The 57,671-nt window shown below is 61.8% G+C and carries 51 protein-coding genes (1 of these 51 running past the window's edge); 31 read left to right on the top strand and 20 right to left on the bottom strand.

The window, feature by feature from the left end; genetic code table 11:
- The 7 genes from ACQUQF_RS20510 to ACQUQF_RS20480 form a co-directional block, all read left to right on the top strand.
- Positions 1-2,149, top strand: partial view of a VWA domain-containing protein gene (locus ACQUQF_RS20510; RefSeq protein WP_435181012.1) — the 3' portion only. It extends 53 nt beyond the left edge of the window; 2,149 of the gene's 2,202 nt are visible here — the last part of the coding sequence; the start codon falls outside the window, past its left edge; its stop codon occupies positions 2,147-2,149.
- Positions 2,150-2,201: 52 nt separating this feature from the next.
- Complete coding sequence (locus ACQUQF_RS20505; RefSeq protein WP_435181011.1) at positions 2,202-2,390, top strand: CbtB domain-containing protein; 189 nt, start codon at positions 2,202-2,204, stop codon at positions 2,388-2,390.
- 5 nt (positions 2,391-2,395) lie between these two features.
- Positions 2,396-3,130 carry a CbtA family protein gene (locus ACQUQF_RS20500; RefSeq protein ID WP_435181010.1) on the top strand — a complete coding sequence of 245 codons (735 nt, stop codon included), beginning with the start codon at positions 2,396-2,398 and terminating at the stop codon, positions 3,128-3,130.
- Complete coding sequence (locus tag ACQUQF_RS20495; protein ID WP_435181009.1) at positions 3,130-3,501, top strand: (2Fe-2S) ferredoxin domain-containing protein; 372 nt, start codon at positions 3,130-3,132, stop codon at positions 3,499-3,501. Before ACQUQF_RS20500 ends, ACQUQF_RS20495 begins: the two co-directional genes overlap by 1 nt.
- 220 nt (positions 3,502-3,721) lie before the next feature.
- Entirely contained in the window at positions 3,722-5,119 is a 1,398-nt protein-coding gene (locus tag ACQUQF_RS20490; RefSeq protein WP_435181007.1) for an MEDS domain-containing protein, read from the top strand.
- A gap of 434 nt (positions 5,120-5,553) precedes the next feature.
- On the top strand, positions 5,554-5,820 hold the full coding sequence (locus tag ACQUQF_RS20485; protein ID WP_435181005.1) for an AbrB/MazE/SpoVT family DNA-binding domain-containing protein: 267 nt from the start codon (positions 5,554-5,556) through the stop codon (positions 5,818-5,820).
- A 2-nt stretch (positions 5,821-5,822) separates the two neighbouring features.
- Positions 5,823-6,224, top strand: coding sequence for a PIN domain-containing protein (locus ACQUQF_RS20480; RefSeq protein WP_435181004.1), 402 nt, complete (start codon positions 5,823-5,825; stop codon positions 6,222-6,224).
- A 39-nt stretch (positions 6,225-6,263) separates the two neighbouring features.
- On the opposite strand, the gene ACQUQF_RS20475 is transcribed toward ACQUQF_RS20480, so the two are convergent.
- The 11 genes from ACQUQF_RS20475 to cbiT are packed head-to-tail and all read right to left on the bottom strand — an operon-like array spanning position 6,264 to position 15,354.
- Positions 6,264-7,553 (bottom strand): PQQ-binding-like beta-propeller repeat protein, encoded by a 1,290-nt coding sequence (locus ACQUQF_RS20475; RefSeq protein WP_435181002.1) that lies wholly within the window; start codon positions 7,551-7,553, stop codon positions 6,264-6,266.
- Positions 7,546-7,917, bottom strand: coding sequence for a DUF3209 family protein (locus tag ACQUQF_RS20470; RefSeq protein WP_435181000.1), 372 nt, complete (start codon positions 7,915-7,917; stop codon positions 7,546-7,548). Before ACQUQF_RS20470 ends, ACQUQF_RS20475 begins: the two co-directional genes overlap by 8 nt.
- 27 nt (positions 7,918-7,944) lie before the next feature.
- Positions 7,945-9,210 (bottom strand): CbiX/SirB N-terminal domain-containing protein, encoded by a 1,266-nt coding sequence (locus tag ACQUQF_RS20465; RefSeq protein ID WP_435180998.1) that lies wholly within the window; start codon positions 9,208-9,210, stop codon positions 7,945-7,947.
- A complete protein-coding gene (locus ACQUQF_RS20460) occupies positions 9,207-9,875 on the bottom strand; it encodes a cobalamin biosynthesis protein (RefSeq protein WP_435180996.1) in 669 nt (222 codons plus the stop codon). Before ACQUQF_RS20460 ends, ACQUQF_RS20465 begins: the two co-directional genes overlap by 4 nt.
- The gene (locus ACQUQF_RS20455; RefSeq protein WP_435180994.1) at positions 9,875-10,144 is read right to left on the bottom strand and encodes a ferredoxin; all 270 of its coding nucleotides are present in this window, start codon (positions 10,142-10,144) and stop codon (positions 9,875-9,877) included. Before ACQUQF_RS20455 ends, ACQUQF_RS20460 begins: the two co-directional genes overlap by 1 nt.
- A gap of 3 nt (positions 10,145-10,147) precedes the next feature.
- Positions 10,148-11,173 carry a precorrin-3B C(17)-methyltransferase gene (gene cobJ / locus ACQUQF_RS20450; RefSeq protein WP_435180992.1) on the bottom strand — a complete coding sequence of 342 codons (1,026 nt, stop codon included), beginning with the start codon at positions 11,171-11,173 and terminating at the stop codon, positions 10,148-10,150.
- A gap of 2 nt (positions 11,174-11,175) precedes the next feature.
- A complete protein-coding gene (locus tag ACQUQF_RS20445) occupies positions 11,176-12,063 on the bottom strand; it encodes a precorrin-3B C(17)-methyltransferase (protein ID WP_435180991.1) in 888 nt (295 codons plus the stop codon).
- Between the two features lies 1 nt (position 12,064).
- Positions 12,065-13,054 carry a cobalt-precorrin 5A hydrolase gene (cbiG, locus tag ACQUQF_RS20440; protein WP_435180989.1) on the bottom strand — a complete coding sequence of 330 codons (990 nt, stop codon included), beginning with the start codon at positions 13,052-13,054 and terminating at the stop codon, positions 12,065-12,067.
- Between the two features lie 2 nt (positions 13,055-13,056).
- Positions 13,057-13,923, bottom strand: coding sequence for a cobalt-precorrin-4/precorrin-4 C(11)-methyltransferase (locus ACQUQF_RS20435; protein WP_435180988.1), 867 nt, complete (start codon positions 13,921-13,923; stop codon positions 13,057-13,059).
- Entirely contained in the window at positions 13,916-14,737 is an 822-nt protein-coding gene (locus ACQUQF_RS20430) for a cobalt-factor II C(20)-methyltransferase (protein ID WP_435180987.1), read from the bottom strand. The genes ACQUQF_RS20435 and ACQUQF_RS20430 overlap by 8 nt, the downstream gene beginning before the upstream one ends.
- Complete coding sequence (cbiT, locus tag ACQUQF_RS20425) at positions 14,734-15,354, bottom strand: precorrin-6Y C5,15-methyltransferase (decarboxylating) subunit CbiT (protein ID WP_435180986.1); 621 nt, start codon at positions 15,352-15,354, stop codon at positions 14,734-14,736. The genes ACQUQF_RS20430 and cbiT overlap by 4 nt, the downstream gene beginning before the upstream one ends.
- Positions 15,355-15,503: 149 nt before the next feature.
- Here cbiT and ACQUQF_RS20420 point away from each other — a divergent pair, with 149 nt between their 5' ends.
- The 9 genes from ACQUQF_RS20420 (at position 15,504) to ACQUQF_RS20380 (ending at position 21,648) form a co-directional block, all read left to right on the top strand.
- Complete coding sequence (locus ACQUQF_RS20420) at positions 15,504-16,316, top strand: winged helix-turn-helix transcriptional regulator (protein WP_435180985.1); 813 nt, start codon at positions 15,504-15,506, stop codon at positions 16,314-16,316.
- A 275-nt stretch (positions 16,317-16,591) separates the two neighbouring features.
- A complete protein-coding gene (locus tag ACQUQF_RS20415) occupies positions 16,592-16,891 on the top strand; it encodes a hypothetical protein (RefSeq protein ID WP_435180984.1) in 300 nt (99 codons plus the stop codon).
- A 67-nt stretch (positions 16,892-16,958) separates the two neighbouring features.
- The gene (locus tag ACQUQF_RS20410) at positions 16,959-17,951 is read left to right on the top strand and encodes an ImmA/IrrE family metallo-endopeptidase (RefSeq protein ID WP_435180983.1); all 993 of its coding nucleotides are present in this window, start codon (positions 16,959-16,961) and stop codon (positions 17,949-17,951) included.
- Between the two features lie 78 nt (positions 17,952-18,029).
- Complete coding sequence (locus ACQUQF_RS20405; protein WP_435180982.1) at positions 18,030-18,566, top strand: metal-dependent hydrolase; 537 nt, start codon at positions 18,030-18,032, stop codon at positions 18,564-18,566.
- An 81-nt stretch (positions 18,567-18,647) separates the two neighbouring features.
- Positions 18,648-18,968, top strand: a complete 321-nt coding sequence (locus ACQUQF_RS20400) for a hypothetical protein (protein WP_435180981.1) — start codon at positions 18,648-18,650, stop codon at positions 18,966-18,968.
- Between the two features lie 91 nt (positions 18,969-19,059).
- Positions 19,060-19,851, top strand: a complete 792-nt coding sequence (locus ACQUQF_RS20395; protein ID WP_435180980.1) for a hypothetical protein — start codon at positions 19,060-19,062, stop codon at positions 19,849-19,851.
- Between the two features lie 65 nt (positions 19,852-19,916).
- The gene (locus tag ACQUQF_RS20390; RefSeq protein ID WP_435180979.1) at positions 19,917-20,195 is read left to right on the top strand and encodes a hypothetical protein; all 279 of its coding nucleotides are present in this window, start codon (positions 19,917-19,919) and stop codon (positions 20,193-20,195) included.
- Between the two features lie 163 nt (positions 20,196-20,358).
- Positions 20,359-20,526 carry a hypothetical protein gene (locus ACQUQF_RS20385; protein ID WP_435180978.1) on the top strand — a complete coding sequence of 56 codons (168 nt, stop codon included), beginning with the start codon at positions 20,359-20,361 and terminating at the stop codon, positions 20,524-20,526.
- Between the two features lie 111 nt (positions 20,527-20,637).
- Entirely contained in the window at positions 20,638-21,648 is a 1,011-nt protein-coding gene (locus ACQUQF_RS20380; protein ID WP_435180977.1) for a DUF6610 family protein, read from the top strand.
- Positions 21,649-21,837: 189 nt separating this feature from the next.
- Here ACQUQF_RS20380 and ACQUQF_RS20375 read toward each other — a convergent pair whose 3' ends face one another.
- The 9 genes from ACQUQF_RS20375 to bluB form a co-directional block, all read right to left on the bottom strand.
- A complete protein-coding gene (locus ACQUQF_RS20375) occupies positions 21,838-22,887 on the bottom strand; it encodes an MFS transporter (RefSeq protein ID WP_435180976.1) in 1,050 nt (349 codons plus the stop codon).
- Between the two features lie 65 nt (positions 22,888-22,952).
- On the bottom strand, positions 22,953-24,791 hold the full coding sequence (locus tag ACQUQF_RS20370; RefSeq protein WP_435180975.1) for an IucA/IucC family protein: 1,839 nt from the start codon (positions 24,789-24,791) through the stop codon (positions 22,953-22,955).
- A 2-nt stretch (positions 24,792-24,793) separates the two neighbouring features.
- Positions 24,794-26,158, bottom strand: a complete 1,365-nt coding sequence (locus tag ACQUQF_RS20365) for a lysine N(6)-hydroxylase/L-ornithine N(5)-oxygenase family protein (protein WP_435180974.1) — start codon at positions 26,156-26,158, stop codon at positions 24,794-24,796.
- Entirely contained in the window at positions 26,151-26,789 is a 639-nt protein-coding gene (locus ACQUQF_RS20360; RefSeq protein WP_435180973.1) for a GNAT family N-acetyltransferase, read from the bottom strand. The genes ACQUQF_RS20365 and ACQUQF_RS20360 overlap by 8 nt, the downstream gene beginning before the upstream one ends.
- Positions 26,786-28,600, bottom strand: a complete 1,815-nt coding sequence (locus ACQUQF_RS20355) for an IucA/IucC family protein (RefSeq protein WP_435181506.1) — start codon at positions 28,598-28,600, stop codon at positions 26,786-26,788. The genes ACQUQF_RS20360 and ACQUQF_RS20355 overlap by 4 nt, the downstream gene beginning before the upstream one ends.
- A gap of 5 nt (positions 28,601-28,605) precedes the next feature.
- Positions 28,606-30,093: a pyridoxal phosphate-dependent decarboxylase family protein gene (locus ACQUQF_RS20350; protein ID WP_435180972.1), complete on the bottom strand. Its 1,488-nt coding sequence runs from the start codon at positions 30,091-30,093 to the stop codon at positions 28,606-28,608.
- Complete coding sequence (locus ACQUQF_RS20345) at positions 30,090-31,463, bottom strand: diaminobutyrate--2-oxoglutarate transaminase (protein WP_435180971.1); 1,374 nt, start codon at positions 31,461-31,463, stop codon at positions 30,090-30,092. Before ACQUQF_RS20345 ends, ACQUQF_RS20350 begins: the two co-directional genes overlap by 4 nt.
- A 364-nt stretch (positions 31,464-31,827) precedes the next feature.
- The gene (locus tag ACQUQF_RS20340) at positions 31,828-31,989 is read right to left on the bottom strand and encodes a hypothetical protein (protein WP_435180970.1); all 162 of its coding nucleotides are present in this window, start codon (positions 31,987-31,989) and stop codon (positions 31,828-31,830) included.
- A 197-nt stretch (positions 31,990-32,186) separates the two neighbouring features.
- Positions 32,187-32,852, bottom strand: coding sequence for a 5,6-dimethylbenzimidazole synthase (gene bluB, locus ACQUQF_RS20335; protein WP_435180969.1), 666 nt, complete (start codon positions 32,850-32,852; stop codon positions 32,187-32,189).
- A gap of 217 nt (positions 32,853-33,069) precedes the next feature.
- Between bluB and ACQUQF_RS20330 the strand changes: the two genes are divergently transcribed.
- The 15 genes from ACQUQF_RS20330 to ACQUQF_RS20260 all read left to right on the top strand — a co-directional run bounded on the left by ACQUQF_RS20330 (position 33,070) and on the right by ACQUQF_RS20260 (position 57,667).
- Positions 33,070-33,360: a hypothetical protein gene (locus tag ACQUQF_RS20330; RefSeq protein ID WP_435180968.1), complete on the top strand. Its 291-nt coding sequence runs from the start codon at positions 33,070-33,072 to the stop codon at positions 33,358-33,360.
- Positions 33,361-33,428: 68 nt separating this feature from the next.
- Entirely contained in the window at positions 33,429-34,298 is an 870-nt protein-coding gene (locus ACQUQF_RS20325) for a hypothetical protein (RefSeq protein ID WP_435180967.1), read from the top strand.
- 284 nt (positions 34,299-34,582) lie between these two features.
- Entirely contained in the window at positions 34,583-37,612 is a 3,030-nt protein-coding gene (locus ACQUQF_RS20320) for a carboxypeptidase-like regulatory domain-containing protein (protein WP_435180966.1), read from the top strand.
- A complete protein-coding gene (locus ACQUQF_RS20315; RefSeq protein WP_435180965.1) occupies positions 37,605-37,844 on the top strand; it encodes a hypothetical protein in 240 nt (79 codons plus the stop codon). The genes ACQUQF_RS20320 and ACQUQF_RS20315 overlap by 8 nt, the downstream gene beginning before the upstream one ends.
- Before the next feature lie 137 nt (positions 37,845-37,981).
- On the top strand, positions 37,982-38,242 hold the full coding sequence (locus ACQUQF_RS20310) for a hypothetical protein (RefSeq protein WP_435180964.1): 261 nt from the start codon (positions 37,982-37,984) through the stop codon (positions 38,240-38,242).
- Positions 38,235-38,636, top strand: a complete 402-nt coding sequence (locus tag ACQUQF_RS20305) for a hypothetical protein (RefSeq protein WP_435180963.1) — start codon at positions 38,235-38,237, stop codon at positions 38,634-38,636. Before ACQUQF_RS20310 ends, ACQUQF_RS20305 begins: the two co-directional genes overlap by 8 nt.
- 12 nt (positions 38,637-38,648) lie before the next feature.
- Positions 38,649-40,481 (top strand): hypothetical protein, encoded by a 1,833-nt coding sequence (locus ACQUQF_RS20300; RefSeq protein ID WP_435180962.1) that lies wholly within the window; start codon positions 38,649-38,651, stop codon positions 40,479-40,481.
- A gap of 386 nt (positions 40,482-40,867) precedes the next feature.
- Positions 40,868-41,401: a hypothetical protein gene (locus tag ACQUQF_RS20295; protein WP_435180961.1), complete on the top strand. Its 534-nt coding sequence runs from the start codon at positions 40,868-40,870 to the stop codon at positions 41,399-41,401.
- Positions 41,402-41,403: 2 nt separating this feature from the next.
- Positions 41,404-42,834 carry a hypothetical protein gene (locus ACQUQF_RS20290; protein ID WP_435180960.1) on the top strand — a complete coding sequence of 477 codons (1,431 nt, stop codon included), beginning with the start codon at positions 41,404-41,406 and terminating at the stop codon, positions 42,832-42,834.
- A 5-nt stretch (positions 42,835-42,839) separates the two neighbouring features.
- Positions 42,840-43,934 carry a hypothetical protein gene (locus tag ACQUQF_RS20285; RefSeq protein WP_435180959.1) on the top strand — a complete coding sequence of 365 codons (1,095 nt, stop codon included), beginning with the start codon at positions 42,840-42,842 and terminating at the stop codon, positions 43,932-43,934.
- Positions 43,935-43,969: 35 nt separating this feature from the next.
- Positions 43,970-46,510, top strand: a complete 2,541-nt coding sequence (locus tag ACQUQF_RS20280; RefSeq protein WP_435180958.1) for a VirB4 family type IV secretion system protein — start codon at positions 43,970-43,972, stop codon at positions 46,508-46,510.
- Positions 46,500-51,074, top strand: coding sequence for an ATP-binding protein (locus tag ACQUQF_RS20275; protein ID WP_435180957.1), 4,575 nt, complete (start codon positions 46,500-46,502; stop codon positions 51,072-51,074). Before ACQUQF_RS20280 ends, ACQUQF_RS20275 begins: the two co-directional genes overlap by 11 nt.
- Positions 51,061-51,972 carry a DNA primase gene (locus tag ACQUQF_RS20270; protein WP_435180956.1) on the top strand — a complete coding sequence of 304 codons (912 nt, stop codon included), beginning with the start codon at positions 51,061-51,063 and terminating at the stop codon, positions 51,970-51,972. Before ACQUQF_RS20275 ends, ACQUQF_RS20270 begins: the two co-directional genes overlap by 14 nt.
- Entirely contained in the window at positions 51,969-53,498 is a 1,530-nt protein-coding gene (locus tag ACQUQF_RS20265; RefSeq protein WP_435180955.1) for a primase-associated protein, read from the top strand. The genes ACQUQF_RS20270 and ACQUQF_RS20265 overlap by 4 nt, the downstream gene beginning before the upstream one ends.
- 2,912 nt (positions 53,499-56,410) lie before the next feature.
- Positions 56,411-57,667: a hypothetical protein gene (locus ACQUQF_RS20260; RefSeq protein WP_435180954.1), complete on the top strand. Its 1,257-nt coding sequence runs from the start codon at positions 56,411-56,413 to the stop codon at positions 57,665-57,667.
- The last annotated feature ends 4 nt before the right edge of the window (positions 57,668-57,671 follow it).

Below are 57,671 nucleotides of genomic sequence, written 5' to 3'. Positions count from 1 at the left end.
GCCGTTCCCCGCCGTCGTGGGCCAGGAGGCGCTGAAGGAGGCCCTCCTGGTCGTCGGGGCGAACGACGACCTCGACGGCCTGCTGGTTCGCGGCGAGAAGGGGACGGCGAAGTCCACCGCGACCCGCGCGCTCGCGGACCTGCTGCCCGACCAGCGCGCCGTCGCCGACTGCCCGTACGGCTGTCCGCCCGACCATAGGACCCGGCAGTGCGAGACGTGCCGGTCGCGGGACGACCCGCCCGTCGAGACCAGACCGGTCCCGTTCGTGACGCTACCGCTCGGCGCGTCGCGGGAGCGCGTCGTCGGCTCGCTGTCGGTCGCCGACGCGCTCGACGGGGAGCCGGAGTTCGACCCGGGGCTGCTCGCGCGGGCCAACCGCGGGTTCCTCTACGTCGACGAGGTGAACCTGCTGGACGACCACCTGGTCGACGTCCTGCTCGACGCCGCGGCCGGCGGCGTCAACCGGGTCGAGCGCGACGGCGTCAGCGTCACCCATCCCGCGAACTTCACGCTCGTCGGGACGATGAACCCCGAGGAGGGCGACCTCCGCCCGCAGTTCCGCGACCGGTTCGCGCTCCAGGTCGAGGTGGCCGGCGCCGAGGACTTAGACCGGCGGGTCGCGGTCGTCGAGCGCGCCCTCTCGGGGTTTGACGGCGACTACGCCGCCGAGACCGCGACCGTCCGCGAGCGGCTCCGCGAGGCCCGCGAGCGCCTCCCCGACGTGACGATTCCGGAGTCGCTCACCCGCGATCTGGTGGAGCTCTGCCGGGACGCGGGGGTCGACGGCCACCGCGCGGACATCGCCGCGGCGCGGGGCGCGCGCACCCTGGCCGCCCTCGACGGGCGGGACAAGGTGATCGAGCCAGACGTCCGCCGCGCCGCCGAATTCGCGCTGCCCCATCGGCTCCGGAGCCGACCCTTCGAGGACGGGCCTGACTTCGAGGACGTCGTTGACGACCACTTCGACGACGGAGAGGCCGACGAACACGGCGGCGAGGAACGCCCCGGAGACGGCGAGGAGCAGTCCGGCTCCGAGCCCGCAGGGTCGACTGACGACCGCGACTCCGGCGGGTCAGATTCCGAGCCCGAAGGCGGCGACGGCGACGACAGTGCCGAGGGAGAAGACGACCGCGCAGACTCCGCGGCGGAGGGCGACCCCAGCGACACCGGGAACGGGGGCGATTCACCCGAGTCACAGCCGAAATCGCGCGACGGTTCCCAACCCGACCGCCCCGACGCATCCAGCGACGACGCGCCGACGGAACGTGACGGAGGCGGTGCGTCGAGCGACGGGGACGGTAGGGATACTGGAGATGACGGGGACGAGCAAGCGACGCCCCTCGTTCCCGGACAACCGCCCGCGGACGTGGCCGACCCCGGCGACGGTGCGGCGCCCGACGTGACCGCACCGACCGCCGAACGCGCCGACGGGAGCGGCCGGGCCAGCGCACGTCCGAGCGACCGCGGCCGCGGTGCACGGGTCCGGATCGAGCGCGCGGGGCTCGGCGACTCAGTCGACCCGGCGGCGTCGGTCCGCGCGGCCGCCGCTCGCGGCGGGGATCGCGTGGAGTCGCGGGACCTCCGTCAGTCCGTCCGCGAGGGAGAGAGTTCCGCGCTCGTCGTGTTCGCGGTGGACGCAAGCGCCTCGATGCGCGGGCCGATGCGGGCCGCGAAGGGCGTCGCGCTCGACCTGCTCCGGGACGCCTACCAGCACCGCGACGAGGTGGCGGTCGTCACCTTCGCCGGCGAGAGCGCCGACGTCGTCCTGCCGCCGACCGACAGCGTCGACCTGGCGGCGCGACACCTCAAGTCGCTCCCGACGGGCGAGCGCACGCCGCTGCCCGACGGCCTCCGCACCGCCGGCGAGGTGGTCGCGCGGGCGGACCCGGACGAGGCTGTGGTCGTCGTCGTCACCGACGGGCGGGCGAACGCCGGGAGCGACTCCCCGACCGCGGACACGCGGACCGCCGCGTCCGCCCTCGCCGACGTCGGTGCGAACGTGCTCGTCGTCGACGCGGGCGACGACAGTCGGTCCGGTTTGGTCGACCTGGTAGTCGACCGGGCGGAGGGCGAACGCGTACCGCTCTCGGCGCTGACGGCCGACCGGATCGACGCGGCCGCCGGGAGCCCTCGTGCAACCGAACTTTAGCGCTCTCGAAAGTTTTACAACCGTGCTTGTTTTACTGCAAACGTAGTTTACAATGGCGACTGCAAACGACACCGTTCACGGTCGACTCGAGCGCGCTCGCATCGAACTGTCGGCGACCGAGCTGGCGGTCGGACTCGCCCTGATCGCCGCTATCGGCGCCGCGCTGCTGTTCGTCCAGGATCCGATGGTGCACGACTCGCTCCACAACTTCAGGCACGCGGCGGGCATCACCTGCCACTGACGCCCATGTTCGCGAGATACGTCGTCCGCGGCGCGAAGGCGGGCCTCGTCGGGGGGCTGGCGTTCGCCGCGTTCGTCGCGCTGGTCGCGAACCCGCTCGTCGGGTACGCCGAGACGTTCGAGCACAGCCACGGCGGCGGGCCGGTCGTCTCCGGGGCGGTGACCGCGGCGGTCAGCGTCGCGGGCGGCGTCCTGCTGGGAGTGCTGTTCGGGGCCGTCGCGTTCGGCGCCGCGTTCTACTTCCTCGAACCGGCCGTCCCCGGCAGCGACGAGACGAAGAGCTACGTCCTCGCGGCCGCCGGGTTCGTCACCGTCTCGGGCGCGCCGTGGCTCGTCCTGCCGCCCCAGCCGCCGGGGGTTGAGCAGGCGCTGGCGACCGACGTCAGGCTCGCCTGGTACCTGGGCATGATGGTCGTCGGGGCGGTCGCGTGCGGCCTGTCGCTGTACGCCTTCGCGCGACTTCGGCCGCGGCACGGCCGGCTCCCGGCGCTCGCCGGCGGCTGCGTCCCGCTCGCGCTGATACCCCTGGCTGCCTCCGCGGCCGCGGCGAATCCCGCCTCGGGGGCGGTCCCCGCCCGCCTCGCGACCGTGTTCCGGGCGGTCACCGCCTCGGGCCAGCTCGGCCTCTGGTTCGTCATCGCGACCGCACACGTGTGGTTCGTCCGCCGGGAGCGTGCCGGCGACCCGGACGCCGAGACGACCGAGGTCGCGGACACGCCCGGTTCGGTGCTCTCCGACTGATGGAACGGCGCACCGACGACGTGCTGGAACGCGGATTCTCCGATCACGTGCTGGTCTGCACGCACCGGCGCGACACCGAGCACGCCTGCTGCGCGGGGGCCGACGGGGACGCGGTCTACGACGCCGCGGCCCGCTGGCTCCGCGAGCGGGACGTCCTCTGGTCGCGGGTCCACCTCGCCGAGACGAGCTGTCTCGGGCTGTGCAGCGAGTGCGGGGCGGCGATAGCGATCCACCCGCGCGGGCAGTGGTTCTCCGACGTCCGCCCGGACGACGTCCCGGACCTGCTCCGCGGGGAGTTCGGCCGCGAGGCGTCCCGGCTCGGCGTCGGCACCGAGACGGGCCCCGGCGACGCTGGATTCAGCACCGACTAGTACCGGTACGCCCGCTGCGGCCGCCCGGTCCCCCTGCTGCAACCGCACCGGTCGCGCTTCGGTCGGCGCACGCGTTCCGACGGCGAGTCGCGACGGACGGAACTGGGGTGGCCGGGCCGACTCCTCGATCTGACCCGGGCACCCCGCCGCCACGTGTCAGCCTCGATTCTTATCCCGTTTGCGAAAACGGATTTAAGTCGCCGAGACGCCAAACGCCCACGTGAATAAGAACTCCCTCCTCTCTCCCCGCGACGAGGAGACGGTCGGCGTCGAGACCGGCCTCGACGCCCTCCGGGAGAGCCCCACCTTCCGCGGCCCGGTCGAACCCCACGACGACGACCGCGAGTCGAACGACCACCTCGCGCTGCTCTACGAGACGACTGCCGAGCAGTTCGGGGCCGCCATCCCCTTCATCAGGCAGGGCCTCGAGCGCGGCGAGCGGTGCCTGTACGTCGCCGACGAGAACTCCAGGGACGAGGTCCTCGACGCGATGCGGGCGGCCGACTTCGACGCGGACGCCGCCCGCGAGTCGGGCGCGCTGACGCTCCACACGTCCCAGGACACCTACTGCCGGAACGGCGGGTTCGACCCGGACGAGACGGTCGAGTTCCTGGCCGAGCAGATCGAAGCGGCCCGCGAGGAGTACTCCGCCCTCCGGATCGCCGCCGAGATGACCTGGATCTTCGGCGCCGACCCCGAGATCGACGCGCTCATCGAGTACGAGGAGAAGGTGAACCGCCTGCTCGGCAGCGAGAACTCGATCGCGCTCTGCCAGTACAACCGGGACCGGTTCCCGGCCGACGCCCTCGCCGACGTGGTCCGGGCCCACCCGCACCTCGTCTACGAGCAGACCGTCTGCCAGAACTACTACTACACGCCGCCCGAGGAGTTCTTCGGCCCCGACCAGCCCGAGCGCGAGGTCGAGCGGATGGTCGAGACGCTGCGCGAGCGCACGGAGGCGACCGTCCGACTGCGGGACCGCGAGCGACAGCTCCGGCGGCAGAACGACCGGCTGGAGAGCTTCGCGACGCTGGTCGCCCACGAGCTCCGGAACCCCGTCGCCATCGGCCAGATATACAGCCAGCAGCTCCCCGAGGCGGCCGACGCCGACTCGGTCGAGCACGTCGCGGACGCGTTCGACCGCATCGAGGACATGGTCGACATCCTCCTGGTGGTGACCCGGGGCCGGGACGCCGTCACCGACGAGACGTCGGTCCGGCTGGACGACGCGGTGCACGCGGCGTGGGCGAAGTCCGAGACGGACGCGGCGACGCTCGATGTGGCGGTGAGCGGGACGATCCGGACGGACGAGACGTACCTCGAACACCTCTTCCGCAACCTGTTCGAGAACGCGGTCGAGCACGGCGACGCCGACACGGTCACGGTCGGCGACCTGCCCACCGGATTCTACGTCGCCGACGACGGGAGCGGCATCCCCGTCGAGGCGCGCGAGAGGGTCTTCGACGTCGGGTACACGACCGCCGCCGACCACGGCGGCACGGGGGTCGGCCTGGCGTTCGTCAGCGCGCTCGCCGACGTGTACGGCTGGGAGTACTCGGTGACCGAGAGCGAGGCGGGCGGCGCCCGCTTCGAGTTTGAGAACGTGACCCGGGCGTAGGTTCCGAATCGAACACCCGGTGCGATTAATTCGCACCACGTACTGAACATCCCCATCGATCTTTAAGTGACTCTGGCGACAACGGGTAGATACGAAGGACTTCTCCCGGACCACTTGACCTCGAGAGCCGTGCTGTCCCCCCTCTACTGCCTCGTCTATACGGTAAATCCTGCGTCTATCCGGTTCACTAGATACGTCCGGGTGCCTCTTCTCTCACGTCCCTACGACAGAGGAACCGGTTGACAGGTCCTCCTGAGCTCTGGTAGAGGGTAACGCATCCGCGTCTGTGTACTGAGCCGCCGTGTACGTGCCGGAGTCAATCTTTCCGATCTTCACTCCGCGTCGAGGTCTTCGGTTTGGTACAGGTACTTGTGGGAGAGGGTCAAAATTTACGGGAAGATTTTAGCTCCTTCCCGTGCAAGTGGCACGTATCCATGTCGAAATCCACGGACGAACGGGGGCGCATCTACCTCCCGAAGGACGTGCGGGAGCGCTTCGGCGAGCAGTATCGCATCGTCGAACTGCCGAGCCACGTCGCGCTGTTCCCCGTCGACGAGGACCCTCTCGACGGGATCCGGGAGGCAGTCGGTGACGCTTTCGAGGGAACCGACGCAGACGGGCTGAAGGCGGACGCCCGCGAGGCCATCTCCCGCGAGGTCCGGGAGGAGACCGAGGACCGGTCGCGGGAACGAGACGAGTGACCGTGTACGTCGAAACCGACTTCCTCACCGCGCTGGTGAAGGACGACGACTGGCTTCGCGAGTCCGCCATCCGGGCTCTCGAGGAGCACGACGACCTCCACACGTCGATTCTCGCCTACGCCGAGGTGCTGGTCCTGTTTTACGACCGGGAGGCCGCCGAGTACGAGATCGACGCGCCGAAGGCGGTCGCCAATCTCCTCGAACTCGTGCCCATCGTCCCGCAGCATCACGAAGACGCGGTGCTGGCGGCTGCGGCCTTCCTCGACGAGTACGAGATGACGCCGTTCGACGCACTCCACGCGGGCGTGATTGCGACGAGCGAGGACCGGGTCCTCTCGACCGAGCGGGACTACGACACGGTGGGGTTAGACCGCGTCCCCCTGGAGCCCAACACCGGGGAGTGACGAGCGATCGAACAGCTGTTTCGCATCGCGGCGGAACGCTCAGCGGTGAATCCGATACGCGCCCCGAACACCGTCCCCGTCGTGATACGCGACGGGCTCTTCCACGACCGCGACGCGACCGTCCCCAATCGCGGCCGCGGTGGCGACGCCCGCTACCGACCGGGTCGCGATTCGGCCGTCGACGACGTCGAACTCGTGTAGCGCGTGCGCGTCCGAATTTCGGTCGCGGAAGTGCTGCGCCGCGGGGACCGCGAGCCGGTCGCCCTCGGCCGCGATCTCGTGGACGAACCCGCCCACCGACGACTCCCAGCGAACCGCGCCGTCCGGCGCGACGCCGACCGCCGCGTGTTCGGTCGGATGGCGGGCGTCCGTCTCGCGGCCGTCCTCGGGGTACGTGTTGCCGGTGACGAAGACGACGCCGTCACCGGTCGCGTGGACGTGGTTCGGATACGCGTACACCGTCTCGTCGCCACGGTCGACTGGGCGGCCCAGGTCGACCGCCCAGTGGACCGACCCGTCCTCGGAGTCGGGACCGTCGTCCCCGGTGTCGAGCAGGTATCCCCGGTAGTCGGCGTGGCTCGTCACCCCAACGCCGCCGTCGATGAGCGAGACGTCGCCGACGCGGCGGTCCCCGTCGCCCGGCGGGTCCCAGCGGCGCGTCACCGCGCCGGTCTCGGCGTCGAGAACGACGAGCCCGTCGGCATCGGTGCCCGGACACCGGTTGTACCCCGCGGCGACGCGTCCGTCCCGGACGTCGAGAGCGATCGGCGACGCGCCGGTCTCGTACCGCCACGCGACGGTCCCGTCGGCCTCGAACGCGTACACGACGCTCTCGAAGTACCGGCCCCCGTCGGTCCCGCGCTCGTAGCGGCGGGCGGCGACGTACGCCCGCCGGTCGTCCGCGACCGCGTCGACGACGAACGGCAGGAAGAACCGGGTCCGCTTCGCCGGTTCGCCGACGTCGTCCGCGGTGCGGTAGCGCCACCGCTCCGCTCCGGTGTCGGCGTCGAGCAGGCGGACCGCGCCGTCGGGACCGCGCTCGCCGACGAGGACGCCGTCCGCGAACGGGAGCAGCGTGACGGCGCTCCCCGGGGCGTCGTCGTTCCGTGAGGCGCCTCCGCCGTCCCGGACTCCTTCGTCCCGCCAGCGCTCGTCGAGGGTGTCGGCGTCGAGCGCGACAACCGACCCGTCGGCGAGGCCCGCGACGACGGCGTCCCCCCGGAAGCAGACCGCGGACCGGCGGCCGAGCTGACGGGAGCCGGCGGGGTCGACGGCTCCGAGGTCGACGGAGCGGTCGCCAGTCGTCGGTAGCCCCGCAGAGTCACTCATCGGCGGGGAACGCCTCGTGGAGGACGTCGTGGGACGCCCCGAGGTCGTCCAGCAGCGCGTCGCCGTGGTCGGTCAGCCGGGCGAGCGACCGCTCGGCGTCCCGGACCGCGACGAGCCGGCCCCGGAGGTAGTCGTACTCCGGGTCCTGTTCGTCGGCGGCGGCGATCTGCTCCTCCAGGTCGACGAGGGCCGCGTCGAGGTGCCGCCGCAGCTCCGAGAGGCTCTCGGCGTTCGCCAGCCCCTCGACGGGGCCCTCCAGGTGCCCCTCCAGTTCCTTCTCGGCGTGCTCCCGGGCGCTCCGGTCGCTCGTGCCGAGGACGTTCATCAGGCCGAGTCGCAGTGCTTCGATCTCGTAGCAGCTCATGGGTATCGTTGATTCAGGTGGCTTCGTTCACAGCGTCTGGTCGACGATGTCCGAAACGATGCGGTCCCGGTCGAGGTGGGACGAGACGATGCGCTCCGCGTCGCCGGCGTCGACGCCGCCGTACCAGACGCCGTCGGGGTAGACGGCGACCATCGGCCCGTCGCCGCACCGGCCGAGACACGACGACCGGGTGACCCGGGCGTCGCACGCCTCGGAGTCCCGGACCGACTGGCGGAGTCGTTCGAGGACCGCCGGCGCGCCGTCCGCCGCGCACGTCTGGTTCGTGCAGACCGCGACGTGCTTCTCCGGGGCGTCGTGGGCGTGGGGGTCGTCGTCGACGTCCTCGCGGTCGGCGTGGGCCTCCTGATGGGTCAGCGCCCGCAGCACGGCCCGGGCGCCGCCGACGTCCTCCTCGTAGCCGTCGAGTTCGACCTTGTACTTGCAGGTGTCGCAGGACATCCGGACGCTGTCGGTGCGGGCCTCCTGCCACCGGTCGCCGAGCACGTCCAGGAGCCGCGAGTCGGTCCCGAGCGGGTCGCCGGCCACGGCGTCGACGTACGGGTACTCCTCGTCGAAATCGTCGGTGCGGTCCCGAATCCGCTGGGTGAGCACGCCGTCGCCCAGCATGTACGGGAGGACGACGACGGCGTCGGGCCGGTGCTTCGCCGCGTCGTGGAGCGCGTCCCGCAGGCGGGGCTCGGTGACTCCGATGAAGCAGGCCTCGACGCGGTCGAACGCCCGGCCCTCGTAGAGGAGCCGGGCCAGCTTGTGGACGTCGCCGTTGGCGTCCGGGTCGCTCGACCCCCGGGCGCACAGCACCACCGCGACGTCGTCGGCCTCGCGGTCGACGCCCAGTTCCGCCTCGACCGCGGCGGCCCGGTCGTCGAGCAGGTCGACGAGCGCCGGGTGGACGCCGAGGTGCGACCCGGCGTGGAGCGTCAGGTCGGCGTGCTCCGACCGCGCCCGCTGGACCGCCAGCGGGACGTCGTTCTTGACGTGGCTGGCGGCGAACAGCGAGAGCGGGACGACGGTTATCTCCGACACCGCGGACGCGAGGCCTCCGATAGCCTCGGGTATCGTCGGCGCCGCCAGCTCCAGGAAGCCGACGTCGACCGGGACGCCCAGCCGGGATTCGAGGCCGGCCGCGAGCTCCCGGACCTGGTCGTTGGACTTCTCCCGGCGCGACCCGTGGCCGACGAGCACCACGGCCTCGTCGTCGAACGCGCCGGCGGCGTCTCCGGGCCGGACCTCGCCTCCTCGGTCCGCCCCCTCGCCGTCGGTGCTCCGGCTCATCGCTCTCCGGCGCGTTCGAGGCTCTTGAGCAGTTTCCGCCGGCGCGACGGGGCGAACAGGCCGGTCTCCTCGCAGCCCTCGTACAGCCAGGGGCCGACTTCCGGAGCGGCCTCGTCGGCGAGCCCGAACCAGTAGCGCCCGGAGGACGCCTCCGCGACGTCGCCGGTGGGTGCTTCCGGCGGAACCTCCCCGAGGAGACCCCGGACGCGTTCGAGCAGCGCCCGGTGCTCGTGGACGAACGAGATTCCGACCGTCCCGGCGTCGCTCTTGAAGCAGACCGTGCCGCAGCCCTCGAGCAGCCCGCGGAGCAGCTGGCGCTTGTGGCCGTCGAAGGCGTCGAGCCGGTAGCCGCCGGGGTCGCCGTTCACCGGGAGCCCGAAGGCGGCGGCCGCGCGGTCGGCCACGTCGCCGAACACCTGTATCGTGAACTCGTCCTCGGTGCGGGTGACCGCGGTGTCGTGGGCGTACTCGCGCTCGACGATGCGGTGGTCGACCTGCTCGTCGCCCGCCACGGCCGCGAGCCGACGGGCGGCGGTCTCGTCGTTCGCCCGGACGGTCAGCGCGCCCGGCTCGACGTCGCCGTCGCCGACGGCCCGGCCCCAGAAGTACGCCGTCTCCGGGTGGCTCGCGAGCAGGTCCGCCGGCGTGCCGGTCTCCATCGACATCAGCGCTCCTCCACGGTGATGGCGCCCGGCGGGCAGGCCGCGGCCGCCTGTCGGGCCTCATCGGCCCGGTCGTCGTCGAACTCCGCGACGACGCGGCCGTCCTCCTCGCAGATGCTCCCGCCGTCGCTTCCTTCGGGCGGGACGGGGTCGGCGGCCGGGTCGACGGTCGCCAGTCCGTCCTCGCCCTCGACGAACCGGGGGTCGCGCGTGAGGCAGGCGAAGATGCCCTCGCAGGCGTCCTTGTCGACGATGATGCGGTAGCCAGTCATCGTTCAGTAGTCGTACTTGCTCTCGTACCCGCGCGGGGTGACCATCCGGTCGTCCCAGACGTAGGTGTCCTCGTTGCCGACCAGGATCGTGGTCGTCATGTCGATCAGGTCGGTCTCGCCGAGCTCCTCGAGGTCGCCGAGCTCGACGATGCGGACCTGCTCGTCCTCGCGGCCCGCGCCGTGGACGACGCCGACCGGCGTCTCGGGGTCGCGGTGCTCCAGCAGGATCTCGCAGCACTTCTCGAAGTTCTCGCGGCGCTTGCGGCTCCACGGGTTGTAGATGGTGATGGTGAACCCCTCCTTGGCGGCCGCGTGGAGCCGCGACTCGATGGTCGGCATCGGCGTCAGGTGGTCCGACAGCGAGATGCTCACCGTGTCGTTGACGAGGGGCGCGCCGACCCGCGCCGCGCAGGACTGGGCCGCGGGGACGCCGGGCACGACCTCGAAGTCGAGCGCGCTCGCTGTCGCCCCCTTCGACTCGACGATCTCGAGCGCGAGGCCGCCCAGCGCGTAGACGTTCGGGTCGCCGCTGCCGACGATGGCGACGTGGTTCCCGGCCAGCGCGCGGTCGACGGCCTCCTCGGTGCGCGAGACCTCCCCGCACATCGGGGTGTCGTACAGTTCGTCGGCGTTCTCGGTGATCTCGTCGGGCAGCAGGTCGATGTAGGTCGTGTAGCCGACGATGTGCTCGGCCTCGTGGAGCGCCGCCCGGGCGCGCTGGGTCATCCCCTCCGCGTGGCCCGGGCCGAGCCCGACCGCGACGAGGCTGCCGGGGTCGGCGTCGAAGTCGTCGGCGGTCGCGCCGACCTTCTCGTCGGTCGATTCCGTCGACGCGCCGCACCCGGAACTCGACGAGGCGGTCGCGTCCGACGTCAAGGCCCCGCACTCGGACTCGGTCGTCTCCGCCTCCGACCCGGGGGACTCGGTCCTCGACGCGCCGCACTTCGATTCGGCCGATTCCGCGTTCGATGCGTTCGTCTCCGTGCTCGATGCTCCGCACTCGGATTCGGTGGTGTCGTCCGTGCTCATGGTCAGAAGTCCTCCACGTCACGCCCGCCGCGCGGGGTGACGAGGTGTTCGCCGTGGTCGTTCTCCCAGACCGTCGTCTCGTGGTTGCCGACGAGGATGGAGGTGCCCATCCCGCCGACCTCGTCGTCGTGGTCGGTCGCCTCTCGCAGCGTCGTGACGGTGTGGGTCTCGCCGTCCCGGTTCCGCCCGGTGTCGCCCCGGCCGGCGTCGTTGAAGATGGCGACCGGCACGTCGTCGGCCCGCTCCTCGCGGATCACGTCGATGGCGCGCTCGTAGTCCCGCCAGCAGTTGTACAGGACGATGACGAACCCGCTGATGGCGGCCGCGCGCAGCTTCTCCTCGATCTCGTCCCAGCCGCGCCACTTGTCCGACAGCGATACCGTGCAGAAGTCGTTGCTGAGCGGCGCGCCGAGGTTGGCCGCACCGCCGAGCGCCGCGGTGACGCCCGGCACGACCTCGATGGGGACGTCGTAGGCCCCGTCCTCCTCGGCCATGAGGTAGAGCAGGTCGCTCTTGCCGTACACGTTCGGGTCGCCGCCCGAGACGTGGGCGACGTCCTCGCCGTCGCGGACCCGCTCGAACGCCTCGCGGGCGAGTTCGACCTGCCGGCCCATCGTCGACCGGACGATCTCCTGGTCGGGGCGGGCGGCGGGCGAGGCGGTGGCCGTCCCGCCGTCGGTGACGGCGTCCTCCGGCGGCAGCGTCCCGTCGCGCCGGAGGAACTCCTGGTAGAGGTTCGAGGCGATGACGCAGTCGGCGTTGGCGACGACGTCCTTCGCGCGCTGGGTCATCGCGTGGGGGAGGCCGGGCCCGATGCCGACGACGTAGAGGGTGCCCACGTCGTCAGTCGGCCTGTCGTCGCTCGCGTCCGCGTTTTGCTGGCCACCCATTCTATCGCCCCACTGCGACGGTTACGGCGTCGTCGTAGCGCTCTTTCTCCCGGGCGAGGTCGTGGTCGCGGCCGCCCGCGATGGCCGACGCCTCGGCGATGCCCGGCCAGCCGATGAGCTCCTTCGAGCGCGACGTCGAGGGGCCCTCGAACCCCTCCAGCGTCTCCTTCTCGAACAGGACGACCCCGAGGTCGGCCCGCTCGGCGGCCTCGTAGAGCCCCTCCTCGCCCTCCTTTCTCGTCCCGGTGGCGACGAAGTCGACGTCCGCGAAATCGAGGTCCAGGTCGTCGAGTGCTTCCTTCCAGGCGTCGAGCACCTGGTCGGCGTCGACGCCAGAGACGGTGCCCGTCCCGAGCACGACGCCGTCGTCGCCGTTGCGCTTGAGGACGGTCACGTCGTCGCCGACCAGCACGGCCCGCGGGCCGTCGAGGCGTGCGACCGGGCCGAGCTCGTCGTTCAGCACCGCGAGATTGGTCGCGACCGTCGAGTCGCCGTTGACGACGTGGGCGTCCAGCGCCTTCGCCCTGCTCTCGACGCCCTGCTCGCCGGCGACCTCGCTGGCCGTGGTCATCGCCGGCACCGCGCCCAGCTCCGAGAGGTCGCCCGCGACCTGGTTGGCGCCGTGGTGGCCGCCCGTGATGGGGATGGCCCACGTCAGCTCCTCGTCGACGACGACGATGGCGGGGTCGTCCCACTTGTCGTCGAGCAGGGGTGCGGTCTTGCGCATCGCGATGCCCGAGGCCATCAGGCCGACGAAGCAGTCGTACTCGCCCCAGTGCTCGGCGAACACGTCGCCGTGGTACTCCAGAACGTCGATCCGGTCGTACCCGTCGCCGATGCCCTCAACGATCTCGCGGGCCGTGTCGAGCTTGCGCTCGAAGCTGATGATGGCGATCTCCTCGGCCACCTCGCCGTCCGAATCCGGCGTGGAGCAGTGGCCGCCCGAGTCGTCCGTCTGCGTTCCCGTCTCCGTGTCTGTGTCCGTACTCATAGCTAATCGTCCGCCTCGCTCTCGTTCGACCCGCCGTTCGCCCAGTCGCCGTAGAGGTACGAGCGCTCGTAGCCGGTCCCCCGCGCCGCCTCGCCGATGACGACCAGCGCGGAGGCCCGATAGCCGGCCGCCTCGACCTTCTCGCCGATAGTCTCGACGGTCCCCTCGATGACGTCCTCGTCGGGCCAGGACGCGTGGTAGACGACCGCGACCGGCGTGTCCGGGTCGTGACCGGCCGCGAGCAGCCGGTCCATCGTCTCGCCGACCGCGTGGGTTCCGAGGTAGATGCAGGTCGTCACGTCGCCCATCTCGACGAACTCGCCGATGTGGTCCTCGTCGGGGTCCAGCGTCTTGCCCTGCGGCCGGGTGAACGCGACGTGGTTCGCCACGCCGTTCAGCGTGAGCTGGGTCCGGAGCGTCGCGCTCGCGGCGAACGCCGACGTCACGCCCGGCACGAGGTAGGTCGGCACGCCCTCGTGTTCCAGCGCGTCCATCTGTTCGAGCGCCGCCCCGTACACCGCGGGGTCGCCGCTGTGGAGGCGGACGACGTCGCGCCCGTCCTCGTAGGCGTCCCGCATCAGCGGAATCAGCTCTTCGAGGTCCTTCCCGACGCTCGACACCTGCTCGGCGTCCGCGCAGTACTCCGCGAGGAGTTCGCTGTTCACCAGCGACCCCGCGTGGACGACGAGGTCCGCCGCTTCGACCAGTTCGCGGCCCGTGACCGTCAGCAGCCCGGGGTCGCCCGGACCGGCGCCGATGAACGGGATTCCGTCCTGAACTTCACCCGCTGTGCGCTCGGCGATTCTCGGATCCCGCTGCCCGGCCCGGGCTGCCGACTCCGCGTCGATGGCCTCCTGCGGGTCAGTCATCCGACGTCACCTCCGGCGGTTCGTCGCCCTGCGCCTCGGCTTCGGCGCGTTCCAGGGTCGTCGGGTCGCCGGGTCCGCCGTCTGTCGTCGCATCGTCGCCCGATCCGGCGTCGCCGGACCCGGAGTCGTCCGTCTCGAACGCCGCGGTGGCCGGTTCGTGCTCGACGCCGCGCTTCTCGGCGTAGGCCAGCGTGTAGTAGTCCCGGTCGGCGACCGCGTCCGGGTCCTCGGTCACGACCGTCTCGCCCTGCTCCATGAACAGCCGGCGGCCGTAGACGACGTCGTAGCCGGCGTCGACGAGCCGCTCGTGGGTCGCCGGCGCGTCGGTGACCTTGAACAGGACCATCCGGTCGGGACCCGTCGGGGCCGACCCCCGGGCGGCCTCGCGGAGCGCGAGGCTCGTCCCCGACGCGATCTCGACGCCGAGGGCGGTCGCGAACGCGGTGACCGCGCTCACGCCCGGCACGATCTCGACGTCGACGTCCGGGTGGAACGCCGCCATCGTGCGCCGGAGGTGACCGAACGTCGAGTAGACGTTGGGGTCGCCCAGCGTGACGAACGCCGCGGTCTCCTCGCGGGCCCGCGACGCGATCTCGTCGGCGGCCGCCTTCCAGGCCCGCCGGAGCTCGTCCTCGTCGCGGGTCATGGGGAAGTCGACGTCGCCGATGCGCTCCTCGGGGACGTGCTCGGTCGCAACCGACCGGGAGAGCCGCCCCGGCGAGTAGACGACGTCGGCATCGTCGAGGACCTGCCGGCCCCTGACGGTGACGAGGCCGGCATCGCCGGGACCGAGCCCGACGCCGTAGAGGCTCATCGTCGGCCCCCGTCGGCGGTCCGGTCCGTAGCCCGCGGCTCCGGATCGGTCGGTCGGCCGCCGTCCGCGGCGACCTCGCCCGCGCCGCCGACCAGCATGTACACCGGGTTGTCCGAGTCGAAGCTGGTCGCCCCCGCGAGCCGGTAGCCGCGGCTCACCTGGAACTGGACGACCTCGTCGAGGAGGTCCCGTTCGCGGAACGCCTCGGTCGCCGCGCCGGCGACCTCGAGCCGCGAGACGTTCATCACGACGCGGTCGACGCCGGTCTCGACCGCGTGGTCGAGCACCGACTCGTAGTTCCGGCTCCCGCCGACGAACAGCGCGTCGGCGTCCGCCGGCAGTCCGTCCGGGGCTTCGGCCTCCCGGAGGGTGACGTCCGCGGAGACGTCGTTCGCCGCTAGGTTCTTCCTGGTCGTCTCCAGTCGTTCGGGCTTGCGTTCGAGCGCGGTCACCCGGCCGGCGCGGCGCGCGGCCTCGATGGTGACCGCGCCGGTGCAGGCGCCGACCTCGGCGAAGTGGTCGGTCGGCGCCAGGTCGAGCTTGGCCTGGACGATCGCCCGGACCTCGGGCTTGGTCGGGCCCGCCTTCGCGTCGTGGGGCAGTGCTGTTCTGGCCATCACCGAACACAACTCGCGTGGCGCCTAAAACAATTTTGGTTGTTTTATTCCAAGTGAGCTTTTCTACGAGAGGCCAGTTCCGCCGTCGAGGGAAACTTCACCGTTACTAGGGCAAAGATACTTGAGTTACCGGGACTCAACGGTCGATAATGACGATACAACGGGATGCAGCCGACGACTCGGGCGTTCTACGGAGTAAACGGAACGCCACCCGATATCAGATCCTGGTCCAGATCGCCGAGCGCCAGCCGGCGGTGAGCCAGCAGGAGGTCGCCGACGACATCGGCATCACGTCCCAGGCCGTCAGCGACTACCTCCGGGACCTGATCGAACAGGGGTACGTCCGGAAGCACGGCCGCGGGCGCTACGAGGTCACCAAGGAGGGCGTCGACTGGCTCATCTCCCAGACCGACGAGCTCCGGGACTTCGTCCGGCACGTCTCCGAGGACGTCATCGACCAGGTCGAGATCGAGACCGCGCTCGCCACGACCGCCATCTCCGAGGGGCAGACGGTGTCGCTCTCGATGCGGGACGGAGTCCTCCGGGCGACGCCGGGCGAGGCCGGGAACGCAACTGCGGTTGCGGTCACGGACGCCGAGCAGGGACGCGACGTCGGCGTCACCGACTTCGAGGGCGTCCTCGACTACGAGGTGGGGAAGGTCACCGCGATCTCGGTGCCGCGAGTGCAGGACGGGGGCAGCGCGGCGGTCGACCGGTCGACGGTCGCCGAACACGCCGAGGCCCACGACCTGCTCGCGACCGCCGGCACCGAGGCGCTGGCGGTCGCCGAGTCGACCGACCGCGAGCCCGACGTCCGGTTCGGCACGCCGCTCGCGGTCCGGGAGGCCGCCACGAAGGGGCTCGACGTGCTGCTGCTCGCCGCGACGGACGATCTGTCGACGCACACCGACCGGCTCCGCGAGCAGAACATCAGCTACGAGGTCGTCGACGCCGCGGAGTAGTCCGGTCGGCCGGCGGCTAGACGGGACGCTCTCTGGAATAGTACGGGTGGAGGTAACACCAGAATTCCAGTGAACGCAATCTATCTCTACAACTGGAGGTTGCCTTTTCTATCTCCCCATTTCACTGGAAACGTGGTGTGTGATGAGAACACTGGAAATCGCGGTATCCTTTTATTTAATCGTAGTCATATAATCTATCAAATGCACAAACCGTAATTTGTAAACGCCCCGCTATAGCGGGGCGCTACTCCATTCTCGTCTCGCCCTAGTCAGTCATGACTCATCAACCACCCAACCTGCATGACGACACCAGCACAGACTACAAACGGTTCGAGCGCCGGCAGATCACTCACGACCAAGACTGCAACAACCGGCAGTCCACCGAAACGTTCGACGCCATTGACGAAAGCCAAGCACGCCAGATCGTTCTCGAACTCCTCGAGTGCGATATCGCGATTCCCGTCGAGGAAGAACAAGTCCTCTATCACGAGCCCTCGGGGAAGAGTTTCAAATCAGACCTCCAACTCGCCGTCTTCCACAAGGGCTGGACTGCTCGTGAGGCCGCCGACGAGTAACCCCGGTATGTTTTCTCTTCCCCTCAAGAGGTGAGGGGATTCCTACAAGCTGCCCCTGGTGATTTCCGTGTCTACACAGGCGACTCCCACCCCCGACCACGACGAACAGGACGCCAACCAGACTCTGTCGCGTGCCTCGTTCACCGAGACAGATTCTCGGAAGGACGAGATGCACGACACCATCGAGGACTGGATACAGGACCTCATCGACGCCACCGAGGAAGCACGATCGAACGAAGAGTTCCAAGAGTGGCTTACCGTTCAAAGCAAGTTCCACGACTACTCCTACCGGAACACGGTGCTCATCAAACTCCAGAAACCCGATGCGACCCAGGTCGCCGGCTACCACACCTGGAAGAACGACTTCGACCGCTACGTCCAAAAGGGTGAATCCGGCATCTGGATCTGGGCGCCCATCATCACGAAGAAATGTCCCGACTGCGGGACCGCTCCTAGCTACCACAACAGCATCGACTGCGACTACGAGGACACAGACCCCGATTCCTGGGAGCGCGGTCTGGTCGGGTTCAAGCCGACCACGGTCTTCGACATCAGCCAGACCGAGGGCGAGCCCCTCCCCGAGCCGGATATCTCCGCAGAGACTCACGGCGACGGTACCGAGCTCGTCGACGCCTTCCTCAACGCCGGCGAACTGCTGGAACTCGATGTCACGGTCGTCCCGGAAGACGACTGGGCGTACGAGGGCAAGAAGGGTGTCTGTAAGGGCCGGTCGATATACGACCTCTACCCCATCATCGAAGTGGTCGACCGAGAGAACAAGGCCGATCTCGTCCGGACGCTCGCTCACGAGTACGCTCACGCGAAGCTCCACTTCGGCGTCGACGACCGTGGAGAGAAGCGCAAGCGCGAGGTTGAGGCCGAGAGCGTCGCCTACGCAGTCGCACGCCACTTCGGGCTCGACCCCGAGAACTCGGGGTTCTATCTCGCGTCATGGGCGGACGACGAGGAAGACATTCTTCGAGAGCGCCTCCAGCGGATCAGTTCGACCATCCAGACCATCATCGAAGCAATCGAGACCGCGGGCAACCGGGCCGAGTAGCGTACTCCGCCGTCAGATAATTCCTGGGTTGTACCCTTCCGAAGGAACCAAGACAACCGGCTGAAATTCTCACGTATCATGCACAAAGACGGTCATACTGGCGCTGCCTTGCTTCTGACCGCACCCCTGAGCTACTGGCTCATCACCTACGCGGGCCTTCCCTGGGGCGCACTCCTGTTGGTCGTCGCAAGCGGAGTGGCGAGTCTCCCTGATATCGACCAGAAAACGCCGTTCCTTGACCACCGCGGATTCACCCACACCATCTGGTTCTGTCTCGCCGTCAGCATCATCGCCGGCGCCGGAGCCTATCTGGTCTTCCTCCAGGGGGCGACACTCGGCAGTTCTCTCGGAATCGACTCCGTCCGAGCGACGAGTCAGGCGGTGCCAGTTAGTCTAGTTGTATTCGCGGGTGCTCTGCTGAGTCTGCTCAGCCACCTCCTCGCCGACGCGATCACCGTTGGGAACGGCAAGATGGCAGTCCGACCGTTCTGGCCGATGAACTACAAGAAGCTCCGATTCGGCCTCGTGAAGTCGGACTCGTCACTCAACGCGGTGCTCATCGCGGCCGGCGGACTTGCCCAGGTGGGCATGTTCGTTGCGGCGGTTTCTCCCTAACTGCGGTCTTTTCCGGTGTTTGTCTGCCCCGCTCCGAGCGAGGGGCGGGTTGCGACCGTCCAAGCCAGTAAGTGACTACTTATGTCAGCAAAATCAGAATCCGTATCGATCGAACAGCAGACGCAATTCACGACCGATGGAAGTCTCGAGGTAAAAGAAGAGAACGTCGGAACCACCCTCGACCAGTGGGGAGTCGACGTCGATCATCGCGAGCGACCGACCCGGATCGACCGGCCCGAAGCCAGCGAGTTCGGCGTCGACGACCGCCCGAACATCCAGAAGGGCGGTGAGTCAGGTGAACAGGCCAATCTGTTCGCCGATACAGCTGAAGACCAGCGGACGCTCGACGGTGAAGACGCACAGGACCAGTTCCAATTCGACCAGCGGCAAGCAAGCGACTAATCCCGGCTTCCAGAGCATTCAACTGCGAACTCGCATCTTTCCTACGAGTTAGCTTTTAGCACTCACACTACTAACTTGCATACTGAGACCGATGCCCGATCCTTCTGACCACTCGAATACTCTCCCTGAGGATAGCAGAGACCCTCCTGCTATATCATCTACCAGCGGTTACGAGCGGGATGCACCAGATAGCTTCGAGGACGACCCTGCTGCACCCCATCGGCACGACGCCGAGTTGTATCGCGACGACGAACCGTCGCAGAGTTGGGATCTCTCGCACCTGATGTTCGCGGCAGTCCCCGCTGTAGTGGAGCTCGCAGGGGTTGCGAAGGCTGCAGCAGCGTTCAGTCACCGCGACGACCGTCCGACCGGGACGTTCCCCGCTCACGAAACCTTCGAGATGGTGTCCGAGTTCGATGACAACGCCGCCGAAATGCTCGAGCAGAAGTGGGGAGCCCTCACACCGATCGAACGCCTCGATTCTGATGCAGGCCAGCGCTGGCTGAGCGTCCTCGAGGAGTCGACCGGTTGGAACGAGTCGGACAGTACTGACGGGAATAATCGCCTCTATAGCGAGTTTGGTGACCCAATTTCGGACCGAGACCAGTTGAACGAGGTCACCGCGGCGAGTGACACGCCGATCTGGCTGGTGCCTGCACTCGCGCTGGAGCCGGGTGAAGACTCAAAGCCGGTTGGCCGGACGACCTTCCGTGGACCCAACCGAGCACTGCTTCCGTGTCGGTCCTGTGACGAGGAAACCGAGCACTCGTTCGATTCCTACGAAGAGGTCCCAGTGGAGGAACATTCCGGCCAGCCAATATGGGGATGCAAGCAGTGTGGAGGGAATCGGTACGGGCCCGACCCAAGCCAGTCTCGCGAATAGATCACTCGACAGAACACGAACCACAGGATAGCCGCGTACGAACTCCAAGAAGCCCGAACCCAAGCATGCCATCCGAACACATTTCCTCGCTCGATGAGGCAAATCACTCAGTCTTCGACCAAGACAAAGCGCTCCGTATTCAGCCACCTGCACCAGCGCCGACTCAGTACTACTTCCACGAGGACGGTGAATGGCGCCTCCAAAAGTGCGGCCAATCGCACTCGTCCAGCGTCGACGTCGAGGTTGTCCGGAAGGCAGTCAAGCGAGCGATTCCGAAGAACAACCAGGCCGGTGGTGGGGGAGTTCGAGCAGTCGAGAAGTCGAAGAAGGACAAGTACGCCTAACGGATACGGCCACGGGGTGATTGAATTAGTGGCTATCCCCGTCTCAGGAGGGTGTGAGGCGGTGTCTGGTCCGACACCGCCTTGACAGTGACCGATTTGTTGACAGGGAGAGTGAATGCGGCCAGCTGTGTTTTTCACTCCCCCTCGCAGTGAGGGAGTTCTCATGTCTGCCGACAACCAGCATCCTCCGAACGGTCAGCCCGTTCCCGGCGATGAAGAGCACGATTCGATAACTGACGAACACCGAGCGGCCCAAGAGTCCGGCGAGGTTTTCGAGTCCGAAGTCCTCTACCCTATCGAACGCAATCCCAACGAGGGACTCCGACTGTGACCGCGGTTGGTCTCCCAGAGGAGAAACCCTCCCGACGTTAGAGCATCCCGCTAACGACCTTCCTATTTCAGATACCAACGAGCAGCGAGACCCGCTTTCCCTTTGTCGTCAATGTCGATAGAGAGTACACTCAACGTCGGCCGAATCGGGTCGACGCGACCGCCAGAGCCGGCCAGCATCGAGTATACTCCCCCGGCAACCATCGAGGAAGCTCGAGAAGCGAAGTACATTGGATTCCTGCATCGCCATCCGTTCGCGACGGACGCTTACGAACTCGGTTTTGTCACAGGAGTTCGGGAAGACTACGAACTCCAAACGGACAACCTCCAGAACGTCAATTTGCCGGTCCTGATGCTCGACAACGACTATCGGGACGCCGACGTCGAGAGGTACATCCAGTCGTTCAGGACGTACGAACCTGAAATCGGCGTACTCGGCGACGCATACACGAAAGAAGAAGCAATCGAGTACAACGAACTTGCTCGGGAACTGAAAGACGAGTTCGACACCGAGATCATCGTCGTTCCAAAATGCCGGGAAGCTATCGAGGCTCTTGACCAGGATATCGTGCTCGGCTACGCGATGGGGTATTCCGACATCCACGCGACTGATTTTAGTGACGTTGCCGAGTGGCGAGGTCGGCGAGTTCACCTGCTCGGTGCGAGTCCGCCAAAACAATGGAAGGTAATTCAGCAGCTGACCCAACCCACGATCTCGGGTGACCCGCCTGCTGATATCGTCGGCGCAGACTGGAACGGAATCCAGAAGATCGCGTACAAGGGAGAATACTGGACTCGAGACGGCTGGGAATCAGCCGACCGATTCTCTATCCGGGAGACCGTCCAGAAGGGGCTTCAGGAAATCAAGAAGTTCTGGCAGGAACGAGGGGTCTGGCCGGAAGAGAATCTCGTCGACGAGTATGACCCAGCCGTCATGGAACCCGACGAGTTGATTTTCGCAGACAATGGCAGCCACATCACGCAACAGGAGACGCTTGAGGACACCATCGTCGTCGAATACGAGTGCGAGAAGACCGGGGCATACAGTAGTGAGATACAGCGGAAGTTCATCGAGTACCGGGAGGGGCTGACCCCGTCTAATCGGCCTCTGTGGTTCTGTTGAGTACTATCTAAGCTGACAGAAACCGCGTGATGGATACCGAGTGTGTATGCAGCAATCGACAACTCCAGGGCCTGTCGTTATCAGTTGCTCGGTGGTCGAATAACTAGCCCACTGAATCACCTGGCCGAACCAGAGCGATCACCAGCATTCCGAGAAGTGAAACGACTACTGCGGTCGCATACATTAGCTCTAATCCGACATGATTTCTAAGGACACCGAACCCGATCGCCCCCACACCAATCCCGATGTCCATCCCGATGAGGACGGTTGCGGTCGCGCTTCCATTCTGGGTGTCCCGTGTGGCAACAAACGGCGAGCCTCTGTAGTAGTGGGAACACGAGTGCAAATCCGGCCCCGAACAGCCCGGCACCTGCGAGCGACCCGAGAGGGTGCCCAGAGACGACAAGGAGGCGAGGCGCGAGCGCGAGAAGTACCAGCCCAGCGGCTTGACAGATGAACGACGCCGAGAGTACGGCCGGTACCGACTCTGGAAGTTGGCCCCGGACTGCGCGCGCTAGGATAATCGCCCCGCCCATCACCGTGAAAAAGAACCCTCGAGTTTCCGAGGCCGACGGTGGGGGCATAGAGCGGGATGAGTGCGTTGATGGTGCGGACAGGACCACTCGCGAGTGCGACCAGTAATGCGGCAGGCAACGCTTCCGACGCATAGAACTCACCGGTGCCGGTCGCGGGCGGTGTTGTTTCCTCAAGCGCGACCAGCGGGCCCAACACGAGAAGCGCAAGCAGTGCTGCGAACGCAAATTGCATCGGAAATCCGTACTGGTGCGCTATCCAGAGTCCGGCCGGTGGAAGCACCATCAGCGCGATGTTCGGGACAATACCGAAATACGCGAACCCCTCGGACTGACGGGCGTCTGGTACCACGTCGGCAGCAATCATCGGTGTCGCGGTACTGCTGGCGCCCCAGGCGAGCCCGTGGAGTACCCGAAGCCCGATTGCGATCCAGATGACGGTCGCCCACGCGAACGAGAGAGTCGTACCTGCGAGTGCGATGGCAGCGATGGCTTGGACACCCCGGCGACCAACCCGATCGAGTAGCCACCCAGCGACTGGTCGCGCGACAACGGCTGTGAACGTGAACACGCCAAGGCAGCGCCAATGAGCGACTCGCTGTGCGTTAACGTCTCCAGGTAGACGGCGAAAATCGGGTGAACCACTGTATAGCTGCTGTACGCGAGCAACTGCGCCCCGCAAACGAGGAGGGACGAGCGCGTCCATAACGGCGGCTCCTCGTCGGTGACGAATGCGTTCTGGAGCCACCGTGTGACCGCGCCGATCATCCCTTAGTCGTCAGCGGGACTCGGTTGTTCAGCAGCATCCGGTGCGTCGTCAGCGACCAGGTGAAGCGGATTCGTCACCGTGCTGTGTTCGGAAGCGTGGGGACGACCAGGCGTGTCGTCGTAGCCGTAGTCGAAGATGCGGTTTCGGTTGAGACTGAGCTTCGTGAACTCCGGCTGGAGCAGGTCGAACAGTTCGAACCGCGACTCCAGTTCGGGGAACGCCGCCTGATAGTCGAGAATCGTATCACGTGCGTGTGTCCAGAATTGCTCTTCAGGGTAGTCCTCGTGTTCTTCGAGGAGGTCCGCGACATATCGAAGGACACAGACGAATAGTCCACAGAAGATGAACTGGCAAAGCCCCTCCGGTGGCTCGTTTCGGAGCACGTCGTGCATCTCATCGGAGAGTGCTTCCAGCTCGGAGAGTGGCTGATCACTCACGTTCACGTCGTCGACGAAGTCCTTGACCGCCAGGCGGGACGGAGCGCCATCTTCGACGGCGAGAATCGTGTTCTGCCCGTGCGGGGAGAAAACCGTCCCGTACTGGTAGAGGAAGTGGAGGAGGGGCGGCAGTATCGTGTCGAAGAATTCCGCGAGCCACTCATCGAGTGTGAGGCCCGACTGCTCGACGAGCTGAGAGATGTAGGGTTCGCCATCGCTGTCGACGTGCATCAACGACGAGAGCGTGATGGCTTCCTCACCCTCCTCGAGGAAGGTGTAGATGGACTCACGCCAGATTGCCCCCAGCAGTTCGTGATACTGGTAGGGCGACCGGTCGATGTCGGTGAAATCGGCGTGGTCGTAGTTGACACCAGCGATCTCCCCTGGGAGGATGAGTCCCTGTTCTTGGAGGAATTCGTCCTGTTCGTAGATGCCTTTGATGTACTCGGTGACGGTCGGGGCGAGTTCGGTCCGCTCGCTGGGGAGCCCCCGCCAGACCAGCGTGTTGAGAATCCGCATCGGGACTTTCACGTGGTGTTTCTCTTCGTTATCGACGTTGACGAAGGTGCGAACCGACTGCTGTGGCAGGTATTCATCGGGGCCCTCGCCGAGTGGGACGATATCGTCCGCGGCGATGTGGTCGGGGAACAGCGGGACGATGCTGTTCTCCCACTGCCAGTCGTGGACCGGCATGAAGTAGTAGGCGTCCGGTTCGAGATTCTTGGATGCGAGCCGGTCAATGAACTCGTCATAATACTCGCCCAGTTCGCGCTGCACGAGCGAATCGTGGTCGACCTGCTCGGTCCCGACGAACGTCGAGTTCTCCTTGCGAACGGCGACCCACGAGAGCGTCACCGACTCTTTGCGCTCGGGCGCGTACTGCTTGTAGTCGTCATAGCCCCAGCCGAGCCGGCCCTTGTTGTAGGTGATCCAGGGATGGCCTTCCATCTCGCCTTCGAGATGGGCGTAATCGAGGTCCAGGGGGTCGAATTCATCGCGGTCCCGCCTGCGCGCCTCGATATGAGCATCAGCGAGTAGCGTTCGCTTGTACTCGCGAACGAGGTTCCCTTCAGTGAGTCCGTCAAGGTCGGCCGTCTCACCGAGGTCGCGCAATAGTTGAAGAGGGTCGCCGATGGACGTCCACGTTCCATCCGCGTTGCGTTCGACGGTGGTGCCGTGGACGTGCAGGCTGTCCATCAGCCGCTCGGTCGCCTCGAAGCGATAGCTCGTGTCTCCGAGTTCGAAGCGGTAACTCGCGCGGTCGTCGCCTGCTTCGACCTTCCGGGGTCTGATAATCTCCTCGTAGGCGAACTCTTCGAGCATCTTCGTCAGGAGACGGCGTTCGACGGTCTCCCAGATCTCAGCGTCCAGTGCGTCCTGCAGGGTGGTGTCGTTCGGATTCATGGTTAGTCGTTCTGCGGCAGTGGTTCACTCCCGCGTTCGCGGAAGGCGCCGGGCGCGTGTTCGACGAACTGGTCGAGCGAGAAGTCCTGATAGACCGTGTCGGTGTCCTCGGGGTAGGCCTCGCGGCCGACGAGTCGATTGACGAATTTCGTGTTGCGATAGCAGCCGAGACCGAGGTCGGGCACGCCGACGCCGTGGGTGTGGAGTTCGGCGTTCTGGAGGAAGACGTCGCCCTCGACCGCGATATCGAGACGGTGGTCCTCGGTCACTTCGAACCGGCCCTTGTCGTCCCAGTTGATCGCGTCTTCGAGCGGTTCGAGGAAGCCAGGGATGGGCCGTTCATAGCCGGTCCCGAGGATGACGACCTCGCTTTCGTGGGCGAACGACTCCTCTGTCTGCCACTGGTGACAGTCGAGTGCGTAGGCATCGCCCACGGACTCGATGTCCTGCACGTCGGTCATCGCGAAGAGTCCCACGTCGGGGTCGTGATCGCCGATGGAACGGCGATATAGCAGGTCGTAGATCTCCGCGCTCGTGTCCGGGTCGACGCCCTTGTAGAGTAGGTCCTGATTCGGAATGAGGTCGTCTTTGACTTCCTGAGGAAGGTCGTAGACGTACTGCTCGTATTCGGGAGTGAAATGCTGGAGTCCCAGCTTCGAGTACTCCATCGGGAAGAAACCGTCCGAGCGCGTCAGCCAATCGAGCCGATAGTCGTTGGCTTTCTGGCGCTGAAGCAGGTCCTGGAACACCTCCGCAGCGCTCTGACCGGACCCGACGACGGTGACTGAATCGGCCGTCAGCACGCGCTCGCGGTTGTAGCGGTACCGGGCGGTGTGGAAGACGTCTTCCTCGGGATGGCCCTGGAGTTGCTCTGGGATCTGTGGTCTGGAACCGATACCCAGCGCGAGGTTCTCGCCGCGGTACTCGAAGCGTTCACCGGTCTCGGGGTTCCGAGCGGCGACGACATAGTGTTCGCAGTCGTCGTCCCAGCGAACGCCAGTGACCTCTCGACTGAACCGAGAGGTATCGAGGTTCTCGGCGACCCATTGCAGGTAGTCGTTGTACTCGCGGCGGGGGACTTGGAACGTCTCGTAGAAGTAAAACTCGTAGATGCGGCCCATCTCCCGCAGGTAGTTGAGATAGCTGTTGGGGTTCGTCGGGTCCGCGAGCGTGACCAGGTCCGCGAGGAACGGGACTTCAAGCGTCGTTCCGTTGAGGAGCATTCCCTCGTGCCAGTGGAACTCGGAATCGCGTTCGAGAAAGGCAGCGTCGACGTCTTCCTCGACACCATCGAGCATGGCTGCGAGGCCGAGGTTGAACGGACCGAGGCCGACGCCGACGATGTCGTGGACGTTCTGTTCAGTCATCGGCACTCACCCCCTGAGTCGGCGCTGCAGTGGCGTTGGCGAGCACGTCAATCTCGAACCGCTCGCGTTCACAGACCATCAGCAGCGCGTCCTTCTCGGCCTCCTCGAAGTAGAACTCCTGGCGGGGTTCGAACCCACACTGTTCGAAGACGTAGATGACGCGCTCGTTGCGGGCGTCCGGTTCCGCGATTACCCGCTCCGTCTCGGGATGACGGAACTGCATCGCGACCACCGCTCGCATCAGCGGGAGCGCGTAGCCGTGGCCCAGATATTCCTCCGGACCGATGAGCAGGTGGACGCCCTGGTCGGCCGGGTCGGCGTCGTAGTGGTTCGCCACGTCGTCCTCGGCCGCCCAGTAGCACCCCCAGTAGCTCATCGGCACGTGGTCCAGACACCCGATGTAGGGCGTCAGGTGGTCATCGGCGAGCTTTTCAGCCAACCGGTCGCGGAACGCCGGCAGGGGCAAGTCGAGCTGCCAGTAGGGTTTCACGTGGTCGCTCCCGAGCCAGGCGTGGAGCCGGCCGAGGTCACGTTCGAGAGACGCTTGTCGGAGCGAGATCGTCTGCTCGATACTCCTGTTGTAGGTCTGGTAGTCGTAGTCCGTTGCGATGGTGGCGTCAGGTCCTGTCATGTGTCGAGTTCGGTCACGAACGGGTTCTTTACGTCCGTGTAGACGGACTGGTTCTCGAGGTCGTTCTCCAGTTCGTCCAGTCCCCGGAAGCGCGTCAGCAGATTGGCCTTGCAGGGGACGGTGGGCGATTCTAGCAGCGGCGTGAGAAAGTCCGACGAGGGGCGGTCGTAACGCTCGCGAGCGCGTTCGAGTTCCTCCCGGAGGAGCGCCAGCAGGCGGCGCTCCGGGACCAAACCTGCGCTCCCGAACGCGTTGATGACGTCGAGTGCGTTGTTCAGGATGACGTAGTAGCGCAGTCGCTCGTCGGCGATGGCGTCTGCACAGACGGTCTCGGCCCGGGCGCCGACGCCGGGCAGGTAGTCATCGACATCGGGGTACTGCGACTCGGGGAAGTAGAAGCCCTGGTTGTCGCGGTAGCGGAACTCGCTCGGATAGCCGTCCTCGTCGAGCGTGAGTACCGAGTTCTGCTGGTGGGCTTCCACGCCAACGCCCTGGACGAGATAGAGCCACAACACCGGCCGGATCGCGGTTTCGAGATAGCGACGGAACCAGTCCTCACTAACCCGCTGAGTTTCGCGCCCCTCGCGTTCGGCGATGGCGGTGACGATTCGACCGAGGCGTGACTGGCCCGCGATTGCGTCCTGACAGAGCGAGACCAGCGGCGTGGAGCGCTCGGCCAACTCACCACGGAACGGATTGCTCCGAAGGACCGTCTCCACTCCCGATTCCTGCTCCTCGCCGATATCGAGGGCGAGGAAGGCGGGGTCACGGACGATGTCGAAACTTGGGAACGCCTCGGCGAGTTCGTCGCCGAACGCGGTGTCGAGCAGTTCCGCGACGGCCACACCGCGCTCCAATTCTGGACGCTTGTTCGTCCGGACGGAGTTCGTGATTTTCACGTTGAGCGACGACTTCACCATGAACGGCACGTCGGGGCTGTAGAGCGTCCGGACGGAGGTAGTCGGATAGAATTCCCGTCCGGTAGCGCCGAGGTGTTCGAGGCCGTCGCCGAGGTGTCGCTGGATGTGTGGCTGGTCGAGGAGATACGCCGCCTGCCACGGGTGGACGGGCAGGAGCACGTCCTCGCTGTCGACGTGGTCGGCGATGAAGGAGTCCGGGACCTCGGGGTCGTCGCGCAGGGCGTCTTTCACCCACGTCGCGGCCTGTTGGTCGTCTGCTGAACCCGCAACGACCAAGTCGGGGTCGGCACGGAAGTAGTGAAGCGAGAATGACCCCTGAAGTTCCGGGGCGTACGTGTCCCGGTTCCGAGGGGCGATGCCCTGTCGGCTCTTGGGCGTGGGGTGTCGGTGGTGACCGAAGACGAGGGCTTGCTCGGCGTCGCGGAACGACAGTTGCTCGGCGTAGAGCCGTTCCTCGTCGCCCACCCGATTCGCGACGAACGATTCGACGTTCCGCTTGCTCCGGAGCACGCGCTCCAGTAGTTCGTCCGGAACGGACTCGCCATCACGTGCTCGTGAGAGGTCTTTGATGACGAGCGAGGCGAGTGTCGCGGCGTCGATCGGGTTGACCGCGCCATCGGGGAGCCGATATCGCACCGGCGTGTCGAAGAGATGTCGCTCGGTAGGCGAGCGGTATTCGAGGGGTGCGAGCAGGTCGATGCCCTGGGCGGGGAGTTGCTTGTAGAGCAGTCCGTCCGTTCCAGGTTCGACCCCCGCCACAGGCTCATCGCGGACCTCGTAGTCTCCGGTTTCACGGAGATAGCAGTTGAGGAACGCATGCACGGTGGCGTCGTCGGCACGGCTGGCAGGGTCGACGTCCCGACTCGAACGGTGGTCGAAATCGAGGCTCATCTCGTTCATGCGACCACCTCCTGTTCCTGGGTGGTTGCCATCCCACAGTCACGGACGACGTCCAGTATCGTGGCGACGTCATCAAGCGTGGCAGTCGGGTTCAACAGCGTGAACTTCAGACTCGTCACACCCGAAACCTCCGTTCTGGCGACGATGGCGCGACCATCCTGAAGCAACTGCTCCCGAATCGCGGCGTTCAACCGACTCACCGCGCGGTCGCTCATATCGGTGCGTGGCCGATAGCGGAAGACGACCGCGTTCAGCGTCGGCTCGTGTACCAACTCGAAGTCGTCGGCGTCTCCGATGAGCGATGCCGCACCATCAGCCAGTGCGAGGGTGCTCTCGACGAGCTCTGCGACTCCTTCACGGCCGAGCGCACGGAAGGCGACGTAGGGTTTCAGCGCATCGAATCGGCGTGTCGTCTGCACGGATTTCGCGACGAGGTTCGGAACCCCCGCCTCGTCGTGTGCCTCCGGGTTGAGATAGGCCGAGTTGCGCGCCATCCATTCGAAGTCCGCACCCTCGCGGAGCAGGAAGGCGCCGCAACTGATGGGCTGGTAGAACAGTTTGTGGAAATCCACGGCGATGGAGTCAGCCCGCGCGATGCCGGCTAGCAGGCTATCGTAGTCGTCGGAAAGTGCGAGTGCACCGCCGTATGCGGCGTCGACGTGGAACCAGAGGTCGTGTTCGGCAGCCCGGTCGGCAAGTGCATCGAGGGGGTCGATGCTGCCGAAATCGGTGGTTCCCGCGGTTCCGACGAGTGCGAAGGGCTCCGCGCCGTTGGTTTCGACCCCGGCCAGCACCGCGTCGAGTGCGTCCGGGTCCATCCGGCGTTTCTCGTCGGTAGGGGCCGTGACGACGGCATCTTCGCCGAGTCCGAGGTGATGTGCTGCCTGTTCACCCGTAAAATGGGCTTCCTCGGAACAGAGGATGCGAAGTGACTCGGCCTCGAGCGGAAGCCCACTCGCTTGCACGTCGCGGCCGAACTGCTGACTGCAGTATTTGTCGCGGGCGAGCAGGAGGGCCTGGAAGTTCGACTGCGTTCCACCGCTCGTGAAGACGCCATCTGCGGCGTCCGGAAGGTCGAACAGTTCGCAGAGTGCGCTGATGACCTCCTGTTCGAGGACGGTCGCGGCGGGTGCCTGGTCGAAGGAATCGAGCGACTGGTTCGTCGCGGTGAGCATCGCTTCGGCCGCGAGTCCCGGAATCATCGGCGGACACTGGAGATGTGCCGCACACCGCGCGTTCGAGGTCCCAACCGAGTGGGGAAGCACCTTCGTTGCCACCTCGTCGATGGCAGTGTCGAGGTCTGTCCCTGTTTCAGGGATAATGGGCTCCTCGAATTGCTCGGCCAGTGCGTCGGGTGATTTCCCCGAATACGGCTCATCGGTGTCTGCGAAGTGTCCGATGACGGCTTCGGTTGCCCGTTGCATGGCCTCGCGGTAGGCGGCGTTCCCCGTCTCAGAACCGAGGAACAGTTTGTCTGCGCTCATGGAGCCACCTCCACCGGGTCTTCCTCGGCGTTCGCCACGGCCGCGACCGCTTCCTCGAAGATGGTGGCGATATCGTCGACCTGTGTCTTCGATACGATCAGTGGTGGGAGGAACCGGGCAGTCGCGCTTTCGCGGCCGCCGAGTTCGATGATGAGCCCCCGGTCGAAGCACTCGGCCTGCACCGCCTCTGCAAAGTTACTGTCCGGGGCGTGGGGACCTGCACCTTGCCAGTCGACATCGGGGTCGACGAACTCGACACCCAGCATCAGACCACGGCCGCGGACGTCCCCGACTGCGCTGAAACGGTCGGCCATGGTTTCGAGGTGGTCGCGGAGGCGTCCACCGACGTCGGCAGCGTGGTCGTCGAGGTCGTGTTCGAGCACGTAGTCGATGGTCGCTTCGCCGGCCGCCATCGCGAGCTGGTTGCCACGGAAGGTCCCTGCGTGAGCGCCAGGCTCCCAGACGTCGAGCTCCTTGTCGTACACCACGACGGCGAGTGGGAGGCCACCGCCAATCGCCTTCGAGAGCGTGAGGACGTCAGGTGTGATTCCCGCGTGCTCGAACGCATAGGTCTCCCCCGTCCGACCGAGCGCCGCCTGAATCTCATCCAGTATCAAAGGAATGTCGCGCTCGCGCGTGATGCGACGCATCTCCTGGAGCCAGCGGTCCGGCGCAGGAATCGCACCACCTTCTCCCTGCACGGGTTCGAGAATCATCCCAGCTGGATCGGTAATACCGCCTTCTTCGTCGTCGAGGAGGTTCTCCACGTAGTTGCTCCCGATTCGCTGACCGTCCTCGCCACCGACGCCGAACGGACACCGGTAGTCATACGGGAATGGAAGATGGTGGACGTCGTTCATCAGCCCCGAAATGGGCTCTTTGGCATCGGTGTCACCCATCAACGAGAGGGCGCCGCTCGTCATTCCGTGATACGCGCCCTGGAATCCCAGGATGCTCCGGTTGCCAGTCGCAGTTTTGACGAGTTTCAGCGCTGCCTCGACGGCATCGGTTCCAGCCGGGCTACAGAACTGTATTTTCGCTCGCTCACTGAATTCGTCAGGGAGGCTTTCGAATAGCGAGTCGATGAACCGCTCTTTCGCAGGCGTGGAGAGATCGAGCGTATGGAGCGGTCGCCCGGTATCGAGTGCCTGCTCCATTGCCTCGATCACGCGCGGGTGATTGTGCCCCAGTGCAAGCGTCCCTGCCCCTGCGAGACAATCGTAGTATTCGTTCCCGTCCATGTCCGTGACGGTGACTCCCTTCGCCTCGCGGATGGCCAACGGAAGATGTCGCGGATACGTTCGCGCATTCGACTCCCGACTGGCCTGCTGGGAGAGGATGGCGCCGTTCCCCTGGTCGAGATAGCTCATCGTACGCCACCTCCACGACAGCTCAGAACCGTCGTATGGAGTGCCCGTACTCGCGTCCTTGGTTGCTGCATGCGTAATTTAGGTCCACCTAAACCACCATAAAGCCCACGGATTTTAGGTCGACCTAAAACAACTCGTCGCCGGTCTCCCAACGGAAGTGGGTCGGAGCAGAAATACCCCACTCAAGGGGAGAAGAGTGGACGCTTTGGCTATTTATTAGGCCAGCCTAAAAGAATATTGGAAACCGCTACCGGCGGGAGGAGCCGTACAAGGTGGCATCGAAGATCACCGAGCAGGGTGACATGATCTACCATTTCCCGGCTGGCTGCTTGGCGAAAATCCCGTGACAGGCGGCGAATAACGCTTAGAAGGGCAGTTCGGTCTCCTTCTCGCAGACGACCTCCGTTCGCTCCTTGGGAACGAGATTCGACTGTCCGGTCGCGACCACCTTCTTACACCGCCATGCGGAATAAGGAAAGCACTCCGAATCTGTCCCTAGCTTCCGGACGAGGGCTTCCTGCTGCATTCGCGCCATCTATGCAGCAGGACTGCTAAGAACTCCTCGTTTCCAGTTAGAACGCTCTTGACCGATGTAGAGGATAAGTTCAGTACATAAGTCACGTTTGATTCACGCTGAAACCAGTGAACCACCCGCTAAGTGGAGTGGCGCAGCTATCTCTCGTGTTCGCTATTGGTCGTTCAGTCGTCGGTCCGGGATTTTGGTTATGTCTCTGGTGTTTTGGTCGGATTCCACTCGCCGTAATGAACAAGTTTGTCTCCATCGATACGTTCACGCCAGCCCTGTTGCTGAAGCACCGGTTCATCAGGGAATCCGTTCTCAGGATAGCCGACACAGAGGTAAGCGACAGGTTGGACATGGTGTGGGATATTCAGCACTTCACGGAGTTCGTGGGGATAGAGAAAAGATACCCACCCCACACCGACGCCTTCGGCACGAGCAGCCAGCCAGAGATTCTGGATAGCTAGACACGTCGAATAGACATCCATCTCCTGCATAGTGTTGCGCCCAAGGACATGCGGTGCATCACGGGTGGGGTCACAAGTGATACAGATATTCACTGGAGCGTCGGTAATCCCCTCCAGTTTCAATTGGCCGAAATCCGACTTCCGAGGCTCCTGATACCCTTCGCGTGCAGCGGCGATTGCCCGCTCAGCGATTGATGCGATCTCTGATTTGGTTTCGTCATCTTTGACAACCACGAAGTCCCACGGCTGAGAGAATCCCACACTAGGAGCGTGGTGTGCGGCGTCCAGAATCCGCGCTATCACCTCCTCAGAGACGGGTTCAGCACGGAACTGTCTAATATCTCGGCGTGTATAGATGGATTTATAGACGGCTTCCCGTTCGTCCGCCTCAAACTCAACCATACTTGTTCTAAGTAACACTAAATTGTATATCGTTTTTGGTATCGGGTGTCACGATAGTTGTATCCTCTGTACTTAGCGATCCCCTGCCAGCAGTTTCAGCGGTAATGACGTGACCGATTCACGCCCTCTATTCAGCACGGTCTCTGAAACATGTTACTTCTTAAGGGTTTCGGCGAGGCCGCATTTGTTGTCTTCCAGCACGCCGAGAAGAGCTCTTATGTCAAAGTTGAGTACTCAGTCATCGTCCGGTATCAGCACGGCCACTGGGTCAAGCGCGCAGACCGGGGAGAACATCAGGACCCGCGTTCTCTCGGCAGTCGAGTCAACTACGGAGACCGAGTGTAGTGTAGCAGATCGAACGCTTCGAGCGCTGTACGAGGAGCATCCCTGGGTCACGCTCGAGGATGTGCTCGAACTAAAGGTCTTAGTCACGGTTTCCGACGACCCGCCTGTCGAGGAGTGTGTCGATCGGACTCTCGCGCTGGCCGACGAAATCCTCGACCTCTAACGGCCGTCCGGCCGGTATCCAGCGGCCCGGTTCGTTTGTGTCTCCCCGTCGGGAGTGAGGGAGTATTGATGACTTCAAGCGAAAATCCAGAATATAGCCCGTCTGCTGGCGGACAGATCGAAGTTCTCGCAGAGGACCGGTGCCCGCTCTGCGGTGGCGAGCTCTCGCAAACGAGTGGGTACGCAGCCGACCACCGAATCGAAGATGTCTATATCTGTACCGACTGCAGTCTGGGCGAACTCAGCCAAATCGAGTTGACGAGTGACCAAATTGCCGAGTCTGTAGAAAAGCAACTCGCTCTTGCAAGAGTAGCCCTCGATAAGGGACTGCTGTTGTCTCGAATTGGCGGGTTCATCACGGCGGGTGCTCCGGACGGCCACTACGAGATCAGGCGGGCCGGCGAACACACGTACATCATCGACCTCGTCGATCCAGAAGCCGAGTACACCGACCGGCTCGTCACAGGGCTCCGAAATGCAGCCGAGTTCATCCAGGCGAAACACGAAGGGCAGTCGGTCGTGGTCACCGACTCGCGATGGGGGAGTATCGACAAAGTGAGCCGGCCGAGTACGGGGAGTTTTCGTCAGGAAAAGTCGGTACCAATGACTGACGGGGGTGTACCTGTGGCTGTGTCGCCGCAGAGCGATCTCGGTCAGGCGCCTTCCATTCAGCAGCCGCGGAGCCCTGAAAAGGACGTCGCCCCTCGGACGAAGCGAGCGCTCGAGGAAGACATGGACGTCTCACTGTACGAGAAGGGTGGAACGTACGAGGTGCACTCCGAGTCCGGGAACACCTATCGGGTCGATATCGTCGCAACGTCCTGTCCGTGTCCGGACTGGCAGCAGCGGGAGCCCGAGGGTGGGTGTAAGCATCTGCGCCGGGTCGACCACGAGGTGACGAATGGATTGGTTCCGCGTCCAGACGGCCAACTCCCCTGACAGCGTGAGTACCCCATTTGGGTGATCTGTTGTATTGCGAATTTTGAGGGTACTGAACTCTATAGCAGAAACGTTCGAGATGGCCGATTCCCTGGGAAACGAAAGTGTTTCAGGGAGATTCTTTAGAGTCTCTCTGCTCCTGAACTGCCGCCGTATTATCACGAGAGATAATTAGGGGATTGATACCATTGATTTTTTATATGTATGGGTGATTGATTCTCCCGAATGAACGTTCATACCGCTATAATCCGCAATACAACTACATATACTACGCTCAAATAAATATGGTGACGAAGTACCCTGACGGTGATGCCAGTGACCGCTCGGAGATGAAGTGCCCCTCCTGTTTCACAACTGGGCTTGAAGAAAAAGAGAAGATCACGAAGTTCTACGATTCGACTGAAGAGCAAATCATCTACGGGAGTAAGTGCCCGAACGACGGCTGCGACATCGACCAGGTGCCACCCGAAGAAGCTCGAGCCCAGCTGGATACCGGATTTAGCCTGTCAACCGAGACATTCGCTTCCATTTTCCGTGAATTGAGCTTCCGGACACTCGCCGCCTTCTTCGGACTGTTTCTCTTGGCCGGCGTTTTCATGCTTGCGACCGCAGGAATCCCAATCGACCTCGGCAACAGCGGTGCCGCCAGTGCGTCCGAAGGCCCCTATAGCAATCTCTCGAGTGCTGACAGTCCACAGAACGCTTCCTTCGAGGTGTATCAAGAGACAGATAACTGGACGATCTACACCTACTCGAACAGTTACATTGTCGCCGGACAAATCAACGGGACAGTCACATACTTAGAACCTCAGGGAGAGACAAATACAGAACCGTACTACTTCAGCAACATCACCGCAGCCAGAAACGCAATTCTCGCTTGGGGATCGAAACACCAAGAGCAGCCCAACCAGTACCCCTCCCCCACCCAACCAAATAACACCGCCGACCAAACGACCCCTTGGCAGATTTTCGAACACAACAGTTCCTATGTCGTTGCTGGAGAACTCAACGGCTCAATCGTCTATCTCCATCCGAACCGAACTCATCTCGAAACCCCGTTCGTGTACGGGAACTACAGTGATGCTCGTAATGCGATATTAGAGTGGGAAAGTAACCAGCTCAATGATAGCGATCTTCCGAACGTCGACCAAGCAAACGAAACCGAAGTAGCGTCTGACTTGAATGAGTGGGACCCAGACGGCGGTAACTGGACCCCAGACGACTGGGGCGAAAAACACGAGACGCTTGACGATACGAACACCTCGAGCGTCAAACAGACGCACACAATTCAAGGAGCAGTCTACGACTCCGATGAGAACCCAGTCTCGGGTGCAACGGTCTACTTGCACAGCACGCCACGGAGTACGACGACGAATCAGGACGGCAAATATTCCTTCGAGAACGTGGCCGTCGGATCGCACACGATTTACTTCGAGCCACCAGAAGGCACTGACCTTGCGGTCTCCGATGAAGTGCAATTCCAGATGTATAGTAACGGCTCGATCTCGGTCAAGAATGGGTCGGACTACGCGATGTTCTTCGAGAACTCGGACGGGACCGTCGCGAAGAACCACCTCCAGTTGCTGACCTATGAGAACCAGCAAATCCATATCGAGGGGCAGGGGTCGAATATCGCCTCGACCGTCACGTTCCAACAGCCACAGAACGCGAAATCGATACAAGTCCGGTTACAGGGGCTTCACGCTGATAGTAAGAAGACGAGCTACTTCAGCGGGTCCTCTATCGATGAGCTACTATCTATCGACGGGAATCAGCAGCCCACAAACCAGACACTCCAAATAGCGGCTCAAATCCAATCAGCGACGTTCACCGAGAGCGGAACGTTCACTGGAACCGACCCAACTCTCTCGATTAAGGGGAACAAGAAGCCCTCGGACGTCTCGCTAAAACTTGAAGGGTCATATTCCGAGTCCTCGCACCGGCAATCATTCAACTCGCTGCATAGCTATGCCGGGGATCGCGTCTACAAGTCCACCTACCTCGGCGGAAATCTCCCACCGACCGATGCACAACTCCGAGTCACGGCAAACAAATGGTATGAACCGAGAGAAGGCAGCTACCACAAGAGCATCCTCTGTAAGCGGGTGTGGAACGACCACATTGAAGACTGGACGTGGCGGAGTAAATCGAAGAGCGGCAGTAAAGACCTTGTCACGGCCCAGTCCGACGGAGTGTACAAGATCAAGGTAAAGTATCGGTTCGAAGCGTACCAAGGTTACTGTGGTCGGCGAGATTTCGCAGGGGATCTCTCTGCCAACATTAAGGCGAATGGAACTGGATTCGGGAGTGCGTATCTCAGTGCCAGCTGGACTACCGGCGAGGGAGAAGAAAAGAAAGACTCTGTTACGAAAACAGTCGTTCTCGAGGAAGGTCAGTCAGTCAAGCTCGACTATGATATGACCGGCGGTGCGGTGGTCGATGTTGAAGCGACAGCGACGAAACTAGCATCTGACCCAGAAACGGCAACCTACGAGATCAACGGTGAGTCGTTCCAAATCGCTGGGTTAGACCGCGGCGAGACGAAGACAATCCCCGTCAGCAACCTGCAGACCGGGCATAATTCGATTCGGATTCGTGCTGGGCAGGGTGACGTGAATCTCGATACCAGGCTCACATGGACTGAACGTGTCGGAACCGAAAACCCCCGGGTCATGGTAGACGGGATGTCGCTCTGTAACAAGGACGGCATCCTGACAGGCGAGATGACGTGTGACATCCCGTCATCTGCAGTCACTCCCGGCCAGTACACGTTCAATATCGCGACCAATAGAGGATCAGTCAACTACACGCTCACCTACGACGCAAGAGCAGTCCCGACAGATGCGACCATCAACGTCGGCGATCACCGGTATAAGTACCCCACTGACTTCGGTATAGATGGACCCTTGCCGGTCGAGGTTGGGAAGGCTCCGCAGAAGAATATCAGCTCACTCTCGCTGGGAGAAACCGGTATCGAGGTCCAGGCTGGGAAGGTTGATGGTATCCAGACAGCCCTTAATGCGTCTCTTACTTACAAGGGAGAGTCGCGCCGGACAAAGCAACCGACGGTTATCGTCGAGAATGCAGACGGAGAGGTGAACTCTAAAGCGGTCCCTTCGGCAGAATTGACGAACGGGAAACTCTATGGCAACGCCACGTTGCACCTCCCAGCGGAGTGGTTCAGCGAGGGGAAGAACACGATCCGGGTAAAGACCGCTGACGCATCCCAGATTTACGCGGTCGTGGAAGGCTCTGGATTGACCTACCAGTACAACCAGTTTAAGACGTCAACGGAGGGAAGCGGCGATGGCTGACGCGTCTCAGGTTAATGCGGAGAATACGGTTGGCGGATGGGTTTCGCCAGAAGCGTTGGCAACCGAGTACTCCGCCGAGCATCTTGAAGACCTGTACGACCAGCAGTTCGAGGATTGGTGGCAGATGAGTAATTCTGCAGGGGATCAATCAGAACTATCTCAGATTGGACTTGAGGGTTTGGACCTCATTCGGGATGCGGTATTCGTAAATCCGGAGGCGTCGTTCTGGTAGCGGGTGTCCGCCTTCTGCTTTCTTTTGATTATCAAGTTCTATAATTGGTAAGGTATTTCCAGAAACTTTATGTTAGGGCGCTATCCAGATTAAATTGGCACAGGCATAGACCCACATTGAATCCGAAAACTGACACAATGGAAACACGGAATTCAACCATACGGCCCTATCACAAGGTCTTCCTCGAACTCAACACCACGGTCAACGCCTCAGCACTCTTCCGCGAATCCATCGACAACCGGATACAACAACTGGGGTACGACCCTCAGGCTCTCGAGCGCTCGATCGAAGCAATCCAGAACTGCGATCGGAGTCTCCAAGCCGTCCTCGAGGACGTGACCAGTATCGAAGAGTTCCACGAACAAGCAGACCATCTTGAACCCACCACGCATGAATGATATCGACTACATGAACCACCAACGAATCGAAACGGCTGCTCGCGTCCTAGCAATCGCGACTATCGTAGCAATCCTGTTCTCAGCTCCAACTCTCGCGCAAGGTACATCGGATAATCCCGTCTGCCAGACAAACTTCCTATCCGGCATCGCGAACACCGTCATCAAGCTCTGCATTTACGGTGCAGGCGCAGGCATGTTCGTAACCTACATCGGGACGAACGCCCTGGAAGGCTTCCCGTTCGTGAGCCAGGAACAAGAACAGAAACTGAAGAAAGTCCGGGGCCGAGCAATCCGATCGGGCTTCAAGGCGTTCATCGCCGGCCCGGTTCTCGTGGTCCTCATCAACGGTGCTGGCCTGCCGTGGGCGAGCTGCATCAACCTCGTGCCCTTCTAAGCAAGATCCACCATGAACCGTCTTCTCCTGTCTAGCGTCGGGCTCCTAATCCTCACCGCGACCGTCGGAGCCACCATTACAGATACCCAGACAGGAGACGAAACCCCACTTCCTGCGAACGAGACGAAGAAACTCTGGTCACTTGACGACGACAACTACGTCAACGAGTCAGCGTACCGAGCGCAGACCGGCCAAAACCAGACGGATATCGGTGCCTACCTCAACGTCACTGACTGGGTGTGGAGTCGGCCACCAGTGACCGCAGCGATCTGGAACCGGAACGACTTCGCCAGCTTCGCGGATTCGTTCTCACCATCCCCGACGGAATCAGTCTATCCGGAGAACGCAGTCCTCGTCGAGGGAGACCGTGGCTGGATCGAAGACGCGCACGCGACCATCTACAGGGCGCAGCCGACAACTCGCGTCCATCTCAACCAGTCCACGACTCGCCATTACATCCGCCCGGAAGGGCGGCTGTTCGGGCTAGTCGACTACCGGCTGAACCTTCCCGCCGAAGACGACAATGGTGCAGACGGAAAGAAGGTTCTCTGGGAACTCTCGGACCACGGTATCACAAAAACGTGCGTCTTGCAGGGGCGGACTGTCGGGCCGGATGCGTCGTCAACGTGCGGGCGGTCCGGGGCGCGAATCGGCACTGGAAGCGGCTCGCACACGGCGAATATCTCGTACGACGTTCGCGGGACTGGCTCGTTCACGACGTCGCTGACGTTCGCAGCCGTCATCGAGTACTCGGTGGTGAAGACGGTCAAGACGCGGCACAGTGGGACGTACGAAGAGTGCCGGACCGTTCACGTCGACGGTGAATCGAGGTTCGATTGCGACCAGGAGACACGGACTTGGTGGGAAACGGCCGAGAAGGTCATCACCGACCGAGTGGTCGTCAGCGACACCCTCGACCCCGTCACGGTCTATGATCTCAAGGCTGCCGTCCAAACCGCGAAAACAGCTGAGGGGACGACGTCGTTCATTATCCAGACCCAGCAACTCTGGGCCGGCGCAACGATCGATAACCGAGCTCAGATTTCGACTCAATGGCGGTTCTACACCGCCCGAGACCCCGACTGGGACTCGTTCATCGTCGAGTCCAACAGTGACCCAGAGCGGAAAGAGTCGTCGCTGCGGCCTGCTCGTGTCTTTGCGTTCCCGTCGTCGCGAGGGATGTCGACGAATACAACGGGGAACACACCGCATTCAGCGTCGATTCTGAAGCGGCTCGAGGGTCAGAACCGGACGAGTCCGAACGGGACGCTCGCGAACTCGCTTGACCTGCCGGTCGCCGCGGACACGTACAATGATTCGCGGAGCGTCGCAATCGAGTACCAAAACGAGAGTGGCGAAGTCGAAGCGGACGGGATTGTGCGTGGCGTGACCAGCGGCGGGATGGAGATCGGCGGGACGGCTGAGATTCGGCAGACGAATTTGACGTTGGACGTGGTCGCGTCCAACTCGTCGCATGTGACTGTTCGAGCAGTACTACAAGAGAAGAACACGAGTGATTCTATCGACCTGCGTTCGCGGAGTGGGTATCTGTTCATCGAGGGTCACAAGGTGAACACGAACGCGAGTGGTATCGTTCTCGTTACGCTCGAGAAGAAAACGACGATCCAAGCGAAATTCAGGCCAGGAGAGTGGTGGGAAGCGCAGCCAGGCTATACCGAGTCTCAAGCACGAGCGGTGACGAACTCGGACTTCCTCACCGTGGACACCCAGGCGGAGTTCTGGGTGCGAGTGTTCGTGTACTCGCTACCGATTATCGTCCCGTTCTACTTCCTCGACCAGCTTCCTGGTGTGAGTGCTTGGCCGCCTTGGAAACCATGGAAGTAGGCATGTGTGAGTGTTTGTCGGCCCCCGCTGGTGTGAAGGCCGGTGAATTAGCAACACTAAAGCAACAGAAATAAAATAATACCAAACATAAAATAACTGGAATTAACAATAATCTTGGTCGGCGGAAGTACCTGCACGCAATTACCGGCGCGAGCAGTCTCCTGCTCGCAGGCTGTTCGTCGTCTAACACGACTCCGACGACGGGCCAAGAGCCGGACAAGTCGGAGACAAAGACGACGACGGCCACAGAAACGAATCCAATTAAAGAGGTATTCGTCGAAGACGCCAAACTGAAGGTTGAACTCGCGTCGGAGAACGATGCCGAGAAGCTCAACGTCATTGATCCAAATGGAACGCAGTTCAAATCCAAGTCACTTGCAGCGGGAGTGACATCGGTCTCGTTTAATCTAGTCCAGGGATACGTACCAGGGGAGCAGAAAGTCATCGCAGCTTCCGGTGGCGAAGCACTCCAGACAGAAACCATCTCTATTAAACCCAAGTTGGAGATTGTCAAACTCTACGCCGCAAAGAACAATCCTGGTCTTGACTGGGACAAGGACTCAAGCAATTGGAAGCACAATGCTAGCGTCAAAGTTGAGAACACAGGAAGTGGGCCTGTTACCATCACGAACTTGCTCTTCCTGAACACTCCCAATCCGACACCGGCCAATGATGAGAACCTTCGAGACCACGAACAAGTCACGCTTAGTCCCGGCGCAAAGACAACTCTCTACGCGGACCGGGAACCATTCATCGGCGTTGTTGAGGGTCACATCAAGTGCGGTTCAGAAGCCAAAGGGAAGGTGACCCTTACGACCACCGTGGGAGATGACTTGACGGAAACCTTCTCGTGGAGTTCCAGTGGCGATTATGAATATATCCACGTTGAGGGTTGTAGCATCTCGATTGAGAGGGAATAACGATGGGATGGTGGGATGGCCTTGAGGACGCGCTTTTTGGTATATTCGCTACGATAAGCGACGTCATCTCAGATTTCCTTGAAGACAAGTTCATTAACCCATTCCTTGACCTTCTCCTCTATACGCCTAAGCCCATGCGGTGTGCGTCTGCTGATGCTGCGCAGTATCCGAATTGCGAGCAGACTCCTGCGATCTTCTCGAAACCTCATAATGGGATGTGGACAGACATCTATAACGCAGCATGGGGGGACATGATGATCGTCTCAGTCGTTATATTGGCCATCCTCTACCTCGCTTCGAATCTTCTCTCGTCGCTTCCCATCGGGTCATATGAGGCCCAACAATCACGAAACAACATCGTTACCACGTTATTGCTCCTTCCCAGTGGCTGGATCGGTGGAGCAATTCTTCTTCATGTGATGGATGGAATAGCTCGCTCAATAGCTGGTTCTGCGAATTTGACAGGGATATTCAGCGGGCTTATAGGTGCAATCGGCGCAGGAGTTGCGACACCCGGTCTGAATGTTCTTTCAACTCTCATGGGAGCTATTGACTTAATCGTCCTCCTGATTGCCATGCTCCTCTATCTCGGCCGCGTCATGCTGCTGGTTGGTGTAATGTACGGGATGCCGCTGCTCATTACCTTCCGATTTACCGGTATTCCTGTGCTCACGGGTATCGCAGATACGATTCTCAAAATGTTCATTAAAATGTCGTTTCTGCCGATACTCACTGCCGTCGGAATCAAACTCACCGCTATCATGTTCAACGGCGGAGACCTCACCCTGACTGGCGGCCCGTCCTTCGGTGGGTTGTTACGGATTATCCTTGTGATCCTGCTTCCCATCGCGTCGATCGCCGGGTTCTATCTGGTGATGCAGTCGTCGCTCGGTCGAGGTGCGGCGTTAGCAACGTATGCGACCAAGCAGAAGTTAGGAAGTAAATCTGCAGCCAGTCTCGGTGAAGGAGTCGGTGACACCGATACGTCGCTTGGAGACTACGCTGCTTCTGGAGAAGACCGAATCAGTGACCTCACTCGCTCAGCACCTTCCGCCGTTCAGCAGGGCTACGGGGCTACAAAGCACCGGGCCCAGACTGGCTCGTGGTCGGCCGAACCTACGAATGCGGATCAGCCGAGCGTATCCTTCAGTCCGTGGGAAGACTACGAGTATCTCGCAGAGCAAGGCCAAGACCCCCGATTCGATGGCCCGAACGATCCTGATACGTTCGAATTGAGAAATAGCGGATCAGGACCACCGATTCGATGGACCGATAATCCAGCCCGGGGCTCCGTGTTAGAACAGGCATCACAGGCCGCCCGCAGGGCTGGTTACTCGTCTTTGGAGTCGAAGGCTCGACTCTCCAAGGGTGACCAGTCTCAGAGTGGGCGTGCAGCTCGCAGAAAGGCACTCAGAGAAAAATACGGGAAGTAACAACCATGTCGACGACTAATTCAGGCGGACGAACGACGCTCGAATCGCTACAACAGCCGAATGAAATACCCTATCTTGGAATCGAAGCGCCCGACTTCTGGGCAGTCGCCGGATCAGCAGGCGTCGGCATCACCCTGACCGCGCTGCTCGAACTCGGAGCCTTCGGGGTTGCGCTCACAATCTTCCTCACCGTCGCTGGTGGGACATTGGTGTATGTGACGCCTAGCTATCTCAACGTCCGGCAATGGATCAAGACCGCCGCATACTACGTGAAGCAACCCGGCGAAATCAATAATGTCTCGAATGCCACACTCGAGGCGAACGATAACATCATCCGGCAGTACCAACTGGATAAGGCCACACGAGACACGACGCACATCAAGCGGTTCTATCCCGCACGCGATGCGTTGGAACGTGACGACGGACAGCTTGTCGGCGCCGTGAAGCTCGAACCGCCGAATATGGACTTTGCCGAGGCCGAAGACTGGGCCCAGGTCACTAGGACGTGTGCTGACTGGGTGAACAAAAACCTCGATTTCGATGTGCAGGTGTACGTGACCACACGGTCGTTCCCGATCGGCGATTACATCAACTCGCTCATTGACCGACTTCGCGACCCCGACGTCAACGACAACCCAGTTCTCCAGGCTCTCATCCAAGAACAGATCGAAACCCGGCCCCAACAGCTCGCAGACTCTGGTACGGAACTCGTTCACTTCTACATCATCATCCCAGTGGACAGAGCCGAAGTCATCAACCCCGAAGGCGGAGACAAAACCGCGCTCGAAAAGCTCGCTGAGATTCCATTCCTCGGTATTCTATTCGCGGCATTCGCGAGTTACCGCGAGGACCTCACCGAACAGAAGCGTCGAGCCCGTATGTTCGACAAACTCAACCATCGCACCCAGTCAATCGAATCAAACCTCGTCCAAGAAATCTCGGGCTTCGACAGTCGCCGAGTACCGGTCGAAGAATGGATCGCGATGAACGAACACTTCTGGGAAGGTATCGAACCCGACTTTGAAGACCCCGAGAACGGCTTGCAGGTCCGCCAACAGCCCGCCGTCTCACGAAACCCCGATGGGGTAGTGGCAGAATGAATCCACTTGTTACGGTCCCACCGGGTATCTGGGACATGCTCTTCGGGTGGCTGCCATCGACACCGAACAAGTGTACGACTGCGGGTGGGTGTCCTGCCCCGCTCCAGGGGATTGGCATCTATCTGCTCTTGTTCGGAACAGTCGGTCTCATTGGAGCAGTTGGTATCCATTTCAAGCTCAATAACGACTTTGAGGACGGTCTTATCACTGAGCTCGTTCGGAGTCTCTTCGACGACCAAGCATCCACCGCGGGTGTCGACGAGAACGAGCAGCCAGAAGATTTCACGGAAGAAGCAGCCGTCGCGGAACCGTCTCTGAATGACGGAGCCGATGAATCTGAACCCGAACAGGAGGCCGTCTCAGATAGCGAGACAGCGCCTGTGGAAGGAGTCGGATACTCACTCGATGATGAGTATCTCGACCGGATGGACGACCTCCACCAGGAAACGGTTGCCCCGAGTGGGATTCGGCCGCAGTACGGCAAGATCAAGTCCGGTCAAAAGTGGCGGAAGGCGATGTTTGCTGATACGTGGCCTGATGAAGTCCCCGATGCGGTGTTCAAGCGCCTCTTTACGAAGCCCGACCTCTCGTTCGACCTCTCGATACACATCAAACCCCGAGACCGGAAACGGGCCCTCCGCAAGGCCGAGAGTCGAGCCGAGTCCCTTCAGGCCGACGCCGAAATCTTCGGCGAGAACACCAACGAGTTCGCTGCCGGCGATAAAAAAGAAGAAGCCCGCAAGACAGCCAACGTTCGCGATCAGATTAAGAACGGCCAGCGTCCATCTGACGTCACCCTCTACACGTCAGTTCGTGGAGATAGCGAAGAGGTACTCCAGAGCCAATCGGAAGCTATCCGGAAAGTCATGGGTGATGCCCCGGCGAATATCGGGCTGAAGACCGTTCGCGGCAAGCAGCTATGCACGCTCGAAAGTATTGCTCCAGTTGCGAAAGACGTGCTCGCTGACGAACCCGAAATGGACCCCTCACAAGTAATCCTCGGGGAAGGAGTCGGTGCAATACTGGGGTCAGCGACGAAAAGTACGCTCATCGATGACACCGGGGTCGAGATGGGCGAACACGCCTTCAACGGGTCGCCGATCATCAAAGACCCGTTTGAGAGCGAGACGAACTATAACTGGGTCGTGATTGGTGACTCCGGGTCGGGCAAATCCTACGACACCAAACTCAATGCTGCCCGGACGGTCGCCAAGAAGGAGGATACGATGCTGATTATCCTCGACCCACTGGAAGGATTCGTTGGCGTGTCGAAGGCACTTGGTGCCGAACGAATCACCATTGGTGGGTCGCGAGGGCTCAACCCGCTCGAAATCCGCCAGCCACCCGAACACTTGCAAGAGTCTGCCGCTGCTGATCAGGATCCGCTCTCGTCCAAGATCAAGGACGTAATGAGCTTCTTCGATAACTTTGCTCACAACCAGGGATTAGAACTTGGCGCGGCCAGAACCCAGCTGAATAGTGCAGTCAAGGAAGCATACACCGAGAGAGGGATAACACACGACGTCGAGACGCACGGGAAGGAGAGTCCGACGATCTTGGACGTCGTCGATATCCTCGAGGACATGGCCGACAACCCTGGCGAGTACACTGTCCGGACGGACGAGGAAATCGAGACCGTCCGAGAACATGCGACGACACTCATTAGCTATCTCCGGCCATTCGTAGACGGTCAGTACGAGAACCTTGCCCGGCCTTCCGAGTTCGACCTCCGCGGTGAGGATGTCGTCTACCTTGACTTGAGCCAGCAGGAGGGATCCGGCGGTGGGAGCGGGCTCATGATGCAGTTGATGTTCTCGCTGGTCTACGAGCGAGCGAAGGAGACTGAGAAGAACGTCATCTTCGCGATTGACGAGGCCCGCTACCTGATGCGGGAAGCAAAGAGTCTCGAGTTTCTTGGCCAGCGTGTCCGGCACAGTCGCCACTACGACACATCGATTCGATTTATCACGCAGAACATTCGAGACTTCTTCGACCACGAGGAAGCCGAGTCGATCATCAACAACTCGTTCATCAAGGTGCTCCACCGGACGGAGGAAATCGAAGACTGGCAGGATACATTCGATTTGAACGATGCGCAGGTGGGCTTTGTGAAGGGTGCACGGACCGGAGAAGGCGGGTATTCGGAGGCGTTGGTCGAAATCGACAGTCAGTGGTATCCGATGCAGGTATACTCGCTGGAGGGCGAGAACGCCGTTGTCGACTTCGACGAGCGGAATGATAGTCGCCGAGATTTGCCTGGAGTCCAGCAGCAGGGTCGATCTGTCTACCTGTCGGAACTACAGCGACGGCTTGAGGAAGATTCTCAGGAGCAACATATTATTGACTCTGGAGGGCCGCCGATACTGGCTTTACCTGATGATGAGGAAGATATCGAACTTGAGGACGGATACGAAGAGTTGCTCGATCTGCTGAACAACGATGAGATAGAAGCAGTCCTCGATGACGTGAGAGGTGGCGCGGACCCAGAAGCGACTATCGAAGAAGCTGCTAAGCAGAGACTCAAATCGGTCGAGGAAGTCATCGCCGAGGATTGTAGGGTTACCAATGAATGCTGATACTCTTGACTCTCGAGAGTCGCCTACCAAAGATACTCATCGCGAATACATTCGCGTCACCCCATCGACCGAAACACTCGACCAACAGAAAGCCAGCGACCAGATTGCCTCTCTACATGGGCTCCAAACCAAGACTGACTCTACCACCGGGGGTTTCCTCGGGAAACTCCAGCCCGAAAGCTGGAGTCAAGAGCCTATCGAGTTCGAATTCCTCGCGTTCAGCCAGGGTGAAGAAGAGCCAGTTGAACTCTTCTACGGAGCTACCGCCCGTCTCCAAACGCTGGAGAATCGGCTGCTCGAAATCTACCCGTCGTCGTTCACCATCGAGCGAGTCGAATTTGATATCGGGAAACGGCTTGTCAAACCCGTCAAGTTCTCTCGCTACGACTTCCAGCAGCACCTCCGTAACGGCAACCTCTGGATGGACTACGACGATCTCGTCGAAGCGGAAGACCTCCCAGACCGCAGTCCGGACGACTCTGAGAAAGATACTACAGAGAGCGACGGGTCCAAGTCCGAATCCGAAGCTTCTGACGGCCAACCGACCTCGAGAGTGAGACCGTCCGGTACAACCAGTCCGCCCAGTGGGGAGTTAGAGCGCAATGTTCCGAGTGCAATTCAGGCTCGCCGAAAACAGGAGCTCTTAGATACCGAAGCGTCGAATCTGCCCGAGCTAAGGAGTCCTCAAAGCAGTTTACCTGAGACGCCGGAGAAGAACCTGCCGGACACCTACGACGACCCAGAGAAAGCGATTGACCCGGCTCGGAAAGTCCGTTTCGAGGATGGAGTTGTCATTCTTGACCCGCCGGAGAAGATTCCAGACGACGAGCCGATAGCGACGCTCGACCGCCCAACCCTCGCAGAGGACGGAAATATCTACGCCCGGCCAGCAGCGAGCGAGACGTATCCCCACGGCGCCCGATGGCGGGGGAAAGGTGCACGGAAACACGACTGGATGACCACTCTCCGGACGGCGAATCTCACTCAGGAAGAATCCGGACGCGCCAATACGGGCAACACCGACGAGGCTGCGCCAGTTCTCAGTTCAGTGTTCAACCATCTCATGCGCGCGAAGAAACCCATGGCGTTCCAGGTGTTGTTCCGGCCGAAGCCGGACTGGTCCGGGGATGCGGACTCGCGGAAGCACGACCTGAAGAACGGTCGTGACACGTTAGGGCAATCGGTCATGACCGATCTTCTCGGCACGGACCGTGACGTCGACGACGATGCGGAACTCCCCGACGACGTTTCCGAGCGCATCGACCAACTCTCGAACAAACTCCCCCGGCGCACGTTCGACGTCAATATCCGCGCGGTCTCGGTCGCCTCCCTCTCCCAGATCGGCGAGCGGCAGTTGCCAACGGGAGAGCCTCGGACGGACGACGAAGAGACCATGATTCGGTCTCTTGACGAATTACTCCCAACGTTGGACCAGCTCGACGGCAAGTTCTATGAGATCGACGGCGTTCGCGTCGATCGGCAGAACGCCCGACTCTCACAGACACCGTCGTCGCACCGGCTGTTCGAGCGAGTCCTTAATCGTGAACTCGTGACTCGCGACTCGGAAGGGTCGGTCATCACGCGGTCGGTGTCGAGCGGTCGGGTTCGGCCTGAAGTCGTGGCCAACCCCTCGGAACTCTGCGCGCTCGCAGTCACTCCAAGCGGGAGCGAGATGCAGATTGATGCCTTCCGGGGGACGCACACGAAGCAGCAGGCTGACTCGCCGCTCACGCTGCCGGAGCCCGAACTGCTCCAGAAGTACGACGTCGGGATGAACGTCGGCATTCCGCTCGACAACCAGGGCGAACCGGTTGAAGAACCTGTTTCGCTTCCCGAACGACTGCTGCCGCTGCACTACGCTCGATTCGCGAGTACGGGGGCGGGGAAGTCGGTGGCGATCATCCAGGATATGCTGTCGCTCAACGAGAATGTTGGTGGGCCAACGATTCTTATCGACCCGAAAGGGGACGGCATGAGTCACGACTACATGCAGTCACACTACGCCCAAGAGGGCGACCTCGACGACGTCTACTTCTTCCGCGTCCCCGAGATGATTCCGGGGGTCCCCTTCTTCGATATTCGACCGGCATTGGAGGCAGGGAAGGACCGACAGACGGCTATCCAGAACAAGATCAACCACTTCCACGCCATCATGGAGATGGTGATGGGCGAAGAGGAGTACAACGCGGCGTACGTCGCGCTCGATATCCTCTCGTTCCTCATCACCTCTCTGTTCGACGGCGAACACGGCTACGACGCCTTCCGGTTGGACGATCTTTACGAGGCGGCGCGGAAGATGCAGCAGGAAGAGCGCATCCCACGGTCGTCGGACCCGAACCGGGATATCGAAGCAACCCTCTCGCGCCACTCCGAGAAACCGGACAAGGACTTCCAGCAGTCGATGAGCGCAGTCCTGAGCCGGTTGGAGAAGGTCAAGCAGAACGCCCATCTCTACCGGATGCTGAACTACGTTCCCGAGTGGGACGCAGAGAAAGGGACTTACGCGGAGGACTCGCCGGTGCTATCATTTCAAGACTTCCTCGAGGAGGATGTCGTCCTCTTGGTGGACCTGGGTGAGCTCCGGGACGTCTCGAAACACGCGGTGACGATGGTATTGTTGAGCCAGCTGTGGGACAGCGTTCAGGAGCGGCGTCGCGACGGGAAGACGGACTACGAGGGAGTCGTGAATCTCATCATCGAGGAAGCCGCGCCGGTCGCAGCCACCGAACTCGTGTACAATCAGTTGTTGCCGAAGGCTCGGTCGTTCGGGTTGTCGATGGGGTTGGTGATGCAGTACCCGAGCCAGGTTCGCGAGGAGAGCAATCGAGCATACAACGAAATCCTGAACGAGATCCACACGAAGCTCATTGGGCCAATCGAGTCCGAGCCCGACCTCGGAGAGGTGCTGGAGTTCGAGGGCCAGACCGCCCAGGAGATGCGGAATCGGATTACATCACTCCCACGAGGGCAATGGGTGGTGAGTCTGCCCAGCCCACTGTTTGGTGATCGAAGCCCGGTTCCGTTCTCGTTGCAGGCGATGCCCATTCCGCAGGGCCATCCGGAAAGCGAGGCTCAATTGAAGGAGGCAGCGAAGCAGCGGTTCGAGCGGGCGGAGATGCCTCGGTGTAAGAAGCGCACCCAACGTCATCTCGCCATCGACGACCAGTTGAATACTCAGCCTGTGAAATCGACCGCCGAACAATCCACTCAGCCTACCGAGCCTATATCTGAATCCCCCGACTCGGCTTCCAGTGAGAGTAGGGAAACAGGGCCGTCCATCGCTGCAACATCATCCGACTCAGACTCATCCAACGATAGCGACAACGCGAGCCTCTTCCAGAACTCCAAGGACCTCACATTCGGTGAAGAAGATAGAGAAGTGGAAGGAACAAACGACGAGGCCGCCGAGACTGGTGCTTCGGAGGGTGAAATTGCCGACGAAACTCCTAGCTCACCACCCGAACTCCCGGAACACGTCACCACGACCGAAGGCGGAGCCTACCGCTGCACGATCTGTGGCCGAGATTACAGCGACGACGAAGTCGGACGGGCTGATGCAAGTTCCTGCTGTACATACGACAACGTGGAAGGGTTACTCGCAAGCGCTCGCGGTCTCGTCTTAGAGTCCGACGAAGAATATTACCAGCGCCTCGGTCGGTTCTCCGACCATGCCGACACACGCGGTGTCGACGTCGAGATGGGGGAACTGAAAGAGGCGTTAAACGCGGACCCAGATCCCAATGTCAGTTCCTCCGAACCGGAAGATGATGACAGTAGCGACTCAGATGTAGCCACCGAAGAGTCGCTAGATGTGGGTCTGAAAGCGAACGACGATATTCCGGACGACGTGTTGGAAGAGAAGGGGCTATCCCAAGACGACGTGGAGTTCCTCCGAACAGTCGTGAAGGCGATGAATGGTAGACTTGAGGGGTATTCGCTCCATGAGAGTATGCGGTCACTCAAAAGCGACTTTACCGACATTCACCTCGACCAACTGACCGAGCTCGGATTCCTTGAGAAAAGTCGGGCGGCAAGAAAGGTGTACTACACGGTGCTCCCCGAAGGACGAGAGTTCGTGAATGCCTCTCTCGCTGTTGGAGAGGGCCAAGGTGACCTCGGCGAGAAGACACCCCACAAGGTCGGCGTTGAACTACTATACCAATACCTGTCAAACAAGAAACTGAACAACGACGCAAAGAAATACTACGAACAGGACGAGAAGACGGTCTTCGACGTGGCTGCGTTCAGCACTAAAGGAGATATCCAGAAAGTGGCAGAGGTAGAGACCGAGAGCAACAATCCAGAAGCCGTGGTTGAAGATTACGAGAAAATGGCCGAGTCAGATGCACCGATCGCTATCTGGGTGTTCGACAATCGGGATACTGCAGCGCACGTCGTCGAAGCCCTGCATACGCATGGGCTAATTGAGGACGAAATCCCCTCATCAGCAACCCAGAATTCGACCGTGCTGAAAGAATATATCTCCGACCACGACCTCCCCGGAATGACCGAGATATGGACGCTCACCCAGCTCTACGACGAGGTGAAAGATGACTTGGCGTGAAGCGACCCGCGACGAAATTCATCAATTCTACACCCAGGAGTTCCCCAACTGGATAGACGAACTACCATCGTTCATCTCATCCGATGGGCCGAAAGAGTACGCCATCGCGTTTAGAGACAGCCATCCTATCAAAAAAGACGAGGCGCCTGCTCGAGAGTTTATTCGACGAGGGACTCGGGACGAATACGAAAGTCGAAGGCGTGGCAAGAACTTCAAATCGTTCGACCACATCGTCAACTTCATCCAACGTCCAGCGCGCCACGACCCGTTCGAGAACTCAGACTACGCGCTTGTCGACCCTGATCTTCTCGACAAACCCGACCCGTTACCAGCGGGCGTTTACTACTCGCTCGACCATTGGGAACGGTCGTGGATCATCCTGGTAGATATTGATGCCAAAGATATCGCGCTTGAACGGGGCCGCCGTCTCGTCAGTAACGACTCGGAGCTCTCTGATGAAGAAATCCGGTCGAAGGCCGGAATTCTCGATGCTGCGCCCGAAGGATACCCGTACGCATTCGAAGATATTGAGCAAGCGCTCGAGTACGGATTCACGGTACGGGATATCTTCGAAGATGACTTCGACGCGGAGGAAACGATGGTCGTCTACAGTGGGCAGGGCTGTCACGTCTATCTATTAGACGACGACCGCGACCACCAGTACGATACGAAAAGTCGGGAAGTCTTGGTTGACTATCTCACGAAGCGCCGGGAGATACCGATTGATTCTGTTGTGACCGCCGACCGGAAGCGTGTCGCCCGGCTCCCCTACACGCTCCATACGGACGTCAGTCGTATCGTTCAACCAATCGAGAGTCCTACGTTTGACTTTCGTCGGGCACCAACCCCGGAGTTCCTCAGCGACTGTTCTGAGCGCTCCATGGAGGTGTCAGAATGAACTTTGATCCGCGCGAAAGTCTCGATGCCGCATATCGAATCGCAGTTCTCCCCAGCGAATACAGCACCAGTAAACACCGGCAGCTACTGGAAAGGGGCTTCAAAGCATGGGGAAGAGACGGTGAGTTAGATTACGGCCAGCTCGTGGAAGACATAGAAACGTTCGGTACCGTTGCGTTAGATGAAAGCTCTAACAGGGACCACGCGGCTAACCCCGTCGTCCAAGACCCAGCCGTACTTGCCGTCCTCGCGACACTCAGTGCCGCCTGCATCAAGCGGCACGAGAAATTGACCAGTACCCCTCCCGAGAACCTCGTCCCCCTGCAGAACATCCGCGAACTCTACAGCAACACCATCATTGGGCTGGTGCAATCCTACGAAAATCAGGCAACGATCCTCGAGGACGTCACCGACGTTCTGTATAAGAAACCGCCAGGGGAGGATGGTCCCCATCCCGGTCGCGTCTGTACCGGAGTGACGACCCTCGATGATGGGAACACGTATCTGAAAATCCCAATGCCAGCTGCATCTCGGAAGTGCATGGTTCGAGTTACTGAGGATGGAACACTCGGTGGTGGGTACGATGATGAAACGAAAGCCGCAACGGGTGAGTTCGTCTCAAAAATCGAAGACAACATCGTCCATGTCCCGGTCCAAGATTGCGACCAAAAACTCCAGAAGTGGCATAAATCGGGATTCCCTGCTCTACTCGACAATGCTGAAGAGATGCTACCCGACGATGAACTGGATTACCTTGCAGAAACCCAGACTGCAATCAGCGAGAAGATTGACCACTTCATGCAGATTGGGCATAAAGAACTCATCTGGGATACCTGGAACCCCCAGCAGGCCAAGTACGACGCAATTCGTCAAGCGATTCTCGAGAGTGGAGACGTGACCTTTGACGAGTTCTATTCGGCAGAAGATATCTTCGATGCGATTCAAGAATTTGACCCCGACGACCGATGGAAAGCTTCTCAACTGGCGAAGATAGCCAGTAGGCGAAGTCTTGGGAATAGCCTCACGAAACTGAGCGACGACTACCCCGTTGAAGTCAAGGTGACAGAGACAGGCTACCCGAACGAGTACAAATTCACTCGATCGTCAGCGAGCAGTGAACTCGAAATCGAAGAAATCGAGGATCTCTTTGAGCTCCCATGTTTAGCAAACATGGACGAACGGCTACAGAAGAAAGGACCAGTCCGAAAGGATCTCTACAGCTTCACGCGGCTCGTGATGTGGCTTCCCCAGTACCGGGATGCATCTCTGGACGAGATCGTCGAGGACCTGAAAGAAGTTTTCCAACGGTGGCCATGGTACGACGAACAAGAGACCGAGTACCAGATTCGCTACGAGTTCACCAACACCATCGAAGGGAACACTCCCCTTCCGATGAACTGTGACAACGATGATATGCAACGGTACTGCATCGGGAAAGAAGAGTGTCCATTCTCCATCTACGGCAGCCTTCCATTCCCCGAGGAAATGTATGAACAAATCTCCGACCAAGACGACCGTGAGTTCTAATCGCGCTGTCAAACTGGCCTGATGTATTGCAGACAATAGAAATACTCCACCCGGAGAACTCGACTTTACTTCGCCGCTTATCTCATACGAGCCTGATTAAACCGCTGACATATACCCAGTCTAGTTTTTACGCCCTTCCGTCTGCCCAAGGCTCTCAGATAGACAACAGGTTTGCCGAGAAAATATCTCTAGTGTTTTGGCGAAATCAACATGGGTTTGTGACCGAACCATTGTATAGAACTAATTATATGTTCTTGGCGGTGGGACATAACCCCCCAACCTGAAGCTCCGTTAGACATAATTCCATTGACCTTTTCGGGGGTAAGCCACTTGCAGATCAAACTACCCATTCAGCAACCTCTGGTCGGCAACAGAATTGGCCAGAACACCAAAATTATACTGAAAACGTAAAAACAATACGGTTGTCATCAATGGGGGAGGGGTAGCAGGAATACCCACAATGAGGGTCTCTAACCTCCAAAATTCGGCAAATCGACCGTTCACGAAAGTCTCTATTGATGCCAGACACCGCTCCTAAGCGTTTTACTCTAACTTTAGCGCACTTTCAGGAGAACAGGTTAGTGATTAGACACTCCGGGCCTCTGAACACGGGAAATTCTGGACTCTCAGGGTACTGAATGGCCCCTTAGCGGTCTATTAGGTCGGTCATTCGAGCGGCTACAGGTGCGAAATTGGTGGATTCTTCCGAATGAGGGCCTGAATTCCCGGTTAGCGCTCTATTAGTGTCTGAATACGAGTGCTCAAGGACCATTCGATAAATTTGAGGGCGAAAATTTCTGCCTAGATGGGGTAAGACCATCCTTAGCGCTCTATTAGGGAAGTTGAGGACGGCCGAATATTCGTAGCGGTCTTTTTCACGCACTCTAATCTGCCTAAAGACATTATAATCGGATTTAATTCAGTTAGAGGTCGGATTATACCTGGTTTTTCGTCCAAAGGAAACACCCAGGTATAACGGAATGAGGAGGTATAATGAGATGGTGGTGGTTGCGGGGGCGCTCAGGGGGCGTGGAGAGGGGGAGGGCCAATGGTTAGGAAGCGGATGTATCAGAAGTATGGTAGTGGGGATTGGGGTGTTGGCCGGGCGCGATCAGGTGGGGGTTGAGTGGAGAGCGAGGTCGGGGGTTGGAGTGGTCGAGTCAGTGGGAGTGGTGATTGAGATGGAGATGGTGGGGGAGTGAGAGTAGTCGGCTGAGTGAGATGTTCTGGTGTTGGTGGCGATCGCGATGGAGGGGGTGGCAGGGCGAACTCGAGGTCGAGGAGGAGGGGTGGTGTTCAGTTGAGCCCAGGAGGGAGTGGGAGCAAATCGGTGCCGGTTGGGCCAGTTGGCGGGGTGGAGATGAACGGGGGTTGCCCCCCTCGACTAATCCCGGCGGACACCGGAAACCGAGGAGTGGAGTATTGCATCTTGTAAGCAAGACCATCGTGTGGGTAGGAACGTCGACGACGGGGTCGACCAGCTGGGAAGACGGTCGCGACCAGACGTTGTTCGAGCAGCATCTCGACAGCGACGACGTCGAGGTCGAGGTCGAGGTCAACCGCTACCTCGAAAGCCCCTCGCCGCGGGCGCGGTCGCTCAGCGACATATCCTTCCGTAGGATGATAGGGGTCGCTGAGACGACCAAGCGTTGCGCGCCGCGGCGAGCCCCTTTCAGTCCCACCCGCCGGCTGGTCGGCCAGCTCGCGACCGGCGGCGAGTCCAGATGGAGCGATCGAGAAGCAAAGCCGGCCGAGCTCGGAAGCCAGAAGACCGATGTGAAGCAGCCTACACGAAGCGCGGTGCTCCTCGGTCTGCGCGCGTCCGGCCGTGCTTTACGTTCCTGCCGGGCCCGGGCTTTCGCGCATTCCGTTGCGTCGCCTCTCCGCACCGCCCGGCGACGGACGGGGCACGGTCACGGGACCGGGTCGGGCCAAGTACAGCCACCCGATACCGGGACTCACCCGACGGCGGGGGTTGCGAGCACTCACCCCCGCATCCGGGTTCGCCCGGCGCCGGGCTGGCTGTATCTTCACCTGCGTTGCGTCGCCTCTCCGCACTGCCCGGCGACGGACGCAGGTTCAGACGCGGCCTCATTGCGCGTTCCGGGCGGGCCTCCGTTGCGTCGCCTCTCCGCACCGCCCGGCGACGGACGGAGACTGCTCGCTTTCCGGGCCCACGGGCCCTCCACCCCCGACTGCCTCCGGGCTTCCCGGATAAAGGGGGTTCGCCGTGCTCACCCCCTTTATCACGGGTTCCGGGAGTTCCTCGGGGGCCGCTGCGCTGCCTGCCGGGCATGCGCTCATAACTCGACCGACTACGACTTCGCTTCCGCGGGCTGCTGTTGCGCGCCGGGCAGGCCGCGCGAGGCGTTTCCGTTGCGTCGCCTCTCCGCACCGCCCGGCGACGGACGGGACAAGCTCGCGCGGCCTGCCGGGCCCGGACAGGTCCGGCGGGGCAGGGCTTCCGTTGCGTCGCCTCTCTGCACCGCCCGGCGACGGACGGCTTCCTGCCTTCTCGTCTCCGCTGGTCTCGCGTCGGCCTTATCCGCGGCCGTTCAGCACCTTATACCCCCCGGCCTTGCCGTCTCCTGCTTCCGTTGCGTCGCCTCTCCGCACCGCCCGGCGACGGACGGATCAGGACCCGCGGATGCGCGGAGGGTATAAGGCGCTGACCCGCGCTCGACTCGACCTGCACCGCGCTTCGCTCGTGAGTTTCACCGGCAGTCAGACGTCGCGGCGCGCCTCCAGGTGAACTGAGAGGCGCGCCGCAGACGTCCCTCTGACCAGACAGCAGCGGTCGGAGGAACCAGTAGATTTTGTTGACCCAGATAGGTGGCGGATGAAGAAGCCTCTCAAAGCGAGTAGGGTTGGGCGCGGTGGAGCGCGCCCGTGCAGCAATTCGGTGAACGCAAATGATTGGTAACAACGACAGCGGTAAGAAGGTTTCGTACAGTACGAACGACCACGTGGCGGCGGCGGAGACGGGCGCGCAAGCCCGAAGTGAAGAGCAGGATATCGACGGCCTGTACCAGACGCCGGACCTCGAGAAGACCCCGGTGGCGTCCCAGATAGACAACGCGAACGCGCTAATTGTCGAAGCAGCCGAAACCGAGCAGGGCGACGAGATGTGGCCGTACTGGAAGAAGGCCGGTAACCACCGGCAGGACCTGAAAGGAGTCTCGGGTCCAGACGAGGACGTCTACGAGGGCAAGACGCTCGCGACCGAAGAGCGAATGCGGGGAGAACAGAAGGAGCGCGAGCGGCAGCGTGAGAAGGCCATAGCAGCCGCCGAGGCAGGCATCGACCGAGCGGCGCGGTGCCGGGACGAGGTCGAGAGCGAAGCAGCTGTGGAACACGCAGACTTCGAGGCGCGGGCGGCGTCAGCCGGGAACGGTGCAGACCCCGAGGAGCCGGACGTGCGCGAGCGGTTGGAAGGAGAGAAGCTCGCGGCGGTGAACGAACAGGCGCGGAAACTCGAACGGAAGGTCGCGAACGCGCCCAAGCGGTCGGCGATTAGCCGGATACTCGCCGAAAAGGTGGATGAAGGGAAGTCGATGATGGCAGCCGTGATAGCGACGAAAGAAGAACTCCAAGAGGAAAGCGGGTGCCCGCAGCCGATTGAAACGCTCGAGGCGTGGATGGCCGAATACGAGATGGGCGTCACGGTCCAGGGTGAAGTGACGACGCTGTGGGAGCCGGCGTCGGTCAACCAGCAGCAGGTCGGTATCATCGAAGACGAGCACGGTGGAACGGTGAAGTTCACGGTGTGGGAGAACTCCATGCAGACTACAGTTCTCCACGAAGGCGACACAGTGCGAGTGACCGGAGCGAAAGTCGGCTGGTACAACGGACGAGCGACGCTCGCGGCGGATAGCGAGACGGACATCCAGATTCTCGAACAGGGTGATGGACCGGCACCCCTGCACGGACTCCACTATCAGGTGAGCTTCGACACGGACGGGGCGAGCGGGAGCATCGACGAAGAGAAGGATGAAGAGGTGACGCGGCTGCCGAACAAGCGCTACCGGCGCATCTCGGAAGATGACGACCTGGGAGTCGTGATGGAGAAGGAGTGGTGGACGAATACTCAGACGGTGTTCCCGGAGGTCAGTTGGATGAGCGAAGCGTGGAAGAACAGCGAGCGCGTCGAGCGGCGGCCGGTCGAATAGCCGG

This window comes from Halorussus sp. AFM4, from assembly GCF_051194995.1.
Taxonomy (GTDB): Archaea; Halobacteriota; Halobacteria; order Halobacteriales; family Haladaptataceae; genus Halorussus.
The sequence above is the reverse complement of the archived record's forward strand: the minus strand, read 5'-3'. Positions and strand labels throughout refer to the sequence as shown.

Coding starts and splice junctions, on each gene's coding strand:
- ACQUQF_RS20350 (WP_435180972.1), bottom strand. CDS start 30,093: ATGAGCGCAGACAAACTGTTCCTCGGTTCTGAGACGGGGAACGCCGCC.
- ACQUQF_RS20390 (WP_435180979.1), top strand. CDS start 19,917: ATGCCATCCGAACACATTTCCTCGCTCGATGAGGCAAATCACTCAGTC.
- ACQUQF_RS20310 (WP_435180964.1), top strand. CDS start 37,982: ATGGAAACACGGAATTCAACCATACGGCCCTATCACAAGGTCTTCCTC.
- cbiG (WP_435180989.1), bottom strand. CDS start 13,054: ATGAGTACGGACACAGACACGGAGACGGGAACGCAGACGGACGACTCG.
- ACQUQF_RS20315 (WP_435180965.1), top strand. CDS start 37,605: ATGGCTGACGCGTCTCAGGTTAATGCGGAGAATACGGTTGGCGGATGG.
- ACQUQF_RS20355 (WP_435181506.1), bottom strand. CDS start 28,600: ATGAGCCTCGATTTCGACCACCGTTCGAGTCGGGACGTCGACCCTGCC.
- cbiT (WP_435180986.1), bottom strand. CDS start 15,354: ATGGCCAGAACAGCACTGCCCCACGACGCGAAGGCGGGCCCGACCAAG.
- ACQUQF_RS20320 (WP_435180966.1), top strand. CDS start 34,583: ATGGTGACGAAGTACCCTGACGGTGATGCCAGTGACCGCTCGGAGATG.
- ACQUQF_RS20445 (WP_435180991.1), bottom strand. CDS start 12,063: ATGGGTGGCCAGCAAAACGCGGACGCGAGCGACGACAGGCCGACTGAC.
- ACQUQF_RS20405 (WP_435180982.1), top strand. CDS start 18,030: ATGCACAAAGACGGTCATACTGGCGCTGCCTTGCTTCTGACCGCACCC.
- ACQUQF_RS20340 (WP_435180970.1), bottom strand. CDS start 31,989: ATGCAGCAGGAAGCCCTCGTCCGGAAGCTAGGGACAGATTCGGAGTGC.
- ACQUQF_RS20280 (WP_435180958.1), top strand. CDS start 43,970: ATGCTCTTCGGGTGGCTGCCATCGACACCGAACAAGTGTACGACTGCG.
- ACQUQF_RS20375 (WP_435180976.1), bottom strand. CDS start 22,887: ATGGACGCGCTCGTCCCTCCTCGTTTGCGGGGCGCAGTTGCTCGCGTA.
- bluB (WP_435180969.1), bottom strand. CDS start 32,852: ATGGTTGAGTTTGAGGCGGACGAACGGGAAGCCGTCTATAAATCCATC.
- ACQUQF_RS20460 (WP_435180996.1), bottom strand. CDS start 9,875: ATGTCGATGGAGACCGGCACGCCGGCGGACCTGCTCGCGAGCCACCCG.
- ACQUQF_RS20430 (WP_435180987.1), bottom strand. CDS start 14,737: ATGAGCCTCTACGGCGTCGGGCTCGGTCCCGGCGATGCCGGCCTCGTC.
- ACQUQF_RS20290 (WP_435180960.1), top strand. CDS start 41,404: ATGGGATGGTGGGATGGCCTTGAGGACGCGCTTTTTGGTATATTCGCT.
- ACQUQF_RS20365 (WP_435180974.1), bottom strand. CDS start 26,158: ATGACTGAACAGAACGTCCACGACATCGTCGGCGTCGGCCTCGGTCCG.
- ACQUQF_RS20285 (WP_435180959.1), top strand. CDS start 42,840: ATGTCGACGACTAATTCAGGCGGACGAACGACGCTCGAATCGCTACAA.
- ACQUQF_RS20345 (WP_435180971.1), bottom strand. CDS start 31,463: ATGAGCTATCTCGACCAGGGGAACGGCGCCATCCTCTCCCAGCAGGCC.
- ACQUQF_RS20270 (WP_435180956.1), top strand. CDS start 51,061: ATGACTTGGCGTGAAGCGACCCGCGACGAAATTCATCAATTCTACACC.
- ACQUQF_RS20415 (WP_435180984.1), top strand. CDS start 16,592: ATGACTCATCAACCACCCAACCTGCATGACGACACCAGCACAGACTAC.
- ACQUQF_RS20380 (WP_435180977.1), top strand. CDS start 20,638: ATGTCGATAGAGAGTACACTCAACGTCGGCCGAATCGGGTCGACGCGA.
- ACQUQF_RS20275 (WP_435180957.1), top strand. CDS start 46,500: ATGAATGCTGATACTCTTGACTCTCGAGAGTCGCCTACCAAAGATACT.
- ACQUQF_RS20300 (WP_435180962.1), top strand. CDS start 38,649: ATGAACCGTCTTCTCCTGTCTAGCGTCGGGCTCCTAATCCTCACCGCG.
- ACQUQF_RS20435 (WP_435180988.1), bottom strand. CDS start 13,923: ATGACTGACCCGCAGGAGGCCATCGACGCGGAGTCGGCAGCCCGGGCC.
- ACQUQF_RS20400 (WP_435180981.1), top strand. CDS start 18,648: ATGTCAGCAAAATCAGAATCCGTATCGATCGAACAGCAGACGCAATTC.
- ACQUQF_RS20495 (WP_435181009.1), top strand. CDS start 3,130: ATGGAACGGCGCACCGACGACGTGCTGGAACGCGGATTCTCCGATCAC.
- ACQUQF_RS20360 (WP_435180973.1), bottom strand. CDS start 26,789: ATGACAGGACCTGACGCCACCATCGCAACGGACTACGACTACCAGACC.
- ACQUQF_RS20505 (WP_435181011.1), top strand. CDS start 2,202: ATGGCGACTGCAAACGACACCGTTCACGGTCGACTCGAGCGCGCTCGC.
- ACQUQF_RS20465 (WP_435180998.1), bottom strand. CDS start 9,210: ATGAGCCGGAGCACCGACGGCGAGGGGGCGGACCGAGGAGGCGAGGTC.
- ACQUQF_RS20370 (WP_435180975.1), bottom strand. CDS start 24,791: ATGAATCCGAACGACACCACCCTGCAGGACGCACTGGACGCTGAGATC.
- ACQUQF_RS20485 (WP_435181005.1), top strand. CDS start 5,554: ATGTCGAAATCCACGGACGAACGGGGGCGCATCTACCTCCCGAAGGAC.
- ACQUQF_RS20395 (WP_435180980.1), top strand. CDS start 19,060: ATGCCCGATCCTTCTGACCACTCGAATACTCTCCCTGAGGATAGCAGA.
- ACQUQF_RS20330 (WP_435180968.1), top strand. CDS start 33,070: ATGTCAAAGTTGAGTACTCAGTCATCGTCCGGTATCAGCACGGCCACT.
- ACQUQF_RS20420 (WP_435180985.1), top strand. CDS start 15,504: ATGACGATACAACGGGATGCAGCCGACGACTCGGGCGTTCTACGGAGT.
- cobJ (WP_435180992.1), bottom strand. CDS start 11,173: ATGAGCACGGACGACACCACCGAATCCGAGTGCGGAGCATCGAGCACG.
- ACQUQF_RS20305 (WP_435180963.1), top strand. CDS start 38,235: ATGAATGATATCGACTACATGAACCACCAACGAATCGAAACGGCTGCT.
- ACQUQF_RS20325 (WP_435180967.1), top strand. CDS start 33,429: ATGACTTCAAGCGAAAATCCAGAATATAGCCCGTCTGCTGGCGGACAG.
- ACQUQF_RS20500 (WP_435181010.1), top strand. CDS start 2,396: ATGTTCGCGAGATACGTCGTCCGCGGCGCGAAGGCGGGCCTCGTCGGG.
- ACQUQF_RS20260 (WP_435180954.1), top strand. CDS start 56,411: ATGATTGGTAACAACGACAGCGGTAAGAAGGTTTCGTACAGTACGAAC.
- ACQUQF_RS20455 (WP_435180994.1), bottom strand. CDS start 10,144: ATGACTGGCTACCGCATCATCGTCGACAAGGACGCCTGCGAGGGCATC.
- ACQUQF_RS20475 (WP_435181002.1), bottom strand. CDS start 7,553: ATGAGTGACTCTGCGGGGCTACCGACGACTGGCGACCGCTCCGTCGAC.
- ACQUQF_RS20385 (WP_435180978.1), top strand. CDS start 20,359: ATGTCTGCCGACAACCAGCATCCTCCGAACGGTCAGCCCGTTCCCGGC.
- ACQUQF_RS20470 (WP_435181000.1), bottom strand. CDS start 7,917: ATGAGCTGCTACGAGATCGAAGCACTGCGACTCGGCCTGATGAACGTC.
- ACQUQF_RS20265 (WP_435180955.1), top strand. CDS start 51,969: ATGAACTTTGATCCGCGCGAAAGTCTCGATGCCGCATATCGAATCGCA.